This is a genomic window from Psychrobacter sp. CR212 (assembly GCF_059693765.1).
Genome location: NZ_JCATIF010000003.1, coordinates 230,687 through 288,357, shown reverse-complemented (window position 1 = coordinate 288,357; position 57,671 = coordinate 230,687). Strand labels below are relative to the sequence as shown.

At 44.5% G+C, this 57,671-nt stretch carries 56 protein-coding genes (2 of these 56 running past the window's edge); 23 read left to right on the top strand and 33 right to left on the bottom strand.

The genetic code is table 11. The features are described from left to right. On the top strand, nt 1–896 hold the 3' portion of the coding sequence (locus AC58CZ_RS08510) for an NAD(P)-binding protein (RefSeq protein WP_494223970.1). 268 nt of this gene lie to the left of the window's left edge; 896 of the gene's 1,164 nt are visible here — the last part of the coding sequence; its start codon lies beyond the left edge, outside the window; its stop codon occupies nt 894–896. A 678-nt stretch (nt 897–1,574) separates the two neighbouring features. Beyond that, nucleotides 1,575–2,255, top strand: a complete 681-nt coding sequence (pgsA, locus tag AC58CZ_RS08505) for a CDP-diacylglycerol--glycerol-3-phosphate 3-phosphatidyltransferase (protein ID WP_071003712.1) — start codon at nt 1,575–1,577, stop codon at nt 2,253–2,255. 100 nt (nt 2,256–2,355) lie between these two features. On the opposite strand, the gene AC58CZ_RS08500 is transcribed toward pgsA, so the two are convergent. Further along, nucleotides 2,356–2,850, bottom strand: a complete 495-nt coding sequence (locus AC58CZ_RS08500) for a pyridoxamine 5'-phosphate oxidase family protein (protein ID WP_252962672.1) — start codon at nt 2,848–2,850, stop codon at nt 2,356–2,358. Nucleotides 2,851–3,160: 310 nt separating this feature from the next. Next, nucleotides 3,161–3,655: a pyridoxamine 5'-phosphate oxidase family protein gene (locus AC58CZ_RS08495; protein ID WP_252962671.1), complete on the bottom strand. Its 495-nt coding sequence runs from the start codon at nt 3,653–3,655 to the stop codon at nt 3,161–3,163. Nucleotides 3,656–4,093: 438 nt separating this feature from the next. Here AC58CZ_RS08495 and purL point away from each other — a divergent pair, with 438 nt between their 5' ends. The 3 genes from purL (at nt 4,094) to nadS (ending at nt 8,856) form a co-directional block, all read left to right on the top strand. After that, nucleotides 4,094–8,098: a phosphoribosylformylglycinamidine synthase gene (gene purL, locus AC58CZ_RS08490; RefSeq protein ID WP_494223971.1), complete on the top strand. Its 4,005-nt coding sequence runs from the start codon at nt 4,094–4,096 to the stop codon at nt 8,096–8,098. A 151-nt stretch (nt 8,099–8,249) separates the two neighbouring features. Further along, nucleotides 8,250–8,585: a type II toxin-antitoxin system RelE/ParE family toxin gene (locus AC58CZ_RS08485; protein WP_025643795.1), complete on the top strand. Its 336-nt coding sequence runs from the start codon at nt 8,250–8,252 to the stop codon at nt 8,583–8,585. Next, nucleotides 8,575–8,856 carry a NadS family protein gene (gene nadS, locus AC58CZ_RS08480; RefSeq protein ID WP_025643793.1) on the top strand — a complete coding sequence of 94 codons (282 nt, stop codon included), beginning with the start codon at nt 8,575–8,577 and terminating at the stop codon, nt 8,854–8,856. Before AC58CZ_RS08485 ends, nadS begins: the two co-directional genes overlap by 11 nt. A gap of 258 nt (nt 8,857–9,114) precedes the next feature. On the opposite strand, the gene AC58CZ_RS08475 is transcribed toward nadS, so the two are convergent. The 4 genes from AC58CZ_RS08475 to AC58CZ_RS08460 all read right to left on the bottom strand — a co-directional run bounded on the left by AC58CZ_RS08475 (nt 9,115) and on the right by AC58CZ_RS08460 (nt 12,174). Continuing rightward, a complete protein-coding gene (locus tag AC58CZ_RS08475) occupies nt 9,115–9,909 on the bottom strand; it encodes a hypothetical protein (protein WP_494223972.1) in 795 nt (264 codons plus the stop codon). Beyond that, entirely contained in the window at nt 9,906–10,970 is a 1,065-nt protein-coding gene (locus tag AC58CZ_RS08470) for an AIR synthase related protein (protein ID WP_494223973.1), read from the bottom strand. Before AC58CZ_RS08470 ends, AC58CZ_RS08475 begins: the two co-directional genes overlap by 4 nt. Continuing rightward, entirely contained in the window at nt 10,946–11,770 is an 825-nt protein-coding gene (locus tag AC58CZ_RS08465) for a radical SAM protein (protein WP_317199552.1), read from the bottom strand. The genes AC58CZ_RS08470 and AC58CZ_RS08465 overlap by 25 nt, the downstream gene beginning before the upstream one ends. Before the next feature lie 185 nt (nt 11,771–11,955). Further along, a complete protein-coding gene (locus AC58CZ_RS08460) occupies nt 11,956–12,174 on the bottom strand; it encodes a peptidoglycan-binding protein (protein ID WP_494223974.1) in 219 nt (72 codons plus the stop codon). A 96-nt stretch (nt 12,175–12,270) separates the two neighbouring features. Between AC58CZ_RS08460 and AC58CZ_RS08455 the strand changes: the two genes are divergently transcribed. Continuing rightward, complete coding sequence (locus tag AC58CZ_RS08455) at nt 12,271–12,927, top strand: IS1595 family transposase (RefSeq protein ID WP_189586920.1); 657 nt, start codon at nt 12,271–12,273, stop codon at nt 12,925–12,927. 96 nt (nt 12,928–13,023) lie between these two features. On the opposite strand, the gene AC58CZ_RS08450 is transcribed toward AC58CZ_RS08455, so the two are convergent. The 9 genes from AC58CZ_RS08450 to AC58CZ_RS08410 form a co-directional block, all read right to left on the bottom strand. Then, a complete protein-coding gene (locus tag AC58CZ_RS08450) occupies nt 13,024–13,215 on the bottom strand; it encodes a hypothetical protein (RefSeq protein ID WP_494223975.1) in 192 nt (63 codons plus the stop codon). A 15-nt stretch (nt 13,216–13,230) separates the two neighbouring features. Further along, nucleotides 13,231–13,980: a glutamine amidotransferase-related protein gene (locus AC58CZ_RS08445; RefSeq protein ID WP_494223976.1), complete on the bottom strand. Its 750-nt coding sequence runs from the start codon at nt 13,978–13,980 to the stop codon at nt 13,231–13,233. A 25-nt stretch (nt 13,981–14,005) separates the two neighbouring features. Beyond that, a complete protein-coding gene (locus tag AC58CZ_RS08440) occupies nt 14,006–14,764 on the bottom strand; it encodes a pyridoxine 5'-phosphate synthase (protein WP_494223977.1) in 759 nt (252 codons plus the stop codon). 63 nt (nt 14,765–14,827) lie between these two features. Then, the gene (locus tag AC58CZ_RS08435; protein WP_494223978.1) at nt 14,828–15,703 is read right to left on the bottom strand and encodes an N-acetylmuramoyl-L-alanine amidase; all 876 of its coding nucleotides are present in this window, start codon (nt 15,701–15,703) and stop codon (nt 14,828–14,830) included. Nucleotides 15,704–15,801: 98 nt separating this feature from the next. Continuing rightward, nucleotides 15,802–16,539: an MOSC domain-containing protein gene (locus AC58CZ_RS08430; RefSeq protein ID WP_494223979.1), complete on the bottom strand. Its 738-nt coding sequence runs from the start codon at nt 16,537–16,539 to the stop codon at nt 15,802–15,804. A gap of 211 nt (nt 16,540–16,750) precedes the next feature. Beyond that, nucleotides 16,751–17,164 (bottom strand): ribosome silencing factor, encoded by a 414-nt coding sequence (gene rsfS / locus AC58CZ_RS08425; RefSeq protein ID WP_058024376.1) that lies wholly within the window; start codon nt 17,162–17,164, stop codon nt 16,751–16,753. A gap of 131 nt (nt 17,165–17,295) precedes the next feature. Further along, nucleotides 17,296–18,216, bottom strand: a complete 921-nt coding sequence (locus AC58CZ_RS08420) for an adenylyltransferase/cytidyltransferase family protein (protein WP_494223980.1) — start codon at nt 18,214–18,216, stop codon at nt 17,296–17,298. A gap of 360 nt (nt 18,217–18,576) precedes the next feature. Continuing rightward, nucleotides 18,577–20,724, bottom strand: coding sequence for a phosphate acetyltransferase (gene pta / locus AC58CZ_RS08415; protein WP_212563985.1), 2,148 nt, complete (start codon nt 20,722–20,724; stop codon nt 18,577–18,579). A gap of 134 nt (nt 20,725–20,858) precedes the next feature. Continuing rightward, nucleotides 20,859–22,091 carry an acetate/propionate family kinase gene (locus tag AC58CZ_RS08410; protein WP_494223981.1) on the bottom strand — a complete coding sequence of 411 codons (1,233 nt, stop codon included), beginning with the start codon at nt 22,089–22,091 and terminating at the stop codon, nt 20,859–20,861. Nucleotides 22,092–22,813: 722 nt separating this feature from the next. On the opposite strand from AC58CZ_RS08410, the gene lptM reads away from it, so the two are divergent. The 4 genes from lptM (at nt 22,814) to AC58CZ_RS08390 (ending at nt 26,718) form a co-directional block, all read left to right on the top strand. After that, nucleotides 22,814–23,128: an LPS translocon maturation chaperone LptM gene (gene lptM, locus AC58CZ_RS08405; RefSeq protein ID WP_494223982.1), complete on the top strand. Its 315-nt coding sequence runs from the start codon at nt 22,814–22,816 to the stop codon at nt 23,126–23,128. Nucleotides 23,129–23,174: 46 nt separating this feature from the next. Next, complete coding sequence (gene lysA, locus AC58CZ_RS08400; protein ID WP_494223983.1) at nt 23,175–24,551, top strand: diaminopimelate decarboxylase; 1,377 nt, start codon at nt 23,175–23,177, stop codon at nt 24,549–24,551. A 207-nt stretch (nt 24,552–24,758) separates the two neighbouring features. Continuing rightward, nucleotides 24,759–25,646 (top strand): diaminopimelate epimerase, encoded by an 888-nt coding sequence (gene dapF, locus AC58CZ_RS08395; RefSeq protein WP_494223984.1) that lies wholly within the window; start codon nt 24,759–24,761, stop codon nt 25,644–25,646. A gap of 46 nt (nt 25,647–25,692) precedes the next feature. Further along, complete coding sequence (locus AC58CZ_RS08390; RefSeq protein WP_494223985.1) at nt 25,693–26,718, top strand: tyrosine-type recombinase/integrase; 1,026 nt, start codon at nt 25,693–25,695, stop codon at nt 26,716–26,718. 42 nt (nt 26,719–26,760) lie between these two features. Here the strand turns inward: AC58CZ_RS08390 and AC58CZ_RS08385 are convergent, their stop codons facing one another. Further along, nucleotides 26,761–27,660, bottom strand: a complete 900-nt coding sequence (locus AC58CZ_RS08385; protein WP_494223986.1) for a nitrilase-related carbon-nitrogen hydrolase — start codon at nt 27,658–27,660, stop codon at nt 26,761–26,763. A gap of 298 nt (nt 27,661–27,958) precedes the next feature. On the opposite strand from AC58CZ_RS08385, the gene AC58CZ_RS08380 reads away from it, so the two are divergent. Continuing rightward, entirely contained in the window at nt 27,959–29,575 is a 1,617-nt protein-coding gene (locus AC58CZ_RS08380; protein ID WP_494223987.1) for an RNA polymerase factor sigma-54, read from the top strand. Nucleotides 29,576–29,934: 359 nt separating this feature from the next. After that, a complete protein-coding gene (hpf, locus tag AC58CZ_RS08375; RefSeq protein WP_494223988.1) occupies nt 29,935–30,315 on the top strand; it encodes a ribosome hibernation-promoting factor, HPF/YfiA family in 381 nt (126 codons plus the stop codon). 228 nt (nt 30,316–30,543) lie between these two features. On the opposite strand, the gene thiS is transcribed toward hpf, so the two are convergent. From thiS to AC58CZ_RS08355, 4 genes are all read right to left on the bottom strand, one after another. After that, a complete protein-coding gene (gene thiS, locus AC58CZ_RS08370; RefSeq protein WP_058025626.1) occupies nt 30,544–30,744 on the bottom strand; it encodes a sulfur carrier protein ThiS in 201 nt (66 codons plus the stop codon). 130 nt (nt 30,745–30,874) lie between these two features. After that, a complete protein-coding gene (locus AC58CZ_RS08365) occupies nt 30,875–31,249 on the bottom strand; it encodes a DUF423 domain-containing protein (protein WP_494223989.1) in 375 nt (124 codons plus the stop codon). Between the two features lie 24 nt (nt 31,250–31,273). Further along, nucleotides 31,274–32,137 (bottom strand): RNA polymerase sigma factor RpoH, encoded by an 864-nt coding sequence (gene rpoH / locus AC58CZ_RS08360; RefSeq protein WP_201601468.1) that lies wholly within the window; start codon nt 32,135–32,137, stop codon nt 31,274–31,276. 241 nt (nt 32,138–32,378) lie between these two features. Next, complete coding sequence (locus AC58CZ_RS08355) at nt 32,379–32,846, bottom strand: sulfurtransferase TusA family protein (RefSeq protein WP_494223990.1); 468 nt, start codon at nt 32,844–32,846, stop codon at nt 32,379–32,381. Between the two features lie 319 nt (nt 32,847–33,165). Between AC58CZ_RS08355 and AC58CZ_RS08350 the strand changes: the two genes are divergently transcribed. Next, the gene (locus tag AC58CZ_RS08350) at nt 33,166–34,860 is read left to right on the top strand and encodes a M48 family metalloprotease (protein ID WP_494223991.1); all 1,695 of its coding nucleotides are present in this window, start codon (nt 33,166–33,168) and stop codon (nt 34,858–34,860) included. A 104-nt stretch (nt 34,861–34,964) separates the two neighbouring features. Here AC58CZ_RS08350 and AC58CZ_RS08345 read toward each other — a convergent pair whose 3' ends face one another. Beyond that, nucleotides 34,965–35,414 carry a GatB/YqeY domain-containing protein gene (locus tag AC58CZ_RS08345; protein ID WP_058025631.1) on the bottom strand — a complete coding sequence of 150 codons (450 nt, stop codon included), beginning with the start codon at nt 35,412–35,414 and terminating at the stop codon, nt 34,965–34,967. A gap of 206 nt (nt 35,415–35,620) precedes the next feature. Further along, nucleotides 35,621–35,836 (bottom strand): 30S ribosomal protein S21, encoded by a 216-nt coding sequence (gene rpsU / locus AC58CZ_RS08340; protein ID WP_010195908.1) that lies wholly within the window; start codon nt 35,834–35,836, stop codon nt 35,621–35,623. A gap of 369 nt (nt 35,837–36,205) precedes the next feature. Here rpsU and AC58CZ_RS08335 point away from each other — a divergent pair, with 369 nt between their 5' ends. The 4 genes from AC58CZ_RS08335 to crcB all read left to right on the top strand — a co-directional run bounded on the left by AC58CZ_RS08335 (nt 36,206) and on the right by crcB (nt 38,839). Then, nucleotides 36,206–36,571, top strand: a complete 366-nt coding sequence (locus AC58CZ_RS08335; RefSeq protein ID WP_494223992.1) for a hypothetical protein — start codon at nt 36,206–36,208, stop codon at nt 36,569–36,571. 89 nt (nt 36,572–36,660) lie between these two features. Further along, nucleotides 36,661–37,164 carry a c-type cytochrome gene (locus AC58CZ_RS08330; RefSeq protein WP_494223993.1) on the top strand — a complete coding sequence of 168 codons (504 nt, stop codon included), beginning with the start codon at nt 36,661–36,663 and terminating at the stop codon, nt 37,162–37,164. Between the two features lie 221 nt (nt 37,165–37,385). After that, nucleotides 37,386–38,423, top strand: a complete 1,038-nt coding sequence (tsaD, locus tag AC58CZ_RS08325) for a tRNA (adenosine(37)-N6)-threonylcarbamoyltransferase complex transferase subunit TsaD (RefSeq protein ID WP_494223994.1) — start codon at nt 37,386–37,388, stop codon at nt 38,421–38,423. 44 nt (nt 38,424–38,467) lie between these two features. Further along, nucleotides 38,468–38,839 (top strand): fluoride efflux transporter CrcB, encoded by a 372-nt coding sequence (crcB, locus tag AC58CZ_RS08320; RefSeq protein ID WP_289115664.1) that lies wholly within the window; start codon nt 38,468–38,470, stop codon nt 38,837–38,839. A 200-nt stretch (nt 38,840–39,039) separates the two neighbouring features. On the opposite strand, the gene AC58CZ_RS08315 is transcribed toward crcB, so the two are convergent. The 6 genes from AC58CZ_RS08315 to potA all read right to left on the bottom strand — a co-directional run bounded on the left by AC58CZ_RS08315 (nt 39,040) and on the right by potA (nt 44,218). Next, nucleotides 39,040–39,561, bottom strand: coding sequence for a DUF2247 family protein (locus AC58CZ_RS08315; RefSeq protein WP_494223995.1), 522 nt, complete (start codon nt 39,559–39,561; stop codon nt 39,040–39,042). Nucleotides 39,562–39,649: 88 nt separating this feature from the next. After that, entirely contained in the window at nt 39,650–40,102 is a 453-nt protein-coding gene (locus AC58CZ_RS08310) for a PH domain-containing protein (RefSeq protein ID WP_071002413.1), read from the bottom strand. A 226-nt stretch (nt 40,103–40,328) separates the two neighbouring features. Next, a complete protein-coding gene (locus AC58CZ_RS08305) occupies nt 40,329–41,219 on the bottom strand; it encodes a LysR substrate-binding domain-containing protein (protein WP_494223996.1) in 891 nt (296 codons plus the stop codon). Nucleotides 41,220–41,310: 91 nt separating this feature from the next. After that, nucleotides 41,311–42,099 (bottom strand): spermidine/putrescine ABC transporter permease PotC, encoded by a 789-nt coding sequence (gene potC / locus AC58CZ_RS08300; RefSeq protein WP_494223997.1) that lies wholly within the window; start codon nt 42,097–42,099, stop codon nt 41,311–41,313. Continuing rightward, complete coding sequence (potB, locus tag AC58CZ_RS08295; RefSeq protein WP_494223998.1) at nt 42,099–42,977, bottom strand: spermidine/putrescine ABC transporter permease PotB; 879 nt, start codon at nt 42,975–42,977, stop codon at nt 42,099–42,101. Before potB ends, potC begins: the two co-directional genes overlap by 1 nt. Then, nucleotides 42,977–44,218: a spermidine/putrescine ABC transporter ATP-binding protein PotA gene (potA, locus tag AC58CZ_RS08290; RefSeq protein WP_494223999.1), complete on the bottom strand. Its 1,242-nt coding sequence runs from the start codon at nt 44,216–44,218 to the stop codon at nt 42,977–42,979. Before potA ends, potB begins: the two co-directional genes overlap by 1 nt. A gap of 438 nt (nt 44,219–44,656) precedes the next feature. On the opposite strand from potA, the gene AC58CZ_RS08285 reads away from it, so the two are divergent. The 3 genes from AC58CZ_RS08285 (at nt 44,657) to AC58CZ_RS08275 (ending at nt 47,068) form a co-directional block, all read left to right on the top strand. Next, entirely contained in the window at nt 44,657–45,295 is a 639-nt protein-coding gene (locus AC58CZ_RS08285) for a carbonic anhydrase (RefSeq protein ID WP_058025641.1), read from the top strand. Between the two features lie 154 nt (nt 45,296–45,449). After that, entirely contained in the window at nt 45,450–46,007 is a 558-nt protein-coding gene (gloA, locus tag AC58CZ_RS08280) for a lactoylglutathione lyase (RefSeq protein WP_494224000.1), read from the top strand. 77 nt (nt 46,008–46,084) lie between these two features. Next, on the top strand, nt 46,085–47,068 hold the full coding sequence (locus AC58CZ_RS08275; protein WP_494224001.1) for a mechanosensitive ion channel domain-containing protein: 984 nt from the start codon (nt 46,085–46,087) through the stop codon (nt 47,066–47,068). 261 nt (nt 47,069–47,329) lie between these two features. On the opposite strand, the gene AC58CZ_RS08270 is transcribed toward AC58CZ_RS08275, so the two are convergent. The 3 genes from AC58CZ_RS08270 to ribA all read right to left on the bottom strand — a co-directional run bounded on the left by AC58CZ_RS08270 (nt 47,330) and on the right by ribA (nt 49,759). Then, a complete protein-coding gene (locus AC58CZ_RS08270; protein WP_186475199.1) occupies nt 47,330–47,803 on the bottom strand; it encodes a c-type cytochrome in 474 nt (157 codons plus the stop codon). 290 nt (nt 47,804–48,093) lie between these two features. Continuing rightward, nucleotides 48,094–49,092, bottom strand: a complete 999-nt coding sequence (gene hemF / locus AC58CZ_RS08265; protein ID WP_494224002.1) for an oxygen-dependent coproporphyrinogen oxidase — start codon at nt 49,090–49,092, stop codon at nt 48,094–48,096. 7 nt (nt 49,093–49,099) lie between these two features. Then, nucleotides 49,100–49,759, bottom strand: coding sequence for a GTP cyclohydrolase II (gene ribA / locus AC58CZ_RS08260; RefSeq protein ID WP_071002405.1), 660 nt, complete (start codon nt 49,757–49,759; stop codon nt 49,100–49,102). Nucleotides 49,760–50,292: 533 nt separating this feature from the next. On the opposite strand from ribA, the gene dxs reads away from it, so the two are divergent. Both dxs and AC58CZ_RS08250 read left to right on the top strand, forming a co-directional pair. Continuing rightward, entirely contained in the window at nt 50,293–52,350 is a 2,058-nt protein-coding gene (gene dxs, locus AC58CZ_RS08255) for a 1-deoxy-D-xylulose-5-phosphate synthase (RefSeq protein WP_494224003.1), read from the top strand. Nucleotides 52,351–52,703: 353 nt separating this feature from the next. Further along, entirely contained in the window at nt 52,704–53,531 is an 828-nt protein-coding gene (locus tag AC58CZ_RS08250; RefSeq protein WP_494224004.1) for an inositol monophosphatase family protein, read from the top strand. Nucleotides 53,532–53,588: 57 nt separating this feature from the next. Here the strand turns inward: AC58CZ_RS08250 and AC58CZ_RS08245 are convergent, their stop codons facing one another. Together AC58CZ_RS08245 and AC58CZ_RS08240 are read right to left on the bottom strand one after the other, a co-directional pair. After that, nucleotides 53,589–55,016 carry a wax ester/triacylglycerol synthase family O-acyltransferase gene (locus AC58CZ_RS08245; RefSeq protein ID WP_494224005.1) on the bottom strand — a complete coding sequence of 476 codons (1,428 nt, stop codon included), beginning with the start codon at nt 55,014–55,016 and terminating at the stop codon, nt 53,589–53,591. 134 nt (nt 55,017–55,150) lie between these two features. Further along, entirely contained in the window at nt 55,151–55,933 is a 783-nt protein-coding gene (locus tag AC58CZ_RS08240) for a thiazole synthase (protein WP_494224128.1), read from the bottom strand. Between the two features lie 384 nt (nt 55,934–56,317). Between AC58CZ_RS08240 and gspE the strand changes: the two genes are divergently transcribed. Continuing rightward, nucleotides 56,318–57,671, top strand: partial view of a type II secretion system ATPase GspE gene (gspE, locus tag AC58CZ_RS08235; RefSeq protein WP_494224006.1) — the 5' portion only. The gene runs 200 nt beyond the window's last position; 1,354 of the gene's 1,554 nt are visible here — the first part of the coding sequence; its start codon is at nt 56,318–56,320; its stop codon lies off the right edge, out of view.

Below are 57,671 nucleotides of genomic sequence, written 5' to 3'. Positions count from 1 at the left end.
TCCAGCAATTTATTGCCCCTTGGCTAAAGACAGGGCTGCTACAGCCATGGTGTGCCCGAGTGGTTGAGCTGACACCCGCAAATGATAATGGTCAATCGCCTGATATCCAAAGTAAAGAGCAGTGGGATACCGTGCACGCGCGCTATATCAGCACGCCAAAAATGACCAGTTGGGGACGTGAATTGGCCGCTGGGCTCAAGCACACAAACATAGTGTTTAAGACGCGTGTGGCTCCGCTTGGTAGGCATACCACTCACTCAGATGATAAAAAAACTGAGCTATTTGATGAGACAGGGGAGAGCCTCGGTTGGTTTGACTGGGTCATTTGTACTGCACCAAACGGTCAGGCAGTAGAGCTGATGGCAGACAGTGGATTTAGTCAGCAAGTTAACATCACCCAGCCGCAGATGCAGGCCTGCTATACGTTGATGCTCGGTTGGGACAATGCCCAAGAATTACCTGAAACATTGAACTCTCAAACAGCACCGCAATGGGATGTTGCTTATTTAAATAGTGAGGTACTCGATAGAATATTTATTGAGCATCATAAACCCGTTCGTGATGAGCTATTACCAAGCATCACCATTCATGCGCGTAATGACTGGTCACAAGTCCACGTCGATGATGATTTGGAGACAGTCAAAGCCACGTTATTAATGGCAGCGCAGCAAGCCTTAAACTGGGACAAAGATAGTGCTCCAAGCCAAACAGATTGTCATCGCTGGCGCTATGCGGCTACTATAATAGATACAGATACTAAAGAGCTAGGTATCTTAGTCGATGAAACCAGACAGTGGATTGTCAGTGGTGACTGGTGCGCACGCGGCAATATCGAAAGCTGCTATCAGGTAGCTCGGCAGACAGTAGAGGCAGTCTGTAGGGCACGATCTATATGAGTTGATTGCTGGCTGGCTGAATCTATCGGCTGCCAGTCCCTAGAAAGGTTTTTACGTATTTATAGCGATAGGTATCGAGATTTGAGCCTGTTATAAATAGCGAGGCAAAAAAAAGCCCACAGAGGAGGTGCTGTGGGCTGAGGAAAACGGGCTGTGCAGATTGATCACAAGTTCCGTGGTCGTGATTTATTATAGTTATCGGCTTTCTATACACTCATTTATTAGGGCAATAATAACCAATACAATAGGTACATATATTTGCTTACATATTTAAGTGTACAAGTGTTTTGTGACAGTTGCTATCATAACCCGACTGACTCCTATTTGGCTGTTTTGGTTACAGTATATTACTTTGTAAAAATACTCGGCTGCACGATCACAGCATAGACTCTGTCATTGGGAAGTAAGAAGAAAGACGCAGATAAGTAAATAGCCTGTGACCAACTATCGAGCCCTATACATAATAGGACGTTACATTAAGTAGCAGATTGTTTTTAAGAATTTTATGATGCTTTTAATAAAAGATACAAATGATTTCAATGGGTTATATCATTATGAAACGAATGACTCGATGTTGATAGTTTGAATCATTTAATCATTAAAGAGATGGCATGACGGCATGACGGAAAAATGCTAAGCTATCTGCCATTATTATGTCGATATTACACTGGGTTTGCCATGACTGAGAGCACGCATTTGCATACGCAGGAGCCGTCAAGTTCGCAAAATACTAAAAGTATTTTTAACTTGCCCAACAATCTTACGATTGCTCGTATCTTGATGATTCCGTTGTTTGTTGCGATTGCGTACTGGCCACCTGCTATGGGCATCGGTATGCCTGCAATCTCAGACAACGTCATTGCGCGAGTGGGGATGAGTGAGTTTAGCGATAGCCTATTGCGCCATTTATTATTAACCAGCGTCTTTATTATTGCAGCAATTACCGATTGGCTAGATGGTTACTTTGCTCGTAAGCTGAATGTCATGTCAGCGTTTGGGCGCTTTTTGGACCCAGTTGCTGACAAGCTGATGGTGGCAGCGGCCTTGATCGTTTTGGTGCAATGGCATCCCAATATTATTATGGCAATCGCTGCGATCGTCATCATCTCACGTGAGATCGCTGTATCCGCATTGCGCGAGTGGATGGCAGAGCTTGGCAACCGAACCAGTGTCGCTGTGTCCTATGTGGGCAAATTAAAAACGACCTTTCAGATGATAGCGATTACAGTACTGTTATTAAACTGGGAGTCGCTTGAGACGGTCGGTTATGCGCTGATGGTCGCCGCTGTTATATTGACGCTTTGGTCAATGATGATTTATCTCAAAGCTGCGTGGCCTTATTTGAAGCAAAGCGGCTAATAGTAAGACAAACAATCGTAACCTGCATAAAAAACGCCAGTCGCTTAATGCAACTGGCGTTTTTTATTTGTCTATTCTTACTGTTTTAACGACTGAAGCATTACAGCTCTATCGAAAAATTCTCACCTAAGCTTTTTTCAATGGCAGTGTCAGTGACTGCCGCCGCCGCCATTCTGACAGCACTAGTGATGGCATTACCATTTGCCCAGTACTCAGCACCATGAGGGACGACTTTGATCAGCTGTACTTTTGGGTCTTCTTTACCTTTTTCAAAGTAAGCGTTATAAGTCATTGACCAAAGCTCATCTAACTTGTCTTTATCATCTACCAGCTCCGCTTTACCAGTGATAGACAGATATTGTTTGTTGTCTTGGCTGACATAGGCCAAATTGACTTGTGGATCGTTTTTGATGTTATCGATGGTCTCACAAGGGCTGTGACCGATAAACCAAATTTCTTTGGCACCAATACTGGTCTCGGTGGTATTCATGGGGCATGAGTAAAGATGGTTCTCACTGGTGCGCGTGGTCATCATCGTATATTTGATGTCTTTTACCATTTCTTGGATGGTGTCCATTTGTTGTTGCTTGCTCATCGTAGTTATCCTTTACTATTTAAAATTTGGAGTAAAAATTATTATTCGGTAAGAGTAATCTAGAGTACTGATAGGGTGGTCAATGACGCCTATTAACAGTTATCAATATAGCGATATCACCTAATAGAACGATACAGCTGGTCTGTAATACCCTGTGAAAGTTTGTAATTATCTGCGTGATTTTATTCAGTAGATGATTTATCAATCAAAAAATACTGTCTAAAAATAACCTTACCAAAAATAAAGCAATAAAAAACGCCAATAAACCGAGGCATATTGACGTTTTGGTTTGTAATGTATGGCTTAAAGATTACAACGTGACTTCAAATTGCTCGCCGATATCTTCGGCGGTTTTGCCATCTTGTAGGGCTGCTGCTGCCATTTTGAACATATTAATAGTAGAGCTGCCACCTAACCAGCACTCGACGCCATGTGGGACGACCTTGATTAACTGTACGTTTGGATCTTCTTTACCATGTTCAAAAAACGCATTGTAGACTGGTGACCACAGTTCTTCTAATTTGTTTTTATCCGTTGGTAACTCAGCATTGGCGCTGACAGAGACATAGTCTTTTTCATCTTTAGAAGCATAAGACAAGCCAATTTTTTGGTTGTTCTGAATGTCTTTGACCACATCTGAGGTTTTATCACCGATGAACCAGATCTCTTTACCACCGATACTCGCTTCGCTGGTTGTCATTGGCCACGCATGTACGTCACCTTTACTATTGACGGTGCTTAACATTGCAAATTTTACATCTTTAATAACGTCTTGGATTTTGTCGATTTGTTCTTGTTTGTTCATAGAGGATTCCCTTTTCTTTATAGTGATTAGATGATTCATTGTTTGTAGTAATCATTTTTATTCAAGGTAGATGTAATTCATCTTTTAAAAACACCCCCTTAACAACTGGAACTAGAATACCGAGTAGCAGCCCTACATTTATATAGGTGCCCAGTAATGCGATGTGAGTGTTTGTAAGGAGTATGAGGGTTAGGTAAAAATTGCGACGCCGAGTGTCGTCACTGTATTTGAATGCTATCTAAACATTCATGGGCTAAACACTCATGGGCGGATTATTGAATTGATTGTGTTATTGAGCATGTAGTTAGCGGCGACACCGTATCAGTTATCAGCAATTTATCTTGGTTTAGACCTGCTTATTATAGGTCTTCTTGTTATAATACCCAGACCATTTACTTAGCATGGCAGAGATGCCTTGATCTTACGGATTATGCCTTTATGATGACCATCGCCGGACAGCCGTTTTTGACCGATTTTCAGACCCAGCAATTGATCAATCAGTTTGCCCAAAAAACCGATCTAAACGTGACCCAAATCAGTACTCAGCAGGTTTTTGTACTCTCAAGAGAGCTCTTAGGTGAAGAGCAAAAAAAGGCTTTGGATCTTTTAGGGGTAAAAGAGCAAACCTCGCTAGAAGCTGCGACAGAGCGTCATATCCAAGTCATCGTCAGTCCGCGTTTTGGCACGATATCGCCATGGGCGAGTAAAGCCACCGATATTTTTAATAACTGCGAGCTGAAGATCAATCGTATTGAGCGGGTGATTGTTTATACGCTGACGCTAGAAGGTGCTACCGAAGACAAGCTGCCAACGGCGGCTGAGCGTTTACTCTATGACCGTATGACCCAAAGCTTGGTTTATGATTTAAACGACGTGAATAAACTGTTTGACGATGAACCGCCAGCGTCATTGAATCATATCGATGTCATGGGAGCAGGGCGCAGCGCATTAGAGTCAGCGAATACGACATTTGGTTTTGCGCTATCGAGCGAAGACATCGACTACTTGATGAATGCTTATGTCAATGACCTACAGCGCAATCCAACCGACGTTGAGCTGATGATGTTTGCCCAAGCCAACTCAGAGCATTGCCGCCATAAAATATTCAATGCCGAGTGGACGGCTAACGGTGAAGTACAGCCAAAGTCCTTGTTTCAGATGATTAAGAATACTTATCAATCAAATCCAGAAGGTATCCTCTCCGCTTATAAAGACAACGCGGCGGTGATGGCTGGCGCTGAGGGCATGCGTTACTATCCTATTCCTGAAGACGCTAAAAACCCTAATGCTGCGCATCCGTATGGCTTTCATCAAGAAGCTATCGATATCCTGATGAAAGTCGAAACGCACAACCATCCAACCGCCATTGCCCCTTATGCCGGTGCAGCAACAGGCGCGGGCGGTGAGATTCGTGACGAAGGTGCCACCGGCCGCGGCGGTAAACCCAAAGCGGGTCTCACAGGCTTCCACGTGTCGCACTTGCATATTCCAGAGCTTGCCGAGAAGTGGGAGCAGTCAGGACAAGTGAGCACGCAGGACTACGGCACGCCGGAGCGCATGGCGACTAGTCTTGAAATTATGACGGAGGCGCCATTAGGTAGTGCCAATTTCTCTAACGAGTTTGGCCGTCCCAACCTTTGCGGTTATTTCCGCAGCTTCCAGTTAGATACCTCAGCCGCCAAAGACGGTAGCGAGATGCGCGGCTATCATAAGCCCATCATGCTGGCAGGTGGTTACGGTAATATCAAACGTAACCTGATTGAGAAAAATCCGATTCGTGAGGGGGATTTACTGATTGTACTTGGTGGTCCTGCAATGCAAATCGGTCTTGGCGGCGGCGCGGCCTCTTCTGTCGATAGTGGTGAGTTGGATGAGGGCCTAGACTTTGCCTCGGTGCAGCGCGATAACGCGGAGATGGAGCGTCGCTGTCAGGAAGTCATCGATCGCTGCTGGGCCTTAGCGGGTAACGATGCTGAGGTGAGCAATGATAGTCAAGACGGCAACCCCATCGTCTCTATCCATGATGTCGGCGCAGGCGGTCTGTCTAACGCCATGCCTGAGCTGGTCGATGATCACGATATGGGCGCGGTGCTCAACTTGCGTCATATTCCATCGCTTGAGGCGGGCATGTCACCGATGGCGATCTGGTCAAATGAGGCGCAAGAGCGTTATGTCCTTGCCATTCGCCCAGAGAGCAAAGCACAGTTTGATGCGATCTGTGCCCGTGAGCGCTGCCCATATGCGATATTGGGAGAGGCGACTGAAGTGCGTCAGCTTAGAGTCGATGATGAATTGCTCGATGATCAGCCTGTCGATATGCCGATGCAAGTATTGCTTGGTGGTACGCCAAAGATGCAGCGCAGCTTCGAGGTGCAAGCCAATGAGCTGGCGCCGTTAGTGCTCAATGATTTTGACCTGAGCGAGTCGGTCAAAGACGTGCTGCGTCATCCGACTGTCGCGAGCAAGTCGTTCCTCATTAGCATTGGTGACCGCTCAATCACTGGTATGGTGGTGCGCGATCAGTATGTTGGTCGCTATCAAGTGCCTGTGGCAGATTGCGCGATTACCGCTTCAGGTCTTATAACGCTTGATGGTCAAGCGATGACCGGTGAAGCGATGAGTATCGGCGAGCGTACCCCAGTGGCACTCATTGACCCAAAAGCCTCGGCAAGATTAGCGGTTGGTGAAGCCATTACCAATATCGCAGGCGCGCGCATCTCCCAGTTATCTGACATTACTATGTCGGCGAACTGGATGGCGGCTTGCGGTGATGATACGGAAGACGCCGCATTATTTGACGCGGTCCATACTGTCGGTGAAGAGCTGTGCCCCGCTTTGGGGATAGCCATTCCAGTCGGTAAAGACTCGTTATCGATGCGTGCCAATTGGACAGATGATAACGATGCTAAGGAGGATAGCCAAGATAAATCTGTGGTCTCACCCATGAGCCTTGTGATTACGGCCTTTGCCCCAGTCGTTAATGTGGCAAAAACGCTCACGCCTGAGCTGATCAACGGCGATAGCGCGTTTTACCGCCTCGATCTCTCTAGAGGTAAATTGCGCCTTGGCGGCTCTATCCTTGCGCAAACGGCAAGCCAGCTTGGTAACGAGTGCCCCGACCTTGATAAGCCTAGCGACTTAGTCGACTTCTTTAATTTCATCCAAGCGGGTAATGAGCAAGGCATCATCAGTGCCTACCACGATATCGGTGATGGCGGCTTGCTTGCGACCATTGCAGAGATGCAGTTCACTAGTCGTCAAGGCATTAAGCTATCACTCAGTGATGATAATCTACTCGGTCAGCTATTCAGCGAAGAGCTGGGCGCGGTCATCCAAGTCATGCCAGAGGACGTTGCCGCTTTAGTGGCGCTAGCGGATGAATACAACGTCAGCGATATGCTTAGCCTCGTCGGTCAAAGCACTGAGGAAGATAGCCTCATTATCCAAACGCCGCTACATCAAGGTGATAAAACGCTTAGATTTAGCCGCAGCGAGCTGCAACAGCAGTGGAGTCAAGTCAGCTATCAAATCGCCCGTCGCCGTGATAATCCAGAATGCGTGCAACAAGAATATGACTTGATTGCCGATACTAATCATAAAGGTCTTATCGCTGCGCCAAACTTCGATCTCAATCAAAAGATCGAGACGCCATATCTGAACAGTCGTGAAGACAAGCCAAGAGTCGCTATCCTGCGCGAGCAAGGCGTCAACGGACAGCTGGAGATGGCAGCAGGCTTCACTCAAGCAGGCTTTGAAGCGGTCGATGTGCACATGAGCGACTTGCTAGAAGGCCGCATCAATCTACGTGACTTCGACGGTTTGGTCGCTTGTGGCGGCTTTAGTTACGGTGACGTCCTCGGCGCAGGTTCTGGCTGGGCCAACTCTATCTTGTTCCATGACGAACTGCGTATGCAGTTCGTGCGCTTCTTCGCCCGTCCGAATACGTTCTCACTTGGCGTCTGTAATGGCTGTCAGATGATGGCGCAGCTTAAAGACCTGATCCCAGGTGCGGAAAACTTCCCACGCTTCATTGCTAATAAATCCGCGCGTTTTGAAGCGCGTACGGTCAACGTCAAAGTTGAGCGTACCAAGTCGATTTTGTTCAAAGGTATGCAAGACAGTATCTTACCTATCGCTGTCGCGCATGGTGAAGGCTATGCCACACTAGATAATACCGAGATCGACGGTATGGCAAAACACGGTCAGCTTGCGATGCGTTATGTCGATAGCCAAGGTCATCCAACTGAGACGTATCCGCTCAATCCAAACGGTTCGCTCGGCGGTGTCACGGGCCTGTGTAGCACCGATGGTCGCGTCACTATTATGATGCCGCATCCTGAGCGTAACCTAAAAGCCTACAATCATAGCTGGAAACCTGAGCAGTGGGATGAAGATGGTGCATGGATGCGAATGTTCCGTAATGCGCGGGCTTGGTTGCGTTAAGATAATTTGAATTAGTTTAGATAATAAGAAAGGTGGGCTTTGGCTCACCTTTTTTGTGTTTATGATATTTAGCTTAATTAGATCCAGAAAAAACATATAGATAAGTACTTCAATGACGTATATAATAAGAGATAAAGATAAAGGATATTGAATGTTACATTTCATCGAAACGCCAATATTTACTAAGCAAGTACTGAAACTATTAGATGATGAAGCTTATAAAGAGCTACAGGAAAATCTAATCAATAATCCAGAACAAGGTGATTTGATTCAAGGTACAGGGGGCGTTCGAAAAACCAGATGGGCACTTAACCAAGGTAAGAGTGGCGGTATTCGGATTATCTATTATTTTGTGAATAGTCAAGGCATATTTTTTATGCTGCTCGCTTATCCGAAGAATAAACAAGCCTCTCTATCAAGCGAAGAGAAGTCTGGTTTATACAAACTGACTCAACAAATTAAAGAGGTGTATAGCCATGAGCAATGAATTTTACGATGATTTATCTACATCACTAAATCAAGCATTGGCGATTGCTAAAGGACAGGCTCAGCCTAGCCGCCAGTTTACCCATGACGTGCCTAGTATTAAGGAAATAAGAACTAAGACAGGGCTATCGCAACAGCAGTTTGCCGATAAACTCAATATCAGTTCGCGTACCTTACAAAATTGGGAGCAAGGTACTAGAAACCCAACAGGGGCTGCCGTCACATTAATGCGCTTATTGAATAAAAAGCCTGAGTTAATTGCCGAAGCTTAATTGATCAAAAACAGTCAATCTTATCTTGGTCACGCACTCGGTGGGATTATGGATGTGTGTGAAAGCGATGACGCCTGGATGCGTATGTTCCGTAATGCGCGGGCTTGGTTGCGTTAAGATAATTTGAATTAGTTTAGAATATTGTGTGAGGTAATAAAAAAAAGGTGGGCGTAATGCTCACTTTTTTTGCTCAATCTTTTACAGCTATATGGATTTTTTAATATTGGCTTTAGATAGAGTGAATTGTCTGATTTAACTTCAATGCCTATTATCATTTGGTAACTTATAATCCATAAGAAGCATAGAAAAATTGTCATCAATCATACGTATTACTTTCCTATTTAGGTACATAGTTTTACTGTGTTTCTTAACTTTATCTAAACTTAGCCATTCATAAGAACGTTCACCTATATGGAATGTTTCATCTTCTAAATGAATATTTTTTTCTGAATCATATACAACGAAGTAAACGTCATAACTGTACTGTGTCAGTTTTCCAGAAGTAGCAGAGCTTTTCTCTTCATCAAAAGTTAAAAAATCTATTTTATCCAAACTTACAGAGTTTTTTTCTAATGATAGCTGACTTTCTATGAAATTGGTTAGTTGGGATAAAGTATGGTTATCATGTTTTTTACAGAAAGGTAGTAAATAACTACTCCATTCAAAATCATCTGAAAAAAGAAATTTTATCTCTTTAATATCTTCTTTAATGAAAGTTTTCATAAATACAAATAAAGCGACATTCTTAGTAATATTTAAAGATTCTTTCTCTATCTCAGATATCACAGTTTCCTTACTGTAAGGAGGTTTTTTGAAAAACTCCCGTATTGTAAGAATTAAAAAGATGCAAGCTAAAAACCAAAGAATGATTTTTATCTGTAAACTCGATAAGATATCTCCAAAATCTTTGAAGGTCTCTATTGTAGTCAATGTGACTAATAGTGTAATAAATAGAGAGAAATAAGAGAAGGTGTTTTTGTTGTGTCTAGGATAGTTGTTATTTATTATTTCTCTAAGTTTGCTTGAGTCAATAATTATTCTTTTATAGTTCATTTTAAAATAGATTCCCTAGTAAGTATTTTTTCTGAAAAATATTCGGTATTACTAGTAGTTGATATAAATGAGTCGTTTTCAAAGTCTGATAAACAGGAGTAGGTTTCTCCATGTTTATGAAATTCTTTAATATTACTATCATCTCTCACTTTGCCTATAATATGTAAGCCATGTTTATTTACACGATCTTCTAGAGCAAGAAAATTTTCTTCAGAAATAGTGAATATAGAATTCCAGTCACCAACATAAAATGCAAAATTTTCTAATGGTATACTGTATAATTTTGCCAACTCTCTTGAGTTGTCACTAAAAGGTATAGAATCTAAGTATATTTCAAAACCCAAATTGTTTTCAGTAAACATTTTATAAAGTAAATTATTTATCCCATCACTATTGTCCATAGAAGATGAGAACAAATCAATATTATTACTAACTATTTCACATTGCTTTATATCGAATTTTGGGTAAGTTATATATTCAATCTCTTCCTTATCTAGCTCTATAGAGTTAAGTAGTTTATAATAAGCGGTAGCGAATTTTCCAAATTCACCAGTACATACTATAAGTTCTGATGGATTAGAGCTATTTCTAGTTAAATAGTTTGAACCCTTAATTATACCATTTGCAGCACCTACAACTGATAACTCATTTCCTTTTTTAGTATCTCCACCTAAAAAAGAAATACCGTAATGTTTACATGCTTCTTGCGCACCTTTAATGATTTTCAATATCTTTTCAGAATGAATATTAGATGGCGCGGTTATTGATATTAAAAATGATAATCCTTTAGCTCCTACAACTGAAATATCGCTTAAGCTACTTGTTACTGATAAATAGCCCCATGTCTTGTATGTATCGTAATTTTTATCAGATAGTATGACAGGAGTTTGTGCTTTATCGATGTTAGACACTAACATTATTTCGTTATTTATTCTTAATATACTTGAGTCTTGATTTATTCCATTAACAAAATTTTCATCATTATTATCAATTATTTTAAAAACTTCATTTAAAAAATTTTTCTCACCAATTTCGCCTATTTCTTTATTTCTGACATCCATATTTTGTTCCTATAGTGAATTTTTTTTGATTTCCAGTATTTTTCCCAGCATTCTTCAATGCTTTTATTGAAACAGTTTCCTACAATATCATAAATATCATTTCTTGGTAATATTATATTTCCTCTGTGGTCTATTAAGAAGCAAGAGTTTATCTCTTCTTCCTTGGAAGCATATATTTTTAAGTCACTAAAAAATAAATTCAGCTCATCGATAGACTTGGAAAAATCATTATCACTTATTTCGTATATTCCTCTATTTAAGCTCCCTTTCATTCTTGGTACAAATTTAAGAATTCTCCAGATTTTTGGGTTGTATTCTAAAATAAAATTTCCTATATCTACCATACTATTAATATTTAAAGATGAAAGTACTGTAGTTATTTTTAATTTATTTGGATTTTCAGAACTAATAATTTTTATAGATTCAATTACTTTATCAAAGTCTGATAAGTTACCCCTGATTTTCTCAAAATTTTTTTTATCATAAGAGTCTAATGATATACTAACTCCTGAAAGCTTATCTAAAACTCTGAGTATTTTGATAGGGAAGTGACCGTTGCTAGACACATAAACATTTTTTCCATTATCTATTAATATATCTATAATTTCAAAAATATCTGGGTTAACAAACGGTTCACCACCACATAGTGTTACGTTAGCTACATTGCTTTCTGATATCTTGTATGCGATATCTTTTATTATCTTTCTATTTTCTATTTCGGGATAGGGCCCATAACAAAAGTCACATTTCAAGTTGCACTTAGATGTTACAAACCAATCTATAGTTTCTGGTGTATTCAATTTACAGTCCTATGAGTACTTTTAAGTTTTTAAAAATCAAGTATAGTTTGAATATATTGATAGCGACTTGTATTTTTTATACTACTATATAATAAAGAGCGTTTTTGACATCCTGTAAGTGTATTTTTTATATACTCATTCAGAACTAATATAACTTAGTATTTTGATATTAACAATTTCTAATATCAACCCCCATACTTCCTATTCAACGCCTGCAATATCGCATACGTCTCCGCATCCATGCCCCCTGTCAGCTGTTCTGGGCGAAAGTGCAGCTGAAAGGCGTAGATGACATCGCGGCTGGCTTTGTCCCATGTATCGGTGCCGTTCATCGGGTAGCCATAGTCCCGAAAGGCTTGCTTGATCTCCTGCACGCTGGGCGCGACCAAGGTACGCCGATTCATAAATGTTTGATTAGTCCTGCGCTCATAGTAAGCCCTACTTGTCATATATATTTAGTATGGGGCTGTAGTAGATAAGCACTATGCTAGACTACTTTTATGAAGATAACCCATTGTAAACTAAGTAAAAAAATACAGCGAAGGCTGTTAGAGTTTTTTACGGCTGAAGTGACTGCTAGAACAGCCGCAGATTTGCTTAATATCCAGCCTAACAGTGCTGCACTTTTTTATCATAAAATAAGACTTGTGATAGATTACCATCTCTCATTACAAGCTGATGAGCTTTTTGATGGTGAGGTCGAATTAGATGAAAGTTACTTTGGCGGTGTACGCAAAGGCAAAAGAGGTCGCGGGGCTGCTGGTAAAACCGCTGTATTTGGGATTCTAAAACGAAACGGTAAGGTGTATACCATTGTCGTAGCAGACACCAAACAGACTACTCTAATGCCTGTTATTAAGCGTAAAATCAAGCCTGACAGCTTTGTTTATACGGATAGCTATCGAAGTTACAATGCACTGGATGTGAGCGAGTTTAAACATTTCAGAGTCAATCACTCTAAAGAGTTCACTTGCGGTAAAAACAATCACATCAATGGCATTGAGAACTTCTGGAATCAGTCTAAACGAACACTCAGAAAGTATAATGGAATCGATAAGAAGAACTTCCATTTATTTTTAAAAGAATGTGAGTTTAGATTTAACTATGGTTCACCATCTAATCAGCTAAAATTCCTGAGAAAATGGTGTGATATTTAATCCTTATCTACTACAGCCCCTTTAGTATTGCATTCTTAAATTTTACAAACTTAATTCTACCCTAAACAAAAGAGCTAAGGAGAAAGGATATCTCAATTATTTATCTTGAGCTTTGTTCCGAGCCTCAGCCATCAACTCCTTTACCCGAGCACTCTCCCTAAGCACACAAGCCTCATATTCAGACAGCGATTCACCTTCTTGTTGTTGCTGATTTTCCTGCTCTTCTTTAGCTTTGGCTTCTAGATACGCTTCAAGTTTTTGTTGTTCATCTTGCTGTGAATGACTCATGACTGACTCCTTATACTATTTATTTGCTGACGATGCTATTCGATTAAACATAGTGGCAAGTCTGGCGTTATTTTCTTCAACATATTTATCGCCTAGCGCTAATATCTCATCCGGTGCTTGTACCGTTTCGGGATAGTCTTTCAGTCCACTTTGAATAGCCGCATTACCATTGGAGACCATCTTCGGTAAGCTCTCTTTGGTGACTTCAAAGTGACATTGCCAAGCGAGTACCCAAGTGCCACGCGCTTTATGTTTTGGCGTTTGATAGATAAAGCCTTGATTCGGCCAAGCCTGCGTCTCCGCAATAATGCTTGCGCCTTTGGGACAGTCAAAACCTTCGCCGTGCCAGTGAAACACCGTAAAGTCTTTGGGTAGATCTTGTAATAATGGATGCGCTTGACCTGCTTCGGTCAATTGCATCGGTAACCAGCCAATCTCTTTAACTGCAGACGGTTTCACCTCAGCGCCCAAACAATGCGCGATGATTTGCGCACCTAAGCAAATGCCAATGACTGTTTTACCGGCATCAACGGCTTGTTTTATCAGCCGCTTTTCTTTAATGAGCCAAGAATATTTATCCTCATCATGAACGCTCATTGGCCCACCCATCACGATGAGCCAATCAAAGCTATCCAGCGTTGGCAGGTTGTCGTTATCGTAGGAGCGACTAACGGTGATCGGATGATTATGCGCGCGCGCCCACTGTTTGATAAAGCTTAGATCCGCATAATCGGTATGAAACAGCGCGTGAATACGTAAGCTCATAACGTACCTCTTTTATCAAAACGTTCTATCCACAAATCTGCAAATACTGACGCACGACGTTATCCATGCCTTGCTCTAGCGATTCAATAGTAAAGGCATGACCAATCGACACCTCCGCGATATCACCAAGGCTTAGCAAATCGGCTAAATTGTCTAAATTCAAATCGTGTCCGGCGTTGATGCGCATACCGTTTTCGCTAGCGAGGTTAATACAATCGTCAAAGCGCTGTTTGACTGCAGCAAAGTTACTGTCGTTATTACTGCTGTCGTTATCCTTCTTATCTTCATAGGCGCGCGCCCATTCTTCGGTGTACATCTCTATCGTTTGTACGTCGCTTGCGATGACCGCTTTTATTTGCTCGATATCAGGGTCGATAAATACGGCGCAGCGTGTGCCAAAGCCTTCAAGCTCATGGCTGAGTTTGGACAGCATGTCGCTATATTTGATAATATCAAAGCCGTGGTCAGAGGTCAGCTGGTCTTCACTATCGGGTACGAGGGTGCATTGATGCGGTTTGACCTCGCGAATGAGTTTTAAAAATTGTTCATTCGGATTGCCTTCGATATTAAATTCGATATCTTGATAATCTTTGAGATACTCACTGATATCATAAACATCTTGATAGCGGATATGACGCTCGTCGGGCCGTGGGTGCACGGTAAAGCCTTTAACTCCTAGATCAATCAGCTTTTTTACAAAGTACAATAGATTAGGGTAGTCGGTGCCACGCGAGTTGCGGATTAAGGCGAGTTTGTTTAAATTGACGCTAAATAGGGTGCTCATAAGATGTCCTTTTTCGTTATTGTTATGGTTTGAGTGTCCGTGATTAATAGTTGATCACTCAGGCTAGTAAAAATCGTCACGTCCCGCATACTTTTTATTGAGTGCTTTTAGGATAGCATAGGTCTCGATATCCATAATGCCTGTTGGCGTTAGCGGCCGGAAATGCAACTGAAAGGCATAGATGACATCGCGGCTCTCTTTATCCCACACATCTGTAGTATTTATCTGATAGCCATAATCACGAAAGGCCTGCTTGACCTCCCGTATCGTTGGGGTAGCTAGCTGAACTTGCTGCATAAAATATTGCTTATCGGCTTCATCATACCAAGCGCCAATACCGTACTCGCTGTACAGTCGCTGCCAAGGGAACTTAGCTCCTGGGTCAATCTTGCGTGAGGGGGCAAGGTCCGCGTGACCGATGATGTTTTTGGGGGAGATGTCATAACGCCCCGCAATATCTTGCACCAATTGTGCGACTTTTTTGATTTGTAGCTCATCAAATTCGACGAAATGCGAGTAGGGATGATAGTCAAGCTCGCTATTTTTGAGGGCGTTTCGATATTGAGGTTTGATACCTTTATTGACGATCTCAATACCGATAGACGTGTCATTCAGGATCGTTCGACCGGCAAAACTGCCGTCGCCGGCGTGCCAAGCGCGCTCAGACTCTGGTAAGAGGTTATAAATTTTATCATCGTTCTTGTCCAAGATTAAGTAATGCGCGCTCACATTGCCCGTGGTCAATGTTTTGATTGAGCGCTCATTATCTGAGACGGTGTAGTGTAGGACAATGGTTTTGATACGCTGGCTTTTGCCAGTCGATTGATAGGTATCGCTGTCGACGCTATAATTTTTGGTCGTTGCGACTGGTGAGGTCGTGGTCACGCAGCCAATTAAAGGCAGAGTTAAGCCAAGTGCTAAGAAGATGTTTTTTACCATGAAATGCTCTGTGTAGATAAAGGGTATATGTCGCTGTCCACTTATATTTTAAGCACCTATTATTATCAGATGATGTCTAGAGATTTTGCTGATTGTATTCAGCCTCTTTTAATTTTTTTTGCCAACACCTTTTTCCAACTCGCCTCCAAACACTCAATCGCGAGCCACGGCTCAATCACCTCAGCGTCAAACTTTTCTTTTGAATTAGACAACTGCCACAGTGTCTCAAGCGTGGCAAATGGATAAGGACGTTCTATCAGGTAGATTGGCAAATCAGCGTTAATGATGCCATCACGCACCACTTGAAAATACCAGCCTGAGATACCTTGCTTGCTGACCCATGCTGCAATATTGGGCACTTTGGTAAATTGGCCGATTTGGTCGTTGATTTTGTAGCACGGGCGGCGCGGCTGCACGATGCACAGTTGTACGCTATCTTCACCGTTTATTTTGTCGTCGCCATACTGATAAACGTCGCCAATACAGACGTTAGACTCATTCATCTCAGGCAAGCCATCAACGGCTTCAGTGGTGAGGTTTTCTCCGAGCGTACCGACACGTACTTTTAGGTCAAACTCTGTATTGATTTTTTCATAAGTGGCCGTTGGCAGTTGATGCACGGCTTTGAGCGGGCCGCCATGATGTTTGCGGTCGGCTTGCTCGTCCGTGGTCAATCCCATAAAATTGACGGCGACAGGTGCTGTAATGGGCGCTTTATCGATGGCGCTCATTTCTTCACGAGTGAACGGCATGGCTTTGCCTGCGCGGACACATACTAAGTTTGCCACATGCAAGGGTAGGTTAATCTCAGGGTTTGAGCGGTGAGTAGCAGACATGGGCAATCCTTAATAGTAGGCGAGCGCAGGACAAAATTTGCGCAGCAATAGTGGTAAGGATGATAGCAATCTATCCGACAATTATCCATTCTAATGGCTGTTTATCATGACAGATATGTCTAAATATCGGCACAAAAAAAGACCAGAATAACGATTCTGGTCTTTTTGGTCTCATGCTTTTAGTATGACACGATCATTGTACTCAATAATCTTATTTGTTCTTGTTGCGACGACCTGCGGTTTTCTTTTCACGCGGTGTGGCGACCAGCTCAGCCAACTGATCCGGTGATGACCATAGGCCTTCTAAGTCATAGAACTCACGCGCTTGCGGGGTCATGATATGGACAACAACCGCGCCCAAGTCAATCAACGTCCAGTCAGAGTCGATACCGCCTTCACGGCCAAGCGGCATAAAGCCCGCTTGTTTGGCTTCAGCGCCGACGCTATCCGCCATCGCGCGTACATGACGTTTTGAGGTACCATCAGCGATGACGATACGCTCGGTGACGTCAGTTAAGTCTTCTACATTCATTACAGTGATGTTCTTTGCTTTCATATCATCTAGCGCGCTTTGTATAATGTTTAAGCACACGGTTAAGCGTTCTTCGGTCATGGTGTTGATCATAAATTTTAATCTCTTCAATCGTAACTATTAAAAATAAAGGGGTAAAACGTCAATTTGTCTGATTCGACTGATCATATGTCGTCAGTCACGTATAGAGACAGGATAGGCAAAATGACATAGATAAGGCGATTTTAACGGAATTGAGCAGCAGAATATAGCTGATGGGCGATAATATAGTGATAAACGGCAGGATTGAGCCATTTAGCGAATGAATTGGGGGGAGTATTGCTCATAATATCATTTATTGGTGCGATAGATGCGATTTGCCTGTCAGTGACGGGCATTTTATTTGTTTCAGTCGCCAATATGTGTAGTTGTTCACGTATTTGCGTGCTTGATACGGCAGTGATCGGTCGCGTATCTATATAAATGTGTCCTTTCATAGCGCTTTTCAAGTCAGTGCTATCTGTTTCTAAGCTATCTACCAAGCATCGAGCAATTGGAGTGAATAGCTCAATCGGTGAGTCGGTTACATGTGATTGTAAAGGTAGCGGCAGTTGCGATTGCAAGGTTGCCAGATATTGCGAGGTCGATATAGGGTTTTCAAATGATGTCGCACTGTCAGAAACTCCACCATTAATATGATCGCTATCCTCACGATTAAACACCCACAGATTGACATAATCAGTGAGTCCTAACCCGTCTTTCCATTTATCCAAACTGCGCGCGCTGTCCATACCCATGATAAATATTAAACTATCATGAGGGTACTGCTGTCTGAGTGCGCGTACAGTGTCGATTGTATAGACAGGCGGCGTTTGCCATAGCTCAAGCTCATTGATTTGTATCGGTGTGTCTTGTACTGCCAGCTTTAGCATGGCTAAGCGGTGTTTAGGGTCAGTGCTCTGCGTTTTAAATGGCGAGCGCGCATTGGGTAATAATGAAACGTGCAAGGGGCGGTTTTGCTGCTTTGAGATTGGCAACAAGTCCTGATAGACGTGTAGAGCCACTTCTAGGTGACCATTATGTACCGGATCAAACGAGCCGCCAAGATAGGCACGGATGGCAGGGGCAGAGATCTTTTCGTGAGAGTTATTGCTCGTATTTGGCATAAATAAATGCGTAAAAAGAAATGAAGTATCTGTTGGTATCAATACACCTTACTCTTTTATCCGCTAACCTTTTTATATTAACTGAATCATAGCGTTATTGTAGAGGGCGGGCGAGTATCTGTCATCACTATCTATCACCACCTATAGTCAGTGAAAATTAATACCGCTACATTATGCACTGTTAAATCAATTTTTTTTGCTTGCTGTGCCTGCGCAGACAGAGGCTACAAAAATTGATATTAGCAGTACCGTATCGTTTTTGAGATACTTTGACTATACCACCACAGCACCAATAAAAAACCGACCATCATGATGATAGTCGGTGGTATAACGGACTTTGATTGGCAAATCGTATAGCGATTAAATCAAATCACTATACGCTTGGATAGCAGTTAGCGCGATGGTATAGACGATATCATCAACGAGTGCGCCACGTGATAGATCATTGACTGGCTTATTCAAACCTTGCAGCATCGGTCCAACGCTGATGACATTGGCGCTACGCTGCACTGCTTTATACGTGGTGTTACCAGTATTGAGATCAGGGAAAATAAAGACGTTGGCTTGACCTGCGACAGGAGAGTCAGGCGCTTTTTGTTTACCCACACTCATGACCGAGGCGGCATCATATTGTAGTGGGCCGTCGACTTTGAGGTTCGGCGCACGCTCACGGACGATTTGGGTGGCACGAGCGACTTTTTCGACATCCGCGCCAGCCCCTGATGAGCCCGTAGAATAGCTGATCATCGCGACTTTTGGATCGATACCAAAGGCAGCAGCAGACTGTGCCGATTGAATGGCAATTTCTGCCAACTCTTCAGCATTCGGATCAGGATTGATCGCACAGTCACCATAGACAACCACTTGCTCAGGCAACAGCATAAAGAACACGGACGATACGAGCGAGTACTGCGGCGCGGTTTTGATTAATTGAAACGCTGGGCGTACGGTATTGGCAGTGGTATGAATCGCACCTGAAACCAGACCGTCGACCTCATCTAGCTGTAGCATGATGGTGCCAAGATACACCGTATCTTTTAGATATTCAGCGGCGACGTCTGCGCCAGTCTTGCCTTTACGGCGTTCAACGACAGCAGCGATATATTTGCTCATATCAAGGGTGTCAGGGTCGATGATTTCTAGACCTTCTGGCAACGTCAAATCGCGATTTTTGGCGACTTGCTCGACATCGCTACGCTTAGCTAACAGCACGCAGTCGGCGATACCGCGGCTCTGACAGATACAGGCCGCTTCGACGGTACGTGGTTCAGAACCTTCTGGCAATACGATACGTTTTTTAGCGTGCTGTGATTTTTTGACCAACTGATGGCGAAAAGCCGATGGGGACAAGCGCGGTTCATGATTACGGCTAAAGTATTCTTTAATCCAGCTCAAATCCAAATGGGCAGCGACATAACGCGCTACTTCTTCCGCACGCTCAGTGTCATCACTTGGAATCTCTGAGCTCATATGGACAAGGCTCTGTACCGTTTGATAGCTGTCACTCTCGACGCTCATGATAGGGATGCCCGTTTTGAGCGCCGACTGCCACAGCTCCGTTACGGTCTCGCCTGGTAGGATACCACCTGTCAAGACCAATCCTGCCAGCGGAATACCATTGATACAGGCCAATCCTGCGGCCAGTAGCAAGTCATCGCGGTCACCAGGGACCACCATCAACGTACCACGTTTGAACACTTGATTGACACGAGCGACTGAGCGCGCCGTTAGACTGATGCGATTGATACGACGTGTTTTTGCTTCACCAACGTTAAGCCAAGTGGCATCAAGCTCGGTGGCAATGTCCCAAGTGCGCGGTACAGACAACGAATCGCTAAAGGGCACCACGCCGATGAGGCGAAACGCGTCGGTATTGAACGAAGGCGATAGACGCTGCACTTCTTGCAAAAAGGTTGGATCTAAGCTGACGACCGCCTCACCCGGAGCGACTGGTTGATTTTCAAAGGTATTAGGCACGTCTTGTACCCGCATCAATATCACGCCTAATGTACGTGCATCCATGACACCGCCGAACTCGCGCGCATGCACATCAAGCTTGTCCGCCAACGCCGCTGGTTGACCGATATCAGCGGCACCAACAAATATAATCTTGGCATCTAAAGCATGGGCGAGGGCGCGGTTGATTTGTGAGGCGTAAGAGGTCTCAGTGGTCGGCACCAGACCTTCACAGATGATGACGTCAGGACCATCATCTATTGTGTGATAATTGGCAATCACTTCTTCCATTAAATCATCAAGGTTGCCATCGCCCAACATCCGCTCGACGTGCTGACGGCTGATCGATTTGGGCGGCTTTAGACCAAAGGCATGCATGGTCAATGCGCTTGAGCTGTCTAAGCTGTGCTGCTTATCTAGGGTATCGTCTTGCAAAAACGGCTTCATAAAGCCCGCTTTGATACCGTTATAATCAAAGGCGCGAATCAGTCCAAGCGCGGCTGATGTCACACCGATACCGCGGCTAATGGGAACAAGTAAAATGGTCTGCATAGTGTATCCTACGGTTTATTTTATTATTAAGTTCAATTCATCCTTGGCAGAATGAGCAATGTGCTGAGTATGTACGCCATAGCCTTATAACAAATGTTAATTATATAGATATGGCGTATCAAACACGCTCACGCTTATATTAAATTCAATGCCTGACGAGTCTCTTGAGCAATACGGCACTCTTCATCAGTTGGGACGACCCATAACTCGATACTGCTGTCATCTGCGTGGAAGCTGCCTTCTTTACCACGAACCAAACTGGCATTTTTGTCAGCATCTATTTTGATACCGAAATGACGCATCACTGCCAGAATTTTGGTACGTGTAATGTCGGAGTTCTCACCGATACCGCCAGTAAAGACAATACCGGTAAACTCTGGTAGCGCACAGCTAAGGCTGGCCAGATATTTACCAGCACGATAGCAGAACATCTCGATAGCGAGCTTGGCATCTTCGTGACCTTCACTGGCTGCTTGCTCGATGGTACGCAAGTCGTTAGACAGTCCTGAGATACCAAGTAGACCGCTGTCATTATTAAGCATTTTGTCGGTCTCTTCTAAGCTCATACCGAGCTGACGCTTCAGGTGCATGTGCAAGCTAGGATCCACATCGCCACTACGCGTACCCATCATAAGGCCCTCAAGTGGGGTCAGACCCATGCTGGTATCGAGACTTTTGCCATCGTATACTGCGGCGGCTGAGCAACCATTGCCTAGATGTGCTGTTAGCCAGCCATGTGGGCCTTTTGCCTCAGTGATTTGGCTGGTGCGTTCTGAGACGTAAGCATGTGATGTGCCATGGAAGCCATAGCGACGGATTTTATGTTCTTCGTATAGATATTTTGGTAGCGCATAGCGAAAAGCAACGGGCGGCATGGTTTGGTGAAAAGCGGTGTCAAACACCACCACTTGCGGCATATCAGGATAGATCGCCTGAACCGCTTCGATACCCAGTGCATTTGCAGGGTTGTGTAGCGGAGCTAATATTTTGAGACGCTTCACTTCTTCTAACGCATGCTCATCAACGCGAACGGCTTTGGAGTATTCGCGGCCACCATGTACCACGCGGTGCCCAACGGCGATGAAGTGGTACTGCTCTAGTAGCTCAAGGATTTTTTGTAGCGCCAGCTTATGGCGACCACCAGGAATAGAGATTTCAAGTTTTTCACCGTTTAAGGTCGTGTGCTTAATACGGGCGGTATCGAGACCTAGGTTTTCGGCAAGACCGGTGATACGAGTAGAGTTGTCATCACTAATCAACGCGTATTTGATGGAAGACGAGCCGCAGTTTAAAACCAAGGTTGGGCTGGTCAGGGTTGATGTTTCAGAGTTCTTATCATCAAAAGTGGTGGTTAGGCTGGCGCTCATACTCTATCCTTAGATTGGTTTTTATAGGTGGGTTTTTGTAGGTCGAAAATCATCATATCGTCAGATTACTATGATAAAAACGACACTGACATCGCATCGTGCTCATATTAAGGTGATGATAGATTGATCGTATTTAACACAAAATTAGCCATATCCATGCTGATCTATCAAACAAGTATATGATCGATCTTAGTCATACTGAGGCTGATGGTTGTATCTTATTACTATATAGCAGTACCGCTGAATCGTAGGCCTGAGCCTCAGCATAGCCGTAAGGCCGCGGTATAATGTAACATATTTTTGTAGCTATACCGCGATAATGGTAAGGTTTAAAATTGGTGTCTATCAAGCGTTCAAAATATTGGTACATCTGTTATAGCTAGTGGCTCCTAGGTACTTTAGCCATTGATGATTGGCTGTTGTAGAGCTGCCTTATGAATATCAAAAATTGTAAGAAATATTGTCCAAATTCCTATCAGACATGTTTTTATGCGCAAATTATCAAGCGATACCGTCAGTAAATTATGATGAAAGCATCAAACCAATCCCCACTATGAGCCAAATTTATTGGCCAATGCTGTTCAGTATGCGTACAGCTTTGTGTCATAATGCTATGATTAAAACTTTGATATTGGCCATTTTTGAGCTGCCTTTTTCGCTCTTTATTTATTACAATTTTTAATCGCACTTACACCGCTACACGCTCACAGGTGATCCACTCTATGTATACTATACTTCGCTCATCAGAAACTGGGCATATCGCCTTATGGAGACTTGCCAGTCGCCGCGCCATTATTACTTTAGTCATTGGCAGTGCGATGATGGTAGGGTTGTCAGGCTGCGGGCAAAAAGGCGCTTTGTACTTACCAAAGTCCAGTAGCCAAACGGTAGAGGGTAGCCCATCTGTACTAAATAGTACGAGCCATCCACAAGATGCCGCTTTTGCTGGTATTGATGATGATACCTATCAAAAAAATGACTATCTAGATGAACAGCAAATACTGCCCGAGCCGAGTACAGATCCTAACGATTATTAATGTTTATTCTTACCCTTGATACCCTGATTATATTAGAGATGTTTATATGAGTCATTCTGAACTACCTGCTGACGTAACCGATGTTGCTACTGGCGAATCTGTCACTATCCAAACTGAGCACGGTCTATATGTTGATCCTAAAGCGTTAAGCGCTCATCTGCCCGCGCTAAGCTATCGCGACGACGCGCTATATATGGAGCAGGTTAGTGTTGATGAGTTGGCAAAACAATATGGTACGCCATGCTATGTCTACTCAAAGCAGGCGATACTGGATGTTTATCAAGCCTATACCGATAGCTTTGCCAGTCTCGATCATCAGGTATGCTACGCGGTAAAAGCAAACTCGAATCTTGCGGTGCTTGGAGTGCTTGCGCAGGCAGGTGCTGGGTTTGACATCGTCTCTCGTGGTGAGCTGATGCGTGTATTGGCTGCAGGTGGCGCCGCGTCGCGCGTTGTATTCTCAGGTGTTGGCAAAACATATAGTGATATCGAGTATGCACTGACCCAAGGTATTGGCTGCTTTAACGTCGAGTCGATCAGTGAGCTGACCTTGATCAACGAGGTAGCGGCAGCACTGAATAAACGTGCGCCAATCTCATTACGCGTCAATCCAAATGTCGATGCCAAGACGCATCCGTATATCTCAACAGGTCTTAAAGACAACAAGTTTGGTATTACCCACGAAGACGCCTTAGCGGTCTATCAGCAAGCGGCAGATCTATCACATATTAATATCGTGGGTATTGACTGTCACATTGGCTCACAGCTGACTGAGGTGGCACCCTTTGTTGCCGCATTAGATAAAATCATTGAGCTGATACATAGCCTGCGTGACCATGGCATTGAGCTACGTCATATTGATTTGGGTGGCGGTCTAGGCGTGCGTTATATTGACGAGACGCCTGTGTCTATCGATGAGTTTGCCGAGGCGTTATTGCCAAAGCTGAGCGAGCTTGGTTTGACCGTATTCTTTGAGCCAGGTCGTAGCATCGTTGCCAATGCTGGCGTGCTATTGACACAAGTCGATGTACTTAAGCCGACTGAGCATAAGAACTTTGCGATTGTCGATGCTGCGATGAATGACTTGATTCGTCCTGCTTTATATCAAGCTGAGATGGCCGTGATTCCAAGTACCTTGCCGAGCGATGGTATTGATACAAATGGTACAAAGCCGTGGGACATCGTTGGCGCGATTTGTGAGACAGGGGATTTTTTAGCAAAAGATCGCTTACTGTCATTAGAGGCAGGAGCTGTCTTGGCAGTGACGGGCGCAGGGGCTTATGGCTTTACCATGAGTAGTAATTACAACTCGCGTCCGCGTGCGTGTGAAGTGATGGTGGATCATGACCGTCATCAATTGATCCGTCAACGCGAAACAATTGAGTCATTATATGCTGATGAGATATTATGGCAGGATCAGTAAAGCTGCCTAACATGCGTATAGTATTTGAGCCTTAGAGACAACCCACTGTGATGCGAACGGTGGGTTTTTTTTTGGCAAATGCAAACGGCGTCTATCGAGATTTAGGTATAACGATAAGTTAGTATTTGATAGCGGTGATAATTATGATTGTATCTGACAGCGTGCTAATATAAGCCATACATAAAAATAGGATAGGACATCAAAGATATGCTAATAGAATTTACTAAAATGCATGGGCTGGGCAATGATTTTATGGTTATCGATTTGGTGACCCAGCGCTTAGATTTGACCAAGGAGTTGGTAGCGTTATTGGGAGATCGCCACCTAGGTATTGGCTTTGATCAACTGCTTGTGGTCGAGCCACCGATGCGCCCCGATGTTGATTTTAGTTACCGTATTTTTAACACGGATGGCACCGAGGTGGAGCAATGCGGCAATGGTGCGCGCTGTTTCGCCCGTTTTGTGCAAGCACGTAAACTGTCATTTAAGCAGCGTCTACGGGTTGAGACGGCGAGCGGCATTATCTCTTTGACCACTGATCGGTTTGGTTGGGTAGAGGTTGATATGGGTAAGCCCAAGTTTGAGCCAAATGAGATTCCCTTTAGCCCAAGAGCCACGACCAAAATCCAAAACACTTATCACCTCGATGTCAATGGCACACCTGTACAGCTATATGTCGCCAATATGGGCAACCCACATGCTGTTATCAAAGTTGATGACGTGCTGGACGCTGAGGTTGAGACGTTGGGCAAGGCCATTGAGTCCCATCCAGCGTTCCCAGATCGCGTCAACGTGGGCTTTATGCAAGTGATGAACCAGCGTCATATTCGTCTGCGTGTGTATGAGCGCGGCGTGGGCGAGACGCAAGCTTGCGGCACGGGCGCCTGTGCAGCAGTTGCAGTCGGTGTAAGAGAGGGCTGGCTCGATGAAGGCGAAGAAGTGCGCGCGCAGCTCTATGGTGGCAGCATGATCATCAAGTGGCAGCCTGGCTATTCAGTTATGATGACAGGTCCGACTGCTTTTGTTTATGAAGGAGTCTTTAGTCCGGATGGTTTGATGGCGCAAGCAGGTATTAAGCCAAGTTCTGAAGGCTAATATCTGTCGTTAGACAAATGATATCAATAACATGGGTGCTTCTGATATGGTTATGTCCACTCATCAAGACGGTCAGACAACGCAAACGGCACCTTGGCTATCAGCTGAGCTGGCGGCGAATATAGAGTCAGATGCCGCGCTACGAGCGTTATTAGCACCTGTCCATCGTTGGCTCAATACGCTGTCTGTGCGTAATCACTCGCCGCATACGCTGACCGCTTATTTTGCTGGCTTAAACCAACTGGCACTGTTCTTACGCGGTAAGCGTCTGACGTGGACGCGTTGTGATAAGCGCCAACTGGCTCAGCATATTAGTCAGCGTCTCGATGAAGACAAGCTTGCGCTTGCTAGCGTTCAGCAAGAGCTGTCAGCGATTCGGCATTTTTATGGTTGGCTCATAGAGGAGGATTTGGCGCGTATCAATCCAACGACCGGCTATCAGCTCAAGCGTAGCCCTAGACCATTACCCTCTATCGCTGATGTGGATTTATTGACGCAGTTACTCGATCAACAAATCCCTGATACGCCAGAGCAGGCGCGCTTGTGGTTGCGTGATAAAGCTATGTTTGAGCTGCTCTATAGTAGTGGTCTACGTGTTGGCGAGTTGGTCGCACTCGATATGGCTGATGTGGACTTGTCTGATTTACGGGTGCGAGTCACAGGTAAAGGCAATAAAACTCGTCTCGTGCCATTAGGCACAAAAGCAGCAGAAGCGATTAAACGCTATTTGCCGCACCGTCATCTGTGGGTAGAGCAGATGGACAGCGCCTTGTTCATTAGCGAAAAACTCGGCACCAGACTATCGACGCGAGCAGTACAGCAGCGTCTAAAAGTTGCGGCGACTCGCGCAGGTATTGCGCAAAACATGTATCCACATCTACTGCGTCATTGCTTTGCCTCACACATGCTGTCAGGTAGTGGTGACTTGCGTGCCGTGCAGGAGATGTTAGGACATAGCGATATCAGCACCACACAGATTTATACTCATGTTGATTTTGCCAAATTAACACAGGTCTACGATCGCGCCCATCCACGAGCCACCCACACTCAAAATGATGAAAATCCTACCTAATTGAGTAATCTACGGTTTAAGCAATCTATGTTACTTCTTAAGTTATGCCAAACGATGACAATCAAAGATAGGTAATTTCTGTCGACCTTGCACTTGAGCTTGCTTGTCTAATGATGCCATGACGATGGCGTATCCTTTATCTATGTCAGATGTCGTAGACAGATTTAGCTCACTGCTATCATGGCTCGCAATAACGCTGCCATCAAAAGCAGTAATGGTAGTATGTCCCCACGTCTGGCGAGTATTGCCATCTTTATATGCATGATCGCCGCCCTGTGCTGCACCGATCACCATGCACTGACTGTCCAAAGCACGTGCCTCTAACAATAGCGACCAATGCGCTTGTCCAGTCAGATAAGTAAAAGCAGACGGTGCACTTAATATATCAGCACCTGCTTGACGTAAGCGCTGTCCTAGAGCAGGAAAGCGCAAATCAAAACAGACCATCATACCCAACTGATAGACAGCGTCGCCGGACTCAAGAGGCGCAACCACGGTCTGCGTGCCCGGCTCAAACGTCGCCGCTTCATTGTAGCTGCCTTGCTTGTCGGCCACGGTCGCGGTGAACAGATGAATTTTATCGTATCGTGCCACTCGCGACCCGTCTGGCGCAAACAACTGACTGACTTGGCGCAGCCGACCATCAGGAACGACCATGCCATCAGGCCGATAAGGGCAAGGCAGTGAGCCTGCCAGTAGATATATATTATGAGTGCGGGCATACTCTGCCATCGTCGCTGATAGCGCGTCAAAACGCTCTGCAGTCGCAAACTGCTGGCCCATGCTACAGCAGTTTTCAGGTACGACAACGAGTTCAGCACCTTGCGATTTGGCATCAATGATCGCCGCTTTTATATTCGCTAAATTGCTATCGATGTCTTGCTGGCTATTCATTTGAATGGCAGCTGTGCTAAATTGAGAGGGCATTGTTGTGTCAGTCATGACAATATTCTCCGTGACGGGTAAGTCTTGATGGCTGCTCATGACAATTTTTTATGACGTTTTTTATTATAAAATGTTGATGATGCTGAACAAACCATTCATAGTTATCGGTTGGTTATTAAGGCAAACATGCTAAATTTGTATCACAAACATACCAATCGTATCTGGATAGGATATAAATTAACGTAGCAAAATTGTGATAAAAAATGCTATCGTCATGTCCTGTTAAGGTGACATCATCGCCTTAATTGGCAAAATAAAGACAATATGACCAAGACTGGAGTGTAATAAGCCGCCCATGAGTATGTCATTCGGATTGGCGAGCACGCTAAGCACCTCACAAAAACTGACACCGCAAATGCAGCAAGCCATTAAATTGCTGCAGCTCTCTAGTCTTGAGCTCGCACAAGAGGTTCAAGCCAAACTGGATAGTAATCCGCTGCTTGAACGTATCGAAGAGGATGATGACGAGTACGAGAATAACCGTGACGATAGAGCAGATGAGCTAAGCGAGTCATTAACACTTGATAGCTGGAACCAAAGCAGCAGTGACGCATCTAGCGCAGGATCTGATAACCATACAGACTATGGTGACGATAGCACTGACAGCTGGGAGAAACTGCAGCAATCTAGTATTGATGATGGAGCGATGGATAGTGATAGCAGCTTTGATAAAGAGAATTACGCTTCGACATCAACAGGCGCAGGCAATAATAGAGGCGATGAGGATTTTGATAGTTATCAGGGCGGTACTTCGTCGACTATCCAAGATCACGTACGTTGGCAGCTCAACTTTAAGCGCCTATCAGAAGCGGACACCCTGATTGCAGAGTATTTGATGGACTCTATGGATGACATGGGATTCATACGAATTGATATCGATGAGCTGCTACAGAGCTTTGATACCATGGCCAACTTTTATCAGTGGGATGAACGCGTTGAGTACGACGAGGTCATGGCCGTATTGCGTATGATCCAATCTTGCGATCCGATTGGCGTTGGCGCACGTCATTTGAGTGAGTGCCTAGCGATTCAGTTATCCAAGCTAGACGCCAATACTGCATATCTCAAAGAAGCAAAAGCGCTGCTAACAGCGGGCGAGCATTTAGTCAGTAACAATATCAAAGCGCTTACTGAACGGACAGGCCTTGCCCCTGAGAACATAACCCCTGCGCTTAACTTACTGCGCACCTTAAACCCTTCACCCGGATTACTCTTTCAGATCAACCAGCCTGATTATACCCAGCAGCCCGACAGTTACGACATTCCAGATGTATTAGTCACACCCATTAGGAGTCGTAAAGCCACTGCCAATGCTGAGGCATTAGAAGACGGTTGGCATGTACGCCTCAATCCTGACACCTTGCCGAAGCTGCGAGTAAACCAAGAATATGCCAATTTAGTCAAACGCGGTGATGACAGTCCTGATAATCAATACCTGCGTGAAAACCTCACCGATGCGCGCCTCTTTATCCGCAGTATTGAGGAGCGCAATCAAAACCTATTAAAGGTAGCCACTAGCATTGTACGTTATCAGCAGGAGTTTTTGCAGCACGGTGCAACGGCCATGCAGCCCCTTATTTTAAAGGCAATCGCAGAAGAAGTAAATCTACACGAGTCCACCGTTTCACGTCTCACGACCAGTAAGACGATTTTGACACCGCAAGGACTATTTTCACTAAAGCACTTTTTTTCTTCTCACGTCAGCAGTTCGGATGGCGATATCTCATCAACGGCCATCAGTGCCATGATTAAAAAGCTCATCGCTGATGAAGATCCCAAAAAACCGCTATCGGATAGCCGTATTCAAAAAGAATTATTGGCAGATGGTATCGATATTGCCAGAAGAACTGTTGCCAAATATCGTGAAGCCATGAATATTGGCTCATCTACTCAGCGCAAACAGAAGTATTAATCGTTTAAATACAGCCATCTGCAACAATTTTGAGTAATCATTGATATTTCTGTGGCAAGATATAAAAAATAAAATTTTTTGATTATATAGAAACATGATGGAAACAACAGCTATTGTTACACTTAATTACAATTTAACGTCTTGCTACTATCTCTCTTTCATGACAAATTAGAGTCATACCAACAACGAAATCTAAGTGCCAATCTATAGTATTTACTTGTAATGAATAAAGGAGACGATAAAAGGATACGTCGAAATCTTACTAGAGGCATTGGATAAGTTATTGGTAAGGCAGGATGATAAGAGCAGGAATGCGACTTCATCTGTTGAATGTAAGTTACAAATACAAGGACAATAATATGAATGTTTCTATCAGTGGTCACCATATCAGTGTTACCGAAGCTATGGACACAGTAGTTCGTGAAAAGCTTGAAAAAGTAGAGCGACACTTTGATCAGATACAGAGTATTAAAGTGATATTATCGTTAGACAATAGCGGCGCAAGTGATGGCGGTAAAAAAAGCCATAAAGCTGAAGCAATTATGCGCGTCTCAGGTCAAGAAATGTTTGTCCAAGCCTTAGAAGATGATATGTATAAAGCCATTAATGAGATGGCAGACAAACTTGATAGACAAGTACGTAAGTACAAGACCCGTCAAGAGCGCAAAAAGACTCAGGGTGCTGGGCGTGAAGATCGCTATCAAGACACCACGCCTGCTGAAGCAGTACCAGCAGCTTAATCATAGGTTTGAATAACGTTGATTAAGTGGGCAATCAGATCATCAAGAGCGTCTGAACAAGCTAAAAAATAAGAAATTTGACAAACAGCTATTTCATTCATTGGTGATCTATAAAAGAAAAAAGACCTCGAACGTTTGACACGTTGAGGTCTTTTTTAGTACGTCTCTAATGATGCGGTTAAGACTTGATAATTAATAAAAACTAATGACAGACTGAAATATAAAAAATTAGCCTCCGCCCACAGCCTGAACGACTTCTATATTCATACCTTCTACAATACGCAATTGAGCCAGCTCACTCTTTGGTGTTAGCTCACCATCTACTTCAACGGCATAGCGTCCTTGACTGAGTCCAAGTTCATTGATGACTAATTGCACTGTCTGATGAGTGGTTTGTAAGTTTTTACCATTAACACTAATGGTGCTCATATAAAATCCTCCTTAATAATTTGAGATTCCTTGTATTAACCGCAATATAGATGCTTTTAATCTTATAGGCGACTATTTGTATCTATACTCATAATATCAATCAATTTTCGGCAAGTATGAGTAGAATGGATTAATCCATTGAGTTCTCAAGTCGAAATGTAGAGATAGCAAGCCATAACCAACCTGCAATCATAAGAACCCCGCCAATGGGCGTAATCGCGCCAAACCAGCGCGGTGCTCCAAGCGTCATGGCATATAGACTACCGGCAAATATAATAATACCGGTTTGCAATAACCAAGCCGTAGCTGGAGTGGTATATTTTAAGCGTATCAGTAAGCCCACAACTAATAGACCCAGCGCATGTATGAACAAATAAAGCGTCGCGGTATGCCACCATTCAAGCTGTTGTGCGCTGACAATATTCTCCAAACCATGAGCACCAAATGCACCCAAAGCGACAGCAATAGCCATATTAATCGCAGCAATACCAATCCAATTTAACATGACAACACTCGTCTTTTTTTGATGCTATTGAATATCATCAGGTAAGATCACGCTATCAATGGTCATGGCATCACGAATTTTGTCCATCGCGTTTTTTTCGATCTGACGGACACGTTCAGCGGATATAGAGTAAACCGCGGCCAGCTCGTGCAAAGTAGATTTTTGCTCAGAGAGCCAGCGCTGCTCGACGATATCGCGTGAGCGATCGTCTAATGTCCCCATAGCAGCGATCAACGCTGACGAGTTGTTTTCTTCCCAGTCTTCTTCTTCCAACTGCTCAGCAGGATCGATGCCATCTTCCAAAAACAGCTGCGGTGCATAACGACCATCATCATCGTCACTGGATTGCGCTTCAAATGAGGCGTCATAAGAAGTCAGGCGTGACTCCATCTCGAGCACTTGCTTGCGCGTAACATTCAAGTCTTTGGCAATCGCGTCTGCTTCTTCTAGCGTGAGCTGATTGTTGGTTTTTTTTAGGCTGCGCAAGTTAAAGAACAATTTACGATGCGCTTTGGTGGTCGCAACTTTTACGATACGCCAGTTACGGATGACAAATTCGTGAATTTCAGCTTTGATCCAATGTACGGCAAAAGACACTAAGCGCACACCTTTATTGGGATCGAAACGTTTGACCGCCTTCATCAATCCCAAATTGCCTTCTTGGATTAAATCAGCTTGCGGCAGTCCATAACCTGAGTAGCTACGTGCAATATGAATGACAAAACGCAGATGTGACATTACTAACAGACGTGCTGCTTCGACATCACCTTCATCATAATAGCGATGGGCAAGTTCTTGCTCTTGTACAGTAGTCAAGATAGGGATTTGATGAACGGTATTGATGTACGCACCCAAATTGACCCCTGGCGCTGACAAATGGGTTGGCATTGCTGGCACCAAATCACGCGTACTGGTATTGCCTAACGTACTGGCGTCATAAGGTGGGCGCTGTGCAGCTGCCTTTAGTGCAGCATCGCGCGCATCGTTTTTTATAGGAGCTGTGCTGTCTTTTTTATTCGCATTCGCAGCATCAGAAGTAGTAGTAGCCATATTCTTGACCTTGGTTAAATAGTTAAGCAAATAGTCAGATAAAAATCTCTATAGTTGTAATTGTAAAGGACAGCAGCGTTTAGTTGCTATCAGTTTTGGTAATGATGAAGTGATATATTGTAGCGAAACGCTGCAATGATGTGCTACTGCCTGACAAATCAGTAACTTCGTTGACGATTAACGCTAAGTAGTCGCTCGTTTGTGTTTGCTGACTCTGACGACAAAACGCTGTGATATCAGCTTGTGAGTTGGGATCAGTCGCGACCACATATAATGAGTCACCAGCGGCTACATCGCGTAACGCAACCTTGGTTTTCAGCAGTGGCATGGGGCATGCAAGCCCGCGACCATCGACGAAACGCTTGATATTTAGTAAAGGTTGCTCTTCATCTATTTTCGTCTCAGTGCCAACATCTGGGCCATCATTCTCTACTGGCAACAAGTCTAACAGATGACTGAGCTCTTGCTGTTCTAGATCGGATAAGTTCGCTGATAAGCAAATAGAGTGTGATGCGCGTTTGATGGGTGATTGGCTATCAGCGGACATAATACAAACCTTACAAGTATCAATATTTCGGTTTCTTTATTAAAAAAGGCTCAAACAGTTATTTTGATTATCGTCAATCTATTTACGGCAACCATGAGCTTACTATTATTGTGTTTAGCCATTATACCAAATAGCCGATGTATAATTGCATTTGAATATAATCAACGCCATGTTCGGTTCATTAGAATCACACAGTCATGTTGCACAATCGTGACGGGTGGCTGAGTGATTGGTAGCTAAGCACATAGTAGAATTGACCTTATACAAACAAGCTCGTATAGTCGAAAAGACGTCGTCAACAATCTGATAGGATACGAATTTGTACCACGCTAATAGACCGCCACGACTTATTAAAGCCACCAGCCATTCGATGAATAAGCTGTCGGAAAGCTCGCTATCTAAACTATTTGGGCAAACAGATAGCCGCAACTCTGTGGTTTTATCTTTTTCAAATAGTATCAAAATCGGACTGTCAGTGACACTGCTGGTAATTGCTACAAGTGCTCATAGCAAGGATGGTGATGATAGCCAAGCTATGCCATTTGCCAATCATTCATGGCAAACAGTAGAGTCACAATCGTTAGAGCTACCCAATTTGCGCGGGCAAGGACTGAGTTTTGCTGAGCAGTATCAAAACAAAATGCTGGGTGAGTGGTCATTACAGAACATCAATGGTCGGGTCAAAATGGAGCACGACCCTTGGGTGCAAGAAACGGTAAAAGACATGACGTGGCGATTGAATGCGCAAGCCCGTCAGCAAGCACCACTTGGCTTAGTTATTCTTGATAATCCCAGCATCAATGCTTTTGCGGCACCTGGTGGAGTCATCGGGATCAATACAGGGACGATATTGGCCGCCAAAAGTATGGATGAGCTGGCAAGTGTCATCGCCCATGAAGTCGCGCACATCAGTCAACGTCACTATGAGCACAGCGCAGACGAGCGCAAAAAAGCCTTACTGATGCAAGTAGGCGGTATGTTGGCTGCGATTGCCGCATCAGCAGTCGATGGTGATGCGGCGGCGGCTGTAATGGCGGGTAGCCAGACAGCCTCTATGAATAGCAGCATGGCTTTTAGCCGTAACAACGAGCGCGAGGCCGACCGAGTAGGGATGCAAATCATGACTCAGGCAGGCTATGACCCTCGGGCAATGCCACGGTTTTTTGCCACGATGAATCAACAAAGCCAGCTCAATCAGGTTGAAAATCGCTTTTTACCAAGCTTTGTGCGCTCGCACCCGCTCAGTGATGAGCGACTGAGTGAGTCGCAGAGCCGTGCTGGGCAGTATCCCACACTGTCATTGAGCCAGCAGCAGCGCCATCAAGCCTTGTTTGATTTGCTCTATTGGCGTGTACAAGTTACTGGCAAACATGCTTCTGAAGTGACGCTCACAACCGCTGCTAAAAATAGTCTGGGTGCCAAACTTGCCTTAGTGAGTTGGTACGGAGAACAGCAGCGCATCAAAGAGGCTAATGAGGTATTGGCACAGATTAATAAACTCCCAAATACGCAGCGTCAAAGCCTAGAACCTTTACTATCGATTACTTATAGTCAGCTTTTAAGCGAACAAGGCAAATGGCAACAAGCTGCAGATATTTTAGAGAGTCAGCAGCGTCTGTATCCTGAGCGCCGTGACTTGCGTCTGTATTTGGCGGAAGCGCTGACCAATAGCAATCAGCCATTAAGGGCACAAGTACTGCTAAAACCACTCACAGAGCATCAACCAAGCGATCGCTACGCATGGCAAAGTCTGCAGCTTGCTAATGAAAAGCTCGCTAAAACCGCAACGTCACCACAACTGGCTAATATTGCAACGATTAACGCATTGCGTTATCGCAGTTATGATCAACTTTGGAATGGGCGCTATGAGAGTGCGTTGACATCACTGACGCAGGCCAAGCAATTGACGGAAAACCTGCAAGCCACAGCACAAAGCAATAGTGCGCGCCCATTGCTAGCCAATATCAACGCAGAAATCAAAGCAATAAAAACCGCCAAAGACTTTGAGCCTTAGGCGGTTTGTAAATAGTCAGTTTTTCGTACAACAACGGGTGCGCTTGAGGACATTATTTTCAGTAGTAGCAGCTCATATGCCGGCTTGCTACCCAAAATGAAAAATTAGCCTTGTAGCGCATCTTTAACCATTTTAGAGATCAACGCAGGATCAGCACGACCAGCGGTCTTGTTTTTCAGTACACCCATCACGCTGCCCATATCACGCATAGAAGTGGCACCTTGCTCTGCGATTTCCGCGTTGACCAATGCCATGATTTCATCCTGATTCATTTGCTGCGGCATAAACTCATTGATAATATCAATTTCAAACTGCTCTTTGGCCGCCAAATCATCACGGCCATTTTCAGTAAAAATAGTGAGCGACTCTTGACGTTGTTTTAGCTGTTTTTGTAGCACTTCTAATACTTGCGCGTCATCAAGCTCTGTTTGACGATCGATCTCAATTTGTTTGACCACTGATTGTACGTTGCGCAGTATTTTGACACGCTCAAGCTCACGAGCTTTCATAGAAGTTTTGATGTTGTCTGATAACGTCTGTTTAAGTTGGCTCACTGCTATTATCCTTATTCGTTTGTTAAATGCTATTTGTTAGGTACTGTTTAATAAGTTTTTTTGGGGTAAAACCTGCTGAGAGCGGGCTTTGATAAAAAAATGCGTCAGCAGTAACAACGAAAATTGTAGCATAAAAAACGCCACTGATATCGATGGATAACAGTGGCGTTAGTGTAGCACTGGTACTTAACTAATCAGATTATTGATTAGTACATACGAGTAGTACGAATAGTTTCGCGTTGTAACTTCTTCTTATAACGCTTTACGGCAGCAGCTTTTTTGCGCTTACGTACTTGCGTTGGTTTTTCATAAAACTCACGCTTACGTACGTCTGATAATACACCAGCTTTTTCACAAGCGCGCTTGAAACGACGGATAGCGATATCAACTGGTTCGTTTTCTTTAACCTTAACTGCAGGCATGAAGACTCCTCGATTAGGATGAGATATAAGGGCATTAGTTTGGCTGTGTATTAGTATTTAGCCGTAATATCTCAAGATTACTGGCATCAGCTCAAACTAGGACAATTCTCACGCATTAGCGTAAGGGCAGGTATTTTAATAAAAAATACCAACAAAGTCAATGATTTTAACGGTTTATTGTCTATTTATACTTTGTTTAAAATGTATCCAAGCTAAGCTGTCAGGTTTTAGGTGAGTTGGAGCACAAAGTTTAGTGTTAATAAAAAATCCCTACGGTCTATAACGGTTTAGTGGGAGTTTATGCTATGATATTTCCCATATTGTAGGGTCTATGAACCGTTTTGTGCGTATTTTATTGAGGATGTTAGAATGAAAAAAACAGTATTGAACACGGTGTTAAGCGCAGCTTTTATCGTAGCTTTGGGTGCGGGCGTGAGTGCTTGTAGCGGCGGCGAAGAGCACGAAGAAGTATTGGCGATTGATATGGTAGATGAAGCGGCTGAGCTGGCACGCGCAAACGCCCCTGAAGCAGAAGACATGGAGTTTCCAGAGACGGCACCGATGCCAGCGGCGGATGCAACAGCTGCAGATGGGTCAGAAGCTGATGCCACTGCTGAAGCAGGTACGGCGGATACAAGCATGGCAGACGCGACCACCCCAGCCACAGAGAATGCTGATACCGCGGCTGCGCCTGCTGCCACTGACAGCGCCGATATGGCAACACCTGCTGAATAAGCTTTTAATTAGACTCGTAATATAATATTGTGAGTCTATGAACTGCTACAAAAAATTTGGCCACAGACGCATCAAATAAAGGTAAGGTCATGATCGACATACAGCAGCATATAAAAAGACTGAACTTATCTGTTATCAGTCTGAGTGTGTTATTAGTATTGAGCGCTTGTAGTGGTGATAACGCGACTACGGAAGAGTCCAGCGCAGCCAACGAACCTGCTGCTACGAGTGTTGAAGAAACAGTTGCAACAGAATCTGAAACTACGGTGCCTGAGCCTATGGCTGAATTTGAGACTACCGACATGGTGGTTGAAGAAAAGACTGCTGTTGTCGCTGAGCCTGAAGTGCTCGCTGCAGATGCTGGTGCTAAACTTTACGAGTCAAACTGTAAAGTCTGCCATACAGCGGGTTTATTGAATGCACCGAAATATGGTGACACAGCCGCTTGGGCGACTCGTCTGACCAAAGATAAAGAGACACTATATATGCACTCCGCTAAGGGCTTTAATAAAATGCCAGCACAAGCGGTAAATGGTGTCAGTGAGGCACAAGTCAAAGCCGCTGTTGATTATATGCTCGTGTCAGTAAGCTGATGTAGTATATATAGAGTATACCAGTCATTGAAATTTGTTAAACTGACCGTCATTGTGACTGACAATGGCGGTTTTTTTATGCGCGTTTTCTATTACTATCGATTTTAAAAATATGACTGGCTGTGCGAAGCGGATTTGATTCGCTATTCAAAATTTTAAAGCGATATACAATAAAAACGCGGCAAAAAATAGTCCGAAAACAAAAGCATAAAGGCAAAAGTATGAAGGTATTGGGTTTAGAGACGTCTTGTGATGAAACTGGGCTGGCGATCTTTGATAGCGAGCAGATCAATAATGACAATCAAGGGTTGGTCGGGCAAGTACTGTACTCACAGATTGAGCTACATGCGCTCTATGGCGGCGTTGTACCTGAGCTTGCCAGTCGTGATCATATTCGTAAGCTCGTGCCCTTACTCAACGAGCTGCTTGAGCAGTGTGATATGAGTAAAAACGACATCGATGCGATTGCCTATACTAAAGGGCCAGGGCTGATCGGTGCGTTGATGACCGGCGCATTATTTGGCCGCAGTCTGGCGTATGGTTTGGATATTCCTGCCATTGGTATTCATCATATGGAAGGGCATTTGCTCGCGCCGCTTATGGGTGCCAATCCGCCCGCTTTTCCTTTTGTTTCGCTGTTGGTCTCTGGTGGTCACACTTTACTTATAGCCGCTCATGGTGTGGGACAGTATGAAATCTTGGGTGAGTCGATCGATGACGCGGCGGGTGAGTGCTTTGATAAAGCGGCTAAGATGCTAGGCTTACCTTATCCGGGTGGGCCTAATGTTGCCAAACTGGCAGAAGCTGGCAATCCTGATGCTTATGCGCTTCCAAGACCGATGCTACATCGAGGTTTGGACTTTTCATTCAGCGGTATGAAAACAGCGGTACATAACCTGATTAAAGACACTGCTGGCTCTGATAGTGATCCGCAAATTCGCGCGGATATCGCCGCGAGCTTCCAATATGCGATGGTCGATACGCTAGTAAAAAAATGCGTCAAAGCACTCAAGCAAGCAGGTATGAGCCGTCTGGTCATTGCAGGTGGCGTCAGTGCCAACACACATCTGCGCGAGACGCTAGAGACGGAGCTAGCAAAAATCAATGCCTCGGTACATTATGCACCGCCCGCGCTGTGTACAGATAATGGTGCGATGATTGCTTATGCAGGGTTTGAGCGCTTGCAGGCAGGACAGTCTGATGATCTGGCCGTTAGCTGTATTCCGCGCTGGCCAATGACAGAATTACCAGCCGTATAATTGAGCCTTTTGTCCACCAAACCTATTTGAACTAAGGACAGTCTATGCAGTGGCTTGCTATTGGTCTGGGAGCAGCATTCGGTGCTTGCCTGCGCGCGTGGCTATCGCGTTTCAATGCCTTGCACGGTTGGGTACCACTTGGGACTCTGAGCGCCAACATACTGGGCGGGCTTCTAATTGGGCTTGCGCTGGTGTGGTTTGAACGTATGGGAAGTAGTCTATCTGATCATGTGCGTGTCTTTGTGATTACCGGATTTTTGGGCGGGTTAACTACCTTTAGTACGTTTAGTGCAGAAGTATTTGGTTTTATTCATGATGGGCGGCTGCTAGCAGGCTTAGCGCTCGTTGGTTTGCATGTTGGACTGACATTATTAGCAACCGCGCTTGGGTTTTATTTCTTTAAGTGCGTACTTTGAGCTTGTATCGATATCACCTGCTTAATGAGTGGTCTGATTTAAGTGGTTATCGAAATACAGTCTGTTTTAAATGGTCTGTTAATGAGTCTAGAGGGCATAATGACTGGTTCCGCTGGGGTATACCGCAACATTACAAGATGACTAGGTAACTAGGTTATATCTCTAGTTTTGACGGCATAGTTTGTGTCAATATGACAGTGTCAGGTTTTTAACAGATAGCTATACGTCTCTAGATAGCTCTGCCAGTGATTATATATTAGGTTGCTCCTTCCTTTATCGCCACTTTCTTTAGTAGGCATATAACTGATAAACCCTACCATATCAGAAGGATAGCCAAAATCATCATAAACGCTGTTTACCTTATTAAAGTCAGCATCACTGTTAAGTCTGTTCTTAAATAACCAAAGTAAGATAATATATCGCAATCTATCATTTACACGTTCATCATCTATAGTTATGGTGCCATTCTCTCTACTTACACCACTGTCATCTATCTCTAAATATTGAACATGAGGGTTCAGATAGCTGCCGTTCAATAAAATATCAAGAGCAATTTCAAGTAAGTATTTACTGTCAGGGTAGTTAATTAGGGAAACGTCAACTATCTTTCCTAAGTCTTGTAAATCTATTATCTTGCGACTGATAGCAGAATCGACTTCCTTCTCAGATAAGACAATATCGTTTTCTTTTAAAAAAGAAAATGGAATACTAATATTTTTCACGTTTAGTTTCTCTATATCTTGAATGATACTGGTTACGGCTGCCAGTGCGATGCCTGTATAGCGCACCGAACTATAGGCTAATTCTTTATTAATTCTTTATTAATCCATCATTACCATCATTCTTTAATGTAGGAACACGTTCTTGTATTGCATGATAAAACCCATCTTTGTCTTTTGGTGATATCACTATGCTACCCCCTTTATATATTATCTCAATCCTATCTAAGGACAGTGCTGGAGCAGATAACGTACTGTTGGTAGGAGTGATTTGGGTAATATCTTTCAATGAAATGCTTCGAGTAGAAAAACCATAATTCACTAACAGTTCGTCATCTGACAAACTGTACTTTACGCTGAAAAATATTAATAAGAGTAATATTGCACCTGGCATAGTAAAAAGACTAATAAATATTGTTCTTTTAATTGAACTATTGTTGTATATCCATTCTCCTACAGGCACCAAAATGAGTAATAAGCTAAAACCTAATATTAAAAAAGCTAACCAGAGATCGATCTTTGATGCAAATACAGTATTTATCATAATTTATTAGCAGAAAGCCCTTAGTTAATTTTATATTCGAAAAGCTCAGTTCATGTACACCATGAAGTACATTGTGACTGTTTCAGCGAGATAAAACATTGATACCAGTAGCCCACAGCCAAATATTTAAGTCCTCGCTAGGGAACCATTATTTACCATAACATTCATTACGATATGAAAAGGTAAATAATATTTCATCACTATAAAAAAGTAATTAGTAATGAAACTACAACGGCTTCACAATTCCATCAAGTAAACTCGCAAACCCCTGCATATAAGCCATATCTTGGCTCGCCGTGCGCGTTGCGGCATAAAGCTGACAATACACGCCGTCCCCCAATGGACGGGAGACCACCCAGCCTTTTTTCTCATATTCAGCCACCACCCAATCAGGCAATGCCGCTACGCCACGTTCACTGGCGACCAACTGAATCAGCATCGCGGTCAGTTCTGTGGTACGAACACTCTCAAAGCTCACTTGTGCTGGCGTCATAAAGTTGGCAATGATATCGAGGCGTTTGGCTTCTACCGGATAGGCAATCAATGTCTCATTAACCAAATCATTAGGTTCAATAAATTCTTGCGTCGCTAAATCATGCGTTGGCGACAGCACCAAGCGACTCTCATACTCAAACAATGGCTGATAGCTAATACCGTCGAGCGGTAAATCACTGGTGGTAATAAGCAAATCGATATCGCCTTCCATCAAGAGATGATGCGGCTCAGGCTCAAAGCCCGTGGCAAAGTCTAGCTCGACATCCGACCACTCGCGGCGATAGTGATTGAGTATCGGCATCAGCCAATCAAAACAGCTATGACATTCAGACGCTAAGCGCAGGCGACCGGCTTGCCCATGCGCTAAGCGCTTTAGATCGTTTTTGGTACGCGTGACTTGCGGCATGATATTATCCGCTAAGGCTAGCACGGCTTTACCTGCTGGCGTGAAAGTGAGCGGGCGGGTGCGGCGATTGACGAGGCTGACGTCGTAGTAGTTCTCTAGCTCTTTTAGTTGATGTGAGACCGCAGAGGCCGTCACATGTAGCTCATCGGCCGCTGCCGCAAGTGAACCATGCGCCCGTAGCGCGGTTAAGGTATTAAGATGACGAAGCTCAAGCATGATAAGACCTAACCGCTAAAGTGAGAAAAACTCATTATAGTGGATACTGTGTTGATTTTCACTCATAGATGTTGTCAATGAGTGATTGCTGCTAGCGTTTACGTAGCAATAGCTGTGAGATGACCACCAATACTAGCGAGGCGACCAGCAATAACGTACCTATCGCATTAACCTCAGGCTTAAGACCGACACGCACCATAGAATAAATCCGCAGCGGCAGGATCTCATAGCTTGGGCCAGTCACAAAGGTCGATACCACCACATCATCGAGTGATAAGGTAAAAGCCAGTAACCAACCTGCCATGACCGCAGGCAATATTACCGGAATCAATACCGTGCGGATCATCGTCGACTCAGATGCGCCCAAATCGCGCGCTGCCTCCATTAGCCGCTCATCTAAGCTGCTCAAGCGCGCAAACACAGTAATGACCACGAACGGCAGGCAAAAAGTGATATGCGCTATCAGTAAAGACACAAAGCCTAGCTGTAAGCCTATCAATAAAAATAGCGCGAGCAAAGAGATAGCCAACACAATCTCAGGCGACATCATCAGCACAAACAGCAGCCCGTTTAGTAAGCCTTTACCGCGAAAGTTATAGCGATGTAAGGCGAGGGCAGTGAGCGTCCCTATAAGAGTCGAAACGGTAGCCGCGACTAACCCCAAGACAATAGAGTGCCAAAATGCATCGAGCATCGCTTGGTTATTAAATAATGACTCGTACCACTTTAGGCTAAAGCCGCCCCAGTTATAGCCAATTTTTGACTTGTTAAATGACATCACCACCAAAACAATAATGGGTAGATATAACAAAGTATAAATAAGACCGAGATAGCCTTTGGCAGCGATACTGCCAATTTTAAGCGTACGCGAATAAGACATTAGGCCACCTCGTTAAAGTCAGTCTTGCCAATGCGGCGACTACTGGCGCGATAAGCCAGTAATAATACCGCCATTGCCACTGTCAAGAGCACACTAGCAGCAGCACCAAACGGCCAGTCACGGGCGTCTAAGAATTGGTTTTTGATGATATTACCGACCAATAAATTGCGAGAGCCGCCCAAAATATCCGCCACATAAAACATACCCATCGCAGGCAACAGCACGAGCAGTACGCCAGAGATAATCCCTGGCGTCGTCAGTGGTAGTACCACATGCCAAAAGGTCTGTGTTTTTGATGCACCCAAATCCTGCGAGGCAAGCAGCATGTCATTGCGTAAATCAGTAAACACTGCATATAACGGCAGTACCATAAATGGGAATAGCAAGTAAGTTAGGCCAGCAATGACCGCGCCTTGCGTATATAAAATATCGATAGGAGCATCAATGGCACCGATTGCCAGCAGTGATTTATTAATCAAGCCATTATTCGCAAAGAGCAGTTTTAGCGCATAAGTACGTACCAAAGAGTTGGTCCAAAAAGGTAGTATTAACAGTAGCATCAGTAACGGCTGCCACCGCACTCTTACCTTGGACACGAGCCATGCAAAAGGATAGCCAAGCAGTAGACAGATAACCGTCGTGATACTTGCCATCCACAATGAATGAACAAAGACCTCAAAATATAACGGATCAACCATGCGCACATAGCTGTCAATATTGACAGGTAAGCTAATAAAGGCGCTGCTATCTCGGGTTAAAAAACTGACCGCGATGACCAATATGTTTGGTAATAGCGCAAATATCAGTAGCCAACCCCAGATCAGCCAGAGCGTTGCCGTACGAAACGGACTTTTGCTGCCTAAGTGGTTGCGGGCCATCAGCTACCATCCTTTTGTGCAGTCGCCTTGTTTGTATGGTCAGCGTCTTCTGGCAATACCCACTCCCAGCCATCAACCCATGAGACCTTGACGCCTTCATTTAGTTTGTAATCAAAGCTTGGGTCATCTTCATCAAAAAACTCAGAGGCCTTAATGATATGGCCATTTGCCAATTCAATAATCGAGTCTAACGTACTGCCTTTATAATTACTCTCGATAACCCGTCCCAATAGTCCGCTATGCTCGTTATCTTTTGGATCATATATTCGTAGATCTTCGGGACGAAGTAGTAAATTAACGATGTCGCCCACTTGCACATCATTGGCAAAATTGGGTCGACGCAAGTTACGTAGCGTTGTTGGCCCTTCTTGCGCTTGAGCCTCACAGACTTCAACTTCGATGCGTCCATTGGTCACGTTGCCATCACGATCTGGAAGGTCTGGATAGACACCCTTGACCTCAGCTCTAAACAGATTGGTCTCGCCGATAAACTTGGCAGTAAACAAGTTGGCAGGAGTCTCATAAATCTCAATAGGCGTGCCGATTTGCTGGAACATGCCGTCTTTCATCACGGCAATGCGGTCTGACATCGACAGCGCTTCTTCTTGATCATGCGTGACAAATACAAAGGTAATGCCAAGCTCACGTTGCAGACGCTTGAGCTCAGACTGCATTTGCAAACGCAGTTTGTGATCAAGCGCGGATAGTGGTTCATCGAGCAGGAGGAGCTTGGGGCGATTGATCACCGCGCGGGCGATCGCCACGCGCTGCTGCTGCCCACCAGATAAATCCTGCGGTTTGCGATTGGCCAAATGCTCCAACTGCACCATGGCCAGCATCTCGCTGACGCGAGCTTGAATCTCAGCTTTTGGCACTTTTTTTAGCTTTAATCCATACGCGACATTTTGGGCGACGCTCATATGTGGAAACAACGCGTACTGCTGAAAGACGGTATTGACCGGACGTTTATCAGCGGATAAGCCTGCCATCTGTACGCCATCTAGATAGATTGTCCCCGCATTGGGTTGCTCAAAACCTGCAATCAAGCGCAGCAAGGTTGTCTTACCACAGCCTGAGGGCCCAAGCAGGGTCAAAAACTCGCCATGCTTGATATCAAGGTTGATGTCTTTTAGAACCTCGGTTTGATCGTAGGTTTTTTTGATACCATTTAATTGCAGCAACGTCTTGTCATTTTGAGGTGACGCAGAGGTTTTGTGCGTGCTTGGCGATGGGTCGGTCATAATATCTGTTCCTAAGCGTCCAATAGATCAGAGCAGTAAATCAATGCAGCCATCAAGGTATCTCGATGTCATCAAAAAACTGGCAAGAGCGTAAGCACGATTTGATTGCTGCCTGATAGCTGTCTGATTGCTGCGTATTATAACAAACCCGTGATATAAATCAGTGCAAGTTCGTTATAAGTTACGCGAGTCGTACCGTCATAGCAGCGCTAGATACGGCTATATTTTTACAGTTGTAGGTTGGTGTATAACGACATTTAAACAAAATTTTTTACCGTTTTTTGGCGTCTATTCCTATACAATCACGATATGGCTGACAAACATAAGGCATCTGATGGGTGAGTGTGAATAGTCAATAGTCATCTGCCCATTTATGTTTGCATACAAGTATATAAAGCCGTTTATAACTCTCATATTATTGATAATAAAGGATCTCTCATGCCTACTGATATACGTCCAACAACAGGTCAAGAAGCCCTTGAGCTTTTAAAAGAAGGTAATGCCCGTTACGTGGATAGTCTCACCAGTACCGATGAATATATGCAGCGTCGCCCAGAATTGGTCAAGGATCAAAATCCATTGGCGATTATTTTGGGCTGCTCGGATGCACGAGTACCTGTTGAGATTGTCTTTGATCAAGGCTTGGGGGATTTGTTTGTCATACGTGTGGCCGGCAATGTGGTGGCGCCATCACAGATTGGCTCAATCGAGTTTGCCGCCGAAGCCTTTGGCACACAGTTGGTGGTAGTCCTTGGACACTCAAAATGCGGCGCGGTCACGGCCTGCGTTGAGACCTTGATCAATCCTGATCAGAACTATTCTCCTAATTTGCAATCGATCGTTGATCGCATTCGCCCAAGTGTCTATAACTTGCATGAGCTGGCAACGGCCAATGGTCAAGACGTCGATGCCGATGAGTTGGTTGATCGCTCTATCCGTGCCAATGTGCGTATGTCAGTGAGTCAGCTCAGACATGGTTCGCGGGCACTAGAGGACTTGACCAATAGTGGTCAACTGCTTGTTGTGGGCGCTGAGTATGACCTAGAGACAGGTAAGGTGAGGTTCTTAGACAGCTAATATATATCTAAACATGAACATACTTTGTTCATATTCTTACAAAACCCTATCAATTATTTTGCCAATTTTTATTATGATGAGAGACAGCAGTGAATCATGACAGTCGTGATTCGCTTATTTATAACACTCTTTTTTGAATAACCTTAGGATAACTATGTCTACTAACGATAATAATGCGACCATCGCACAGCCTGCGAGCAGTATCAGTACAGATGGCGTCCAGTCAATCTCTACGCAAACGACAGGTTTTACGTTTAACCACACCATGCTCCGCGTCAAAGATCCTGCAAAATCATTGGCGTTTTATACTGGCGTGTTGGGTATGACGTTGCTGGCGGTCAAAAAATTCCCTGATATGGAGTTTGATCTGTATTTCTTGGCAAAGCTAACTGAGAGCGAGCGCGACAACTTGCCAGCTGGTGATGATTTAGAAATTTTTGCTTTCCGTCAGCGCGGTATTTTGGAGCTGACCCATAATTACGGCACCGAGACAAAAGCTGACTTTAGCTATCATGATGGCAACCAAGACCCTCAAGGCTTTGGACACATTTGTTTTAATGTACCGAACTTGGATGAAGCCATCGCTTGGTTTGATAAGAACGATGTTGAGTTCAAAAAACGTCCAGAAGACGGCAGCATGAAAAACATTGCCTTTATCAAGGATGTTGATGGCTACTGGATTGAAATCGTACAAGCTGATTTGATGTCATAACTGGCAAAACAGTAGTGAGATGTTCATTTATTTATCCCCTTAAACACGCGCTAAGACAGCAATAGGAGCAACCTTTTATGCCCACCCCTGACGTGAGCCGCCTATCGAACACGCTAACCGATGGTGTGACCGTCTATCAACAAGTGGTCTATACCACGCAAGACTTGGCAAGTGGCTTTATCGAGCGCATTCCATATTTTATAGCGGCGCTCATTGTGTTGGGGATTTTTTGGCTGTTGTCGATTATTTTCAAAAAAGTCGTGCATAAAACCTTAGGCGCGCGCGTGCGTCATCAAAACTTGGTGAAGGTGTTTCAGCGCATAGGCGGGGCACTTATTCTGTTTATTGGCTTTATGATCGCCATGGTTGTCGCTATTCCAGGATTTACACCAGCCAAATTAATCGGTGCGCTGGGTATTGGTTCGGTTGCGATTGGTTTTGCTTTTAAAGATATTTTTCAAAACCTACTCTCTGGTATTTTGTTGCTGATTTCAGAACCGTTTCGTATTGGCGATCAAATCGTCTCAGGGGACTACGAAGGAACGGTAGAAGATATCAAAATCCGTGCAACGACCATCAAGACTTATGATGGTAGGCAAGTGGTTATTCCAAACTCGGAGCTATATACCTCGGCATTAACCGTCAATACCGCCTACAAACAGCGCCGCTTACAAGTGGCGGTGGGCATTGGTTATGAAGACGATATCGAAACAGCAAAGGCTGAGATTCTACAAGCTTTGGATAAAGTTGAAAGCGTATCGAGAAAAGCGACGCCAAGTGTTATTGCGACAGGGTTTGGCGGCTCTTCTATGGATCTGACAGTACGTTGGTTTATTGATAACGGCACTCAGGCTAATAAAGTCGCTTCTATTCATCAAGTCATCGTAGAAGTCAAAAAAGCGCTGGATGCAGCAGATATCAATATTCCATTCCCAATACGTACGATAGATCTAAGCGATCCTTCGGTGAAGTCTATCGTTAAGCAGATAAATAAGCAGCAAGATGAGGACGTTAATGATGATGATAATGCCAAAAAAGCAGAGACAGAGCAATTTGCTTAGAGCGTTATTTCAAAGAGCTGTCTTCACGTAATGTTTTTTGAGCAATAAAAAACCGCCATATTCAATGATATGGCGGTTTTTTTGTCTTTCTACAAACTATAGTGAATTCAGTATAAAAACGATACAGTGGGACTGGGATAAATTTTTCGCAGCCTCTGTCTGCGTAGGCACAGCACGTAAGGAAAATTTAGACCAGTTCCACCTTGATATATAATGTATCTGTTTTATTTAGGATTGATTATACTAGGCCAGTACAAAAAGTTAGTCATTCTTTGCTCTAAATTCGGTATGGCACGATTTACAACTTGCACCCACTTCACCAAAGGCAGCCTGGACGTCTTCGACACTAGTAGCCGACTGTGCAGCAGCATTTAGCTCAGCCGTCACTTTTTGAAAGTTGTCCGCTTCAGCACTGAAACCATCAGCATTTGACCATACGGCTTCAGTCGCGTTGCCCATGGCTTCTTGGTTTTCAAAGTGACTCCAAGGGTTTGCCGCATCTTCTGCCAAGAATGATGCCTGCTCTTTGAAAACCGCCGCATCAAAGGTATCAGGGGCTTTGACCATATCACCCATGACGCCCATCGCATCGCCCCAGCTTTTCATGCTGTCTTGGCGCGCTTTGATATCAGGATCGTCGCCTGCACCGCTACACGCTGTCAAACCCAGCGCCGCTGCCATTAAGGTGATGCTAAAAAAAGATTTCAAAGATTTTTTGGTATAAACCTGTGCCATATGACTTACTCCTTTAAACGTGGCTAATAGTAGGCATCGCTATCACGCTCGCCTTACCTCAAATATTATTATAAAAATATTTCTTAAGATTCTTTTGCGCACAGTGGCTGCGAAAGAGTCTCTACTATTGTAGCGTTTATCGGCAGAATGGGAGCAATATAATGTTATATCCTCGTAATCATCGGATGATATAAAACCCCTTTAGCAAATCGTTTGTTAGATATAAAAAAGGCCAACGATAATCGCTGACCTACACTCTCAAACCTAACATTCTTGAGCTTTAAAAAAGCTTAGAGAGCCAACCAATCACGCGGCTTGAGATAATAATCAGTCAACTCAAACTCAGGTGTGCCCTCAGCCGGCTCAAACCGATAATGCCAGCTGGCAAGAGGTGGCATACTGACTAAGATCGACTCGATACGGCCGTTACTTTGTAGACCAAATAATGTGCCACGATCGTAGACCAGATTGTACTCTACATAACGGCCACGGCGATAGAGCTGAAACTCACGCTGTGCTTCGGTATAAGGCATATCTTTACGCTGCTCAAAAATCGGCATGATACCGTCAAGGTAACCATTGCCAACGGCTTTCATAAAGTCAAAACACGTCTCAAAATCCCAACCGCGACTCTCCGTACTGACGTCGTCATAAAACAAACCACCGATACCACGCTGCTCATCGCGGTGACGCAGATGAAAATACTCATCGCACCACTGTTTGAAATCAGCATAAATATGGTCACCGAAAGGCGCGCATAGATCATGACAGACCTGATGCCAGTGTATACAATCAGCGAGTACGGGGTAAAAAGGTGTCAAATCAAAACCACCACCAAACCACCAAATCGGCGCTTCGCCTTCTGCTTCTGCCACGAACAAACGTACGTTGGCGTGGCTGGTTGGGACATTTGGGTTTTTGGGATGTACCACTAAGGACACGCCCATGGCTTGCGCTTTGCGACCAGCGATATTGGGGTGGCGTGCAGTGGCAGAAGCAGGCAAATTGTGGACATGGATATGACTGAACATCACGCCTGCTTTTTCGATGACCGTGCCATCTGTCAATACGCACGAACAACCGCCGCCACCCTCTTTGCGCTCCCAATCGTCAGGGACGAAAGTTGCATTGCCGCCGCCATCGCGTTCTTGTGCCTCTAAGGCGTCGCAGATACGAGCCTGCAGGTCCACCAAAAACGCCCGTACGCGCAGGATGTCTTGATTGGTTGGCGTGGTCTCTGACGCTACGGTTGATAGGTCTGCTTGGTTATCTATATTTGAAATACTCATAAGACATCTATTTATTTAGGTGTATGGCTGTATTAAAATCTTTATCGAGCATGTGCCCCATACGATCGCGTTTGGTTGCTAGATATTCAGCGTTCATATCGTTGACACCGACCAACAATGGCACCCGTTCGACAACGTCAATACCATGCTCAGTCAAATAAGCAACTTTGTTTGGATTGTTAGTGATGAGTCTGACAGCGTTGACACCGATATGGGCAAGCATCGGACCACACATATCATAGATACGCGCATCAGCAGGCAAGCCTAACATGAGATTGGCATCCAGCGTGTCGTGTCCCTGATCTTGGAGGGCATAAGCGCGAATCTTGTTGGTCAGACCGATACCGCGACCTTCTTGACGCAAATACAAAATCGCACCGCAACCTGACTCTTGGATGGCTTGCATGGCAGTATTGAGCTGTGGTCCGCAGTCACACTTTAATGAGCTAAACGCATCGCCTGTTAGGCACTCAGAATGAATCCGAACCAGCGGAATTGGTCTTTGCGACGACGTGTCATCTGAGCTAGGTGCTGTCGTTTGATCGACCACAGACAGACCGACGGTCAGCATGACATGCTCTTGGCCTTCGTCGTTTTCAAAGATATGAATATCAAACTCGCCATGACGAGTGGGTAGTTTGGCACTAGTGATAAATTGATATGACATTACTGTCCTGCATAAGCCTAAAGTCGTGGCGGTGAAGGGTTTGTGATAATACTATTAAACCCGCAATAACATTCTAGCCTGAACGATAAGGCCAAGATGATAGCAGTATAACCCTTTCATAAAGAACGCGTGCTTATTGTATTTATTATAAAAACACACAAAGTTCACAGACGACGCACGATGATTAAAGCGACAATTAAAAAAAAATGCTATTATGCCATACTATTTTGGTGGATACAGTGACAAGTCTTTATCCTTACATTACTATGTCGTCACTAACATCCGATATTGATGCAAAATAATAGGGCATAATAATAGTCCTTGGTATTAAAGCACGTAGTTTTGAGGCACGATCTACTGTGGTAGCGTGTTCATATGATACGTAGCGCAGCTATATACACGTAAAGTTGCATGAATAATTATATGGTCGATTACATCAATAATGATGTAGATATTATTGACGTCTCTCAATTGTAGCTATTGCTATATTGGAGACACGTCTTGTCAGCAGATTGGTAGGTATCGTACGGTTTATGCAGCAGTCACTTCATTCCCCAAAGTCTCAGTCCTCATCTGCATCAGTATCTGATTCTGCCGCCCAGCTATCGAGCTTACAGCAGACTTATACTGTGATTCCTCGCGTGCGTCCGCATACGCCATTGCTTGATGCCATTAACACACCTTCTGATATGAATACGCTTTCAACCACTCAGCTGATTACGCTGGCTGATGAACTGCGTCTTTTTTTGTTGTATTCAGCAGGACAAAGCGGTGGGCATTTTGGCGCCAATTTGGGTGTGATTGAGCTGACGATTGTATTGCATTATCTACTTGATGCTCCGCAGGATCAGATAGTGTGGGATGTGGGTCATCAGGCCTATGCACACAAAGTCCTGACAGGTCGCCGTGAGCAGCTGGCAACGATCAGATCAAAAGATGGTCTGACTGCATTCCCAGAGCGTGCAGAGTCTATCTACGATACATTTGGCGTTGGGCATTCATCAACCTCTATCTCAGCCGGTTTGGGCATGAGCTTGGCGCTGCGCTATCAAGGCCTCGCGCAAACGGTTGCTTGTATCATTGGTGATGGTGCGATGACTGGTGGTATGGCTTTTGAGGCCATGAACGATGCAGTCCAACAAGATGCCGATCTACTAGTCATTTTGAACGACAACGATATGTCGATTTCTTGTTCTATCGGTGGTTTTTCGCGGCATTTAGCGATGCTTTGGGAGTCGGGCTACCAAGTCGATATCTCTGAGTCAGGTGAGCCTGTGCTTTGCCAGCGTCCTGATATGCAAGCATTTGATCGCCGCAAACGTCACAAAGAGATGCGTGATGTACCGCAATTAGAAGATAACTTATTCAAAGCGATTGGCTTTACCTATTTTGGTCCGTTTGATGGGCACAATATCCCTGAGCTACTACGTGTGTTGTCAATTGCCAAGCAAGTCAAAGGGCCTGTTTTGGTACATATCTATACCACCAAAGGCAAAGGCTTTGCACCAGCAGAACTAGATCCGGTCGGCTATCACGCGATTAGTAAGCTAACAGCAGAGATTCATAATGAGTCTCAGAGCAAATCTGCAGAAGCATTAAAGCAAAACACAAAACCTGCGCTAAAATACTCGCAAGTATTTGGTAATTTCTTATGCGATAAAGCGGCCGAAGACGATAAGTTGCTCGCGATCACTCCTGCTATGGAAGAAGGCTCGGGCATGATTGACTTTGCTCGTCATTTTCCAACACGCTTTTTTGATGTGGCTATTGCCGAACAACATGCGGTCACGCTAGCGGCCGGTATGGCAACGCAAGGTGTCAAACCTATTGTGGCGATTTACTCGACGTTCTTACAGCGCGGATACGATCAGCTGATTCATGACGTGGCGCTACAGAATCTCGATGTCATGTTTGCAATTGACCGTGCAGGCCTCGTTGGTGAAGATGGTGCCACGCATGCAGGCGTGTTTGATTTTAGCTTTTTACGTTGTATCCCGAATATAGTGATTGCTGCGCCAAAAGATGAGAATGAATGCTACCATCTGCTCAATACTTGCTATGAGTATCAGGGATGTACGGCAGTTCGTTATCCGCGTGGTACCGGTACAGGCGCAGCTATCGAGCAGCCAGCACAGAATTATACAATCGGTGAAGCCGTTATTGAGTCAGTATTGGGCAGCAATGATGCGCCTTATAAGCTAGCGATATTGGCTTTTGGTACGATGGTTGCGACTGCTCAGCAAGCGGCCGAGAGCTTAACCAGTGATGATACAGCGTTAGAGTGTCAGGTACATGTGGTCAATATGCGCTGGGTAAAACCGCTAGATACAGCTATGCTTGAGAGTTTACTGGCGCAAGGGGTGACGCATATCGCAACCTTAGAAGAGCATATGATTATGGGTGGCGCGGGTAGCGCAGTGAATGAATACTTGCTCAATGAATCGGCTGCTTTTAAACGTCAGCGTCCAGCTGTTGGCAACATAGGTATTCCTGATCGCTTTATCGCGCATGGCTCACAGGCAGAGCAGTGGGCGGATTGTGGTTTAGATATTGCAGGTGTTATTAAGCAGCTTAAGCAACTGTTGTCGTAAATTTTACTTTTTAGATTTGCAGTATTATTTACAAATTATTGTTTTAAAAGCTATTACTGTAAACAGATACTCGCTCTTTAAACAGAGCAAACGCCTGCTAGCCGTAGGTGCTGACTTTTTTACAACTTGCGCAGTTTGTATGACCACCAAAATACTGGCTTGGTCAGCGTGACGGTTTTTTCGTTTTTATCGAACAATTTTAGTATAATGCGGTTGCCTGTTATCAATTATCATGGATAACAGGCAGGTGTTTAATCGCATAGATGTGGTGTGATGCGGCGGCTGTTTGGCATGTTGTGGGCACAGAGTTGGTTTTATTTTTTATATTCATTCATCAAGCAAATAGGTTATTTATGGAACCCATGGTCGTCATCGCAGCGCGTACTGCTGAAAAAGTTGGTAAAGAGATTTTATATGCGCATCAAAACCGTCACAAAATCGAGTTAGATATCGAGTCTAAAGGACTTGATGGTCTGGTGACGCGCATCGATCGCTTTAGCGAAGAGCTCACGATTGAAACCCTAAAAGCCAGCTATCCGAATCATTCGTTTTTGGGTGAAGAATTTGGTATGCAAGAAGGTCGCGGCGAAGACGCTGACTGGTGCTGGATCATCGATCCGCTAGACGGTACTAAGAACTTCGTTCATGGTGTACCGCAGTTCTGCGTATCTATCGCTGTACAGCATAAAGGCGTGACGCAGCATGGTGTGATTTATGATCCAATCCGTGATGAGATGTTCTCTGCTAGCCGCGGTAAAGGCGCACGTTTGAACCAACGCCGTATCAACGTCAGCGAACGCAAAACCATCGATGGTGGGTTTTTTACCACAGGTCATCCGCTTGAGCGTAAGCGTAATGGCGAAGTGATCTCTTATGCCAAGCAGCACTTTGAGAGCTTACAAAAGATCTCTGAAGCTGGTGGTCAGGTACGTCGTCTGGGTTCAGCGGCGCTTGATTTGTGTTATGTTGCTGCTGGACGCTTTGATGGCTATTTTGAGATGTCGATTAAGCCTTGGGACATCGCAGCAGGTGAGCTTATCGTCACCGAAGCGCGCGGCGTTGTTGTTGATCACACGGGCGCGCACAACTCTATGACCTCAGGCTCTATCTTTGCTTGTAACGTCAAACTGCTCAAGCCATTGATGCAAACCGTCGTGCCAATTTGGGGCGATGTGATCTAATTATAAAATAAGCAGGCTTAAACGCTGAGCGAGTCAAATATTAAAAAGCTGGTTCCGTTAAGGAGCCAGCTTTTTTGTTTTTTTAACAGGTTTATCTTCAACGGTGATACCTTCAAACGCCAACTCTTGACTGACAGTTTCTAACAACTGTAGCTCTTCTTCTATCAGCATGAGCATGTCTTGGACACGCGGTAATGCTTTACTGCAAGCAGTGATGCCAAACTCAATTCTATCTAAATAACTGGCCAAAGTAATATTCATGGCTTGACCGTTGAATACGATAGAAGCGGGATACAGTGATTGTAAGCGTGCACCATTCCAATATAGCGGCTTCTCAGAACCAGGAACGTGAGAAATAATGAGGTTAAAGGCTTGCTTTTTTGGAAATACGCCAGTCGCCAAGTTGATACCTTGCCATGCATAGGCGATGACGCTGTAATTAATGACTTGCGCTTGATTCATGCGGCGAAAGCGACGTTTGCCATTATTCATACTGCGATGGATAAGCTCTATCCTGCGTAATGGGTTGTCTAAATGTGTGCCCAAATTCGCTAGTACAAATGATAGCTGATTGCCCGATATACTATCATCAGTACGCAGTGACATCGGTACAAACGCAATCAGCGGCTTGCTGGGTAGCGCATCCATTGAGATCAAATAACGACGAATAGCGCCAGCACAGACGGCTAATACCACATCGTTTCTACTGATTTTTAATCTTTCGGCAATTTTATTAAAGCGCTGTATGTCATAAGACTGCGCCGAGATACGACGCGATGCGGAAATGCGCCTGTTCAAAATACTCATCGGCGCGTCAAACGTACCGACATAGCCTTCATCACCATAGTTTTTCAGATTGTCTATCAGTTCTGTAAATACCGGTTTGATGGTAGATATTTGCTCTTTCATGATGCGCCTGATAGATCTTTCGGCAGGCAAAATAGCATTCATTTGATTACGGTGACGCGCCATCAGTGACCATACTGGTAGCGAGACGGGTTCGGTAGGGGATTGTGATAAGGATTTTTTTACCAAACGCATGGCAGCGATACCATCAACGAGCGAGTGATGAATCTTAAAATACCAAGCAAAACGTTCAGGCCCACCTTCTACTTCCGGCTCAATTCCTTCTATGACGTGACATTCCCAGAGAGGCATCGCACGATCCAGCAGTCGACCGTGTTCTCTTGACACGTACATCAACAGCTCACGAATACGCCCAGGACTCGGTAGCGCCAAATGATGTAAATGATGCTCTACATCAAAATCTTTGTCTTTTTTCCAAAACACCAAATGCTCTAGCACCTGATTGAACGGAAAGCTCGGCGGTACATCGGACTCTTGCATTTGTTTTACCAGCTGATAAACAAAGTCGCTATCAGCACCCTCGGGTAATTCAAATAAAAATAATCCCCCAACGTGCATTGGTTGTTTACGCGACTCAAGAAGTAAGAACAACTGGTCGACTGCTGTGAGAAGTCGCATAATAAATCCTTTTATGACGAGAATGAATAAACGATAATGAATAAAAATGATAGCTGACGGCGTGCTGACCCAACCAGATTTCCGTCTTATTATTTTATAATCGGTTTTTTGTTAGGGGTGACTCGAGCAAGCGCTTACTGGAAAAAATAGCCCGTCTGCGGTGAGCTAGCAGTTGCCATCTTACGCATTGGCATACGACCTGCCAAAAATGCGGCGCGGCCTGCCCATACGGCATGTTTCATGGCATGTGCCATCATCACAGGATTTTGTGCATGGGCAATTGCTGAATTCATCAGAACGCCATCACAGCCAAGCTCCATGGCAATTGCAGCATCAGAGGCAGTACCGACACCCGCGTCAACCAATACGGGCACTTTGGCGTTTTCGATGATGAGGCTGAGGGTATGGCGATTAAGCAAACCAAGCCCAGAACCAATCAAGCTACCAAGTGGCATAATAGCGACGCAGCCCATGCTCTCTAACTCTTGGGCGACGATAGGATCATCTGAGCTATAGACCATGACTTCAAAGCCATCATCGACCAGTACTTGAGCCGCTTTTAAGGTCTCAGTGATATTAGGATAAAGGGTTTTTTCATCGCCCAATACTTCAAGCTTAACCAGATTGTGCCCGTCCAATAACTCGCGCGCAAGTTTGCACGTACGAATGGCAGTTTCGGCATCGAAGCAGCCAGCCGTGTTCGGCAAAATCGTGTATTTGTCAGGACAGATGACATCGAGCAAGTTTGGCTCATCACTGTTTTGTCCGATATTGGTACGGCGAATAGCGACGGTCACGATTTCTGCTGCCGAAGCGGCAATGGCTTCTCCAGTCTCGCTCATGTCTTTATATTTGCCCGTACCGACCAGCAGGCGAGAGGAAAAGGTACGACTACCAACGGTAAAAGTATCTTGCAAAAGTGGTGTCGGGTGAGTAGCAGTGCTAACGGTCTCTGACATAACTAAAAATCCTAATGGCGAGCGGGCAAGGTGGACAGAAAAAATATAACGAGATTTCTAAGTAATATTAAAAAAGTGCAGTAGACAATAATAGCGCACTGTTAGCAAAATAAAAAATCGCATGATAAGTTGGCTATATATACCGTAAAAATAGGCGAGTGGCGATACATAAAAAACGCCGACCACATAAAATAATACGCGTCTAAAACAAAATGTTATTATAACAAACTCATGCAATCTTACTTGCAATCTTTTTGGGCTTGGTCAGTCAAGCTCAGTGTATTTACAGTGCTTTGGTGTGATTGTCTATTTGACACTATCTCTATTTATCAGGTTGTCTTTATGATGCAGTTGCCGTACAGCTTTGCGAAACGCCATCAGATTTTGGCCATACTCGCCATTGATCCTGAGTTGCCGCCAACTTTGGTATTGACGAAAGCCACCCCATTATCCGCAATCAATGAAGCGGTGCGGTTTTTACAGCAGCAAGGTAGTCGCGGCGTACCAACTTACGAAAGTGTCAGCTCGGATGATTTTGAAAAACGTATGAACGCGGCTTACGCTGGTAATACCGGAGAGTCGCAGCATATCGCTGCTGGTCTTGAGGATCATCCGGATCTTGATAGCTTAGCAGATAGCGTCCCTGAGACTGAAGACTTGATGGATCAGCAAGATGATGCGCCCATTATTCGTCTGATTAATGCACTGTTGTCAGAAGCCATTCGCCTAAATGCCTCAGATATTCATATCGAAACTTTTGAAAAACGCTTGGTGGTTCGCTTTCGTGTCGACGGTGAGCTCAAAGAAATTATCACGCCAAAGCGTCAACTCGCGCCATTACTGGTATCACGTATCAAAGTCATGGCCAAGCTGGATATCGCAGAAAAGCGTGTACCGCAAGATGGGCGTATTAGCTTACGACTGGCAGGGCGAGAAGTCGATGTGCGTGTATCGACACTACCGTCGAGCTTTGGCGAGCGCGTGGTGATGCGTCTACTAGACAAGCAAGCGGGACGTCTTAACATGACGTATTTGGGGCTGTCTGATAATGACTATACTGAGCTGAAGCGCTTGATTCATCGTCCGCATGGGATTATTTTGGTCACAGGGCCGACGGGGTCAGGTAAGACCACCACGCTATATTCGGCATTGACTGATTTGAATGACCAAACGCGCAATATCTTGACCGCCGAAGATCCGATTGAGTTCCAGCTCGACGGTATCGGACAGACACAGGTTAATAATAAGGTGGATATGACCTTTGCCAAAAGTCTGCGTGCGATGTTGCGTCAAGATCCAGATGTGGTGATGGTGGGTGAGATTCGCGATTTAGAGACGGCAGAGATCGCTGTACAGGCGTCTTTGACAGGGCATTTGGTTTTATCAACGCTGCATACCAACACCGCGATTGGCGCGGTCACTCGATTGCAAGATATGGGTGTTGAGCCATTTTTATTATCGTCGTCACTGATCGGCGTGGTGGCACAGCGCTTGGTGCGTACTTTATGCTCACATTGTCATGGCTGGCAGGCAGCGGACACCGAACAAGCCAAGCTTTTTACCGAAATTGGTATTGAGAAAGTATTGGACAGCGATATTGAAAATGCAGCAAGTAAGGCGATTCGTCTACCCAAGCCAGTAGGCTGCGATAAATGCAATCAGTCAGGATTTAAAGGACGTACGGCGATATATGAGG

What these genes read in the sequence shown, in the direction of transcription:
- pgsA (WP_071003712.1), top strand. Translation starts at nt 1,575, where the DNA reads ATGACTGAGAGCACGCATTTGCATACGCAGGAGCCGTCAAGTTCGCAA.
- AC58CZ_RS08500 (WP_252962672.1), bottom strand. Translation starts at nt 2,850, where the DNA reads ATGAGCAAGCAACAACAAATGGACACCATCCAAGAAATGGTAAAAGAC.
- AC58CZ_RS08495 (WP_252962671.1), bottom strand. Translation starts at nt 3,655, where the DNA reads ATGAACAAACAAGAACAAATCGACAAAATCCAAGACGTTATTAAAGAT.
- purL (WP_494223971.1), top strand. Translation starts at nt 4,094, where the DNA reads ATGATGACCATCGCCGGACAGCCGTTTTTGACCGATTTTCAGACCCAG.
- AC58CZ_RS08485 (WP_025643795.1), top strand. Translation starts at nt 8,250, where the DNA reads ATGTTACATTTCATCGAAACGCCAATATTTACTAAGCAAGTACTGAAA.
- nadS (WP_025643793.1), top strand. Translation starts at nt 8,575, where the DNA reads ATGAGCAATGAATTTTACGATGATTTATCTACATCACTAAATCAAGCA.
- AC58CZ_RS08475 (WP_494223972.1), bottom strand. Translation starts at nt 9,909, where the DNA reads ATGAACTATAAAAGAATAATTATTGACTCAAGCAAACTTAGAGAAATA.
- AC58CZ_RS08470 (WP_494223973.1), bottom strand. Translation starts at nt 10,970, where the DNA reads ATGGATGTCAGAAATAAAGAAATAGGCGAAATTGGTGAGAAAAATTTT.
- AC58CZ_RS08460 (WP_494223974.1), bottom strand. Translation starts at nt 12,174, where the DNA reads ATGAATCGGCGTACCTTGGTCGCGCCCAGCGTGCAGGAGATCAAGCAA.
- AC58CZ_RS08455 (WP_189586920.1), top strand. Translation starts at nt 12,271, where the DNA reads ATGAAGATAACCCATTGTAAACTAAGTAAAAAAATACAGCGAAGGCTG.
- AC58CZ_RS08450 (WP_494223975.1), bottom strand. Translation starts at nt 13,215, where the DNA reads ATGAGTCATTCACAGCAAGATGAACAACAAAAACTTGAAGCGTATCTA.
- AC58CZ_RS08445 (WP_494223976.1), bottom strand. Translation starts at nt 13,980, where the DNA reads ATGAGCTTACGTATTCACGCGCTGTTTCATACCGATTATGCGGATCTA.
- AC58CZ_RS08440 (WP_494223977.1), bottom strand. Translation starts at nt 14,764, where the DNA reads ATGAGCACCCTATTTAGCGTCAATTTAAACAAACTCGCCTTAATCCGC.
- AC58CZ_RS08435 (WP_494223978.1), bottom strand. Translation starts at nt 15,703, where the DNA reads ATGGTAAAAAACATCTTCTTAGCACTTGGCTTAACTCTGCCTTTAATT.
- AC58CZ_RS08430 (WP_494223979.1), bottom strand. Translation starts at nt 16,539, where the DNA reads ATGTCTGCTACTCACCGCTCAAACCCTGAGATTAACCTACCCTTGCAT.
- rsfS (WP_058024376.1), bottom strand. Translation starts at nt 17,164, where the DNA reads ATGATCAACACCATGACCGAAGAACGCTTAACCGTGTGCTTAAACATT.
- AC58CZ_RS08420 (WP_494223980.1), bottom strand. Translation starts at nt 18,216, where the DNA reads ATGCCAAATACGAGCAATAACTCTCACGAAAAGATCTCTGCCCCTGCC.
- pta (WP_212563985.1), bottom strand. Translation starts at nt 20,724, where the DNA reads ATGCAGACCATTTTACTTGTTCCCATTAGCCGCGGTATCGGTGTGACA.
- AC58CZ_RS08410 (WP_494223981.1), bottom strand. Translation starts at nt 22,091, where the DNA reads ATGAGCGCCAGCCTAACCACCACTTTTGATGATAAGAACTCTGAAACA.
- lptM (WP_494223982.1), top strand. Translation starts at nt 22,814, where the DNA reads ATGTATACTATACTTCGCTCATCAGAAACTGGGCATATCGCCTTATGG.
- lysA (WP_494223983.1), top strand. Translation starts at nt 23,175, where the DNA reads ATGAGTCATTCTGAACTACCTGCTGACGTAACCGATGTTGCTACTGGC.
- dapF (WP_494223984.1), top strand. Translation starts at nt 24,759, where the DNA reads ATGCTAATAGAATTTACTAAAATGCATGGGCTGGGCAATGATTTTATG.
- AC58CZ_RS08390 (WP_494223985.1), top strand. Translation starts at nt 25,693, where the DNA reads ATGGTTATGTCCACTCATCAAGACGGTCAGACAACGCAAACGGCACCT.
- AC58CZ_RS08385 (WP_494223986.1), bottom strand. Translation starts at nt 27,660, where the DNA reads ATGACTGACACAACAATGCCCTCTCAATTTAGCACAGCTGCCATTCAA.
- AC58CZ_RS08380 (WP_494223987.1), top strand. Translation starts at nt 27,959, where the DNA reads ATGAGTATGTCATTCGGATTGGCGAGCACGCTAAGCACCTCACAAAAA.
- hpf (WP_494223988.1), top strand. Translation starts at nt 29,935, where the DNA reads ATGAATGTTTCTATCAGTGGTCACCATATCAGTGTTACCGAAGCTATG.
- thiS (WP_058025626.1), bottom strand. Translation starts at nt 30,744, where the DNA reads ATGAGCACCATTAGTGTTAATGGTAAAAACTTACAAACCACTCATCAG.
- AC58CZ_RS08365 (WP_494223989.1), bottom strand. Translation starts at nt 31,249, where the DNA reads ATGTTAAATTGGATTGGTATTGCTGCGATTAATATGGCTATTGCTGTC.
- rpoH (WP_201601468.1), bottom strand. Translation starts at nt 32,137, where the DNA reads ATGCCAACCCATTTGTCAGCGCCAGGGGTCAATTTGGGTGCGTACATC.
- AC58CZ_RS08355 (WP_494223990.1), bottom strand. Translation starts at nt 32,846, where the DNA reads ATGTCCGCTGATAGCCAATCACCCATCAAACGCGCATCACACTCTATT.
- rpsU (WP_010195908.1), bottom strand. Translation starts at nt 35,836, where the DNA reads ATGCCTGCAGTTAAGGTTAAAGAAAACGAACCAGTTGATATCGCTATC.
- AC58CZ_RS08335 (WP_494223992.1), top strand. Translation starts at nt 36,206, where the DNA reads ATGAAAAAAACAGTATTGAACACGGTGTTAAGCGCAGCTTTTATCGTA.
- AC58CZ_RS08330 (WP_494223993.1), top strand. Translation starts at nt 36,661, where the DNA reads ATGATCGACATACAGCAGCATATAAAAAGACTGAACTTATCTGTTATC.
- tsaD (WP_494223994.1), top strand. Translation starts at nt 37,386, where the DNA reads ATGAAGGTATTGGGTTTAGAGACGTCTTGTGATGAAACTGGGCTGGCG.
- crcB (WP_289115664.1), top strand. Translation starts at nt 38,468, where the DNA reads ATGCAGTGGCTTGCTATTGGTCTGGGAGCAGCATTCGGTGCTTGCCTG.
- AC58CZ_RS08310 (WP_071002413.1), bottom strand. Translation starts at nt 40,102, where the DNA reads ATGATAAATACTGTATTTGCATCAAAGATCGATCTCTGGTTAGCTTTT.
- AC58CZ_RS08305 (WP_494223996.1), bottom strand. Translation starts at nt 41,219, where the DNA reads ATGCTTGAGCTTCGTCATCTTAATACCTTAACCGCGCTACGGGCGCAT.
- potC (WP_494223997.1), bottom strand. Translation starts at nt 42,099, where the DNA reads ATGTCTTATTCGCGTACGCTTAAAATTGGCAGTATCGCTGCCAAAGGC.
- potB (WP_494223998.1), bottom strand. Translation starts at nt 42,977, where the DNA reads ATGGCCCGCAACCACTTAGGCAGCAAAAGTCCGTTTCGTACGGCAACG.
- potA (WP_494223999.1), bottom strand. Translation starts at nt 44,218, where the DNA reads ATGACCGACCCATCGCCAAGCACGCACAAAACCTCTGCGTCACCTCAA.
- AC58CZ_RS08285 (WP_058025641.1), top strand. Translation starts at nt 44,657, where the DNA reads ATGCCTACTGATATACGTCCAACAACAGGTCAAGAAGCCCTTGAGCTT.
- gloA (WP_494224000.1), top strand. Translation starts at nt 45,450, where the DNA reads ATGTCTACTAACGATAATAATGCGACCATCGCACAGCCTGCGAGCAGT.
- AC58CZ_RS08275 (WP_494224001.1), top strand. Translation starts at nt 46,085, where the DNA reads ATGCCCACCCCTGACGTGAGCCGCCTATCGAACACGCTAACCGATGGT.
- AC58CZ_RS08270 (WP_186475199.1), bottom strand. Translation starts at nt 47,803, where the DNA reads ATGGCACAGGTTTATACCAAAAAATCTTTGAAATCTTTTTTTAGCATC.
- hemF (WP_494224002.1), bottom strand. Translation starts at nt 49,092, where the DNA reads ATGAGTATTTCAAATATAGATAACCAAGCAGACCTATCAACCGTAGCG.
- ribA (WP_071002405.1), bottom strand. Translation starts at nt 49,759, where the DNA reads ATGTCATATCAATTTATCACTAGTGCCAAACTACCCACTCGTCATGGC.
- dxs (WP_494224003.1), top strand. Translation starts at nt 50,293, where the DNA reads ATGCAGCAGTCACTTCATTCCCCAAAGTCTCAGTCCTCATCTGCATCA.
- AC58CZ_RS08250 (WP_494224004.1), top strand. Translation starts at nt 52,704, where the DNA reads ATGGAACCCATGGTCGTCATCGCAGCGCGTACTGCTGAAAAAGTTGGT.
- AC58CZ_RS08245 (WP_494224005.1), bottom strand. Translation starts at nt 55,016, where the DNA reads ATGCGACTTCTCACAGCAGTCGACCAGTTGTTCTTACTTCTTGAGTCG.